Annotated in this window: 46 protein-coding genes, 1 tRNA gene and 1 riboswitch (1 of these 48 running past the window's edge); of the genes, 16 read left to right on the top strand and 31 right to left on the bottom strand. The window is 65.2% G+C overall.

The window, feature by feature from the left end; translation table 11 throughout:
* A protein-coding gene (locus A6723_RS21655) for an RNA polymerase sigma factor (protein WP_082450417.1) crosses the window boundary here: on the top strand, positions 1–805 show its 3' portion. It extends 449 nt beyond the left edge of the window; only the last 805 of its 1254 coding nucleotides appear in the window; its start codon lies beyond the left edge, outside the window; its stop codon occupies positions 803–805.
* On the opposite strand, the gene A6723_RS21650 is transcribed toward A6723_RS21655, so the two are convergent.
* The 5 genes from A6723_RS21650 to A6723_RS21630 all read right to left on the bottom strand — a co-directional run bounded on the left by A6723_RS21650 (position 806) and on the right by A6723_RS21630 (position 6957).
* Positions 806–1579 carry an SDR family NAD(P)-dependent oxidoreductase gene (locus A6723_RS21650; protein WP_054906530.1) on the bottom strand — a complete coding sequence of 258 codons (774 nt, stop codon included), beginning with the start codon at positions 1577–1579 and terminating at the stop codon, positions 806–808.
* 286 nt (positions 1580–1865) lie between these two features.
* A complete protein-coding gene (locus tag A6723_RS21645; RefSeq protein ID WP_024767552.1) occupies positions 1866–2669 on the bottom strand; it encodes a gamma-glutamyl-gamma-aminobutyrate hydrolase family protein in 804 nt (267 codons plus the stop codon).
* Positions 2670–3053: 384 nt separating this feature from the next.
* The gene (locus A6723_RS21640) at positions 3054–4721 is read right to left on the bottom strand and encodes a sensor domain-containing diguanylate cyclase (protein WP_054906529.1); all 1668 of its coding nucleotides are present in this window, start codon (positions 4719–4721) and stop codon (positions 3054–3056) included.
* A gap of 183 nt (positions 4722–4904) precedes the next feature.
* Positions 4905–5249: a hypothetical protein gene (locus tag A6723_RS21635; RefSeq protein WP_037008260.1), complete on the bottom strand. Its 345-nt coding sequence runs from the start codon at positions 5247–5249 to the stop codon at positions 4905–4907.
* A 379-nt stretch (positions 5250–5628) separates the two neighbouring features.
* Entirely contained in the window at positions 5629–6957 is a 1329-nt protein-coding gene (locus A6723_RS21630; protein ID WP_054906528.1) for an OprD family porin, read from the bottom strand.
* A gap of 450 nt (positions 6958–7407) precedes the next feature.
* Between A6723_RS21630 and A6723_RS21625 the strand changes: the two genes are divergently transcribed.
* The 5 genes from A6723_RS21625 (at position 7408) to A6723_RS21605 (ending at position 10791) form a co-directional block, all read left to right on the top strand.
* Entirely contained in the window at positions 7408–7785 is a 378-nt protein-coding gene (locus A6723_RS21625; protein ID WP_054906527.1) for a RidA family protein, read from the top strand.
* 389 nt (positions 7786–8174) lie between these two features.
* Entirely contained in the window at positions 8175–8690 is a 516-nt protein-coding gene (locus A6723_RS21620) for a hypothetical protein (protein ID WP_054906526.1), read from the top strand.
* Positions 8691–8751: 61 nt separating this feature from the next.
* The gene (locus tag A6723_RS21615; RefSeq protein ID WP_064979857.1) at positions 8752–9591 is read left to right on the top strand and encodes a DUF692 domain-containing protein; all 840 of its coding nucleotides are present in this window, start codon (positions 8752–8754) and stop codon (positions 9589–9591) included.
* Entirely contained in the window at positions 9584–10372 is a 789-nt protein-coding gene (locus A6723_RS21610; RefSeq protein WP_054910562.1) for a DUF2063 domain-containing protein, read from the top strand. The genes A6723_RS21615 and A6723_RS21610 overlap by 8 nt, the downstream gene beginning before the upstream one ends.
* On the top strand, positions 10369–10791 hold the full coding sequence (locus A6723_RS21605) for an organic hydroperoxide resistance protein (RefSeq protein ID WP_054910561.1): 423 nt from the start codon (positions 10369–10371) through the stop codon (positions 10789–10791). The genes A6723_RS21610 and A6723_RS21605 overlap by 4 nt, the downstream gene beginning before the upstream one ends.
* Before the next feature lie 143 nt (positions 10792–10934).
* Here A6723_RS21605 and A6723_RS21600 read toward each other — a convergent pair whose 3' ends face one another.
* Complete coding sequence (locus A6723_RS21600) at positions 10935–12359, bottom strand: PLP-dependent aminotransferase family protein (RefSeq protein WP_054910565.1); 1425 nt, start codon at positions 12357–12359, stop codon at positions 10935–10937.
* An 80-nt stretch (positions 12360–12439) separates the two neighbouring features.
* Between A6723_RS21600 and A6723_RS21595 the strand changes: the two genes are divergently transcribed.
* Entirely contained in the window at positions 12440–13378 is a 939-nt protein-coding gene (locus tag A6723_RS21595) for a DMT family transporter (protein ID WP_054910560.1), read from the top strand.
* A 91-nt stretch (positions 13379–13469) separates the two neighbouring features.
* Here A6723_RS21595 and A6723_RS21590 read toward each other — a convergent pair whose 3' ends face one another.
* The 4 genes from A6723_RS21590 to A6723_RS21575 form a co-directional block, all read right to left on the bottom strand.
* Positions 13470–13979: a DoxX family protein gene (locus A6723_RS21590; protein ID WP_054910559.1), complete on the bottom strand. Its 510-nt coding sequence runs from the start codon at positions 13977–13979 to the stop codon at positions 13470–13472.
* Between the two features lie 75 nt (positions 13980–14054).
* Positions 14055–14693 carry a ferric reductase-like transmembrane domain-containing protein gene (locus A6723_RS21585; RefSeq protein ID WP_054910558.1) on the bottom strand — a complete coding sequence of 213 codons (639 nt, stop codon included), beginning with the start codon at positions 14691–14693 and terminating at the stop codon, positions 14055–14057.
* A 136-nt stretch (positions 14694–14829) separates the two neighbouring features.
* The gene (locus A6723_RS21580) at positions 14830–16140 is read right to left on the bottom strand and encodes an ATP-binding protein (protein ID WP_082450851.1); all 1311 of its coding nucleotides are present in this window, start codon (positions 16138–16140) and stop codon (positions 14830–14832) included.
* Positions 16137–16877 (bottom strand): response regulator, encoded by a 741-nt coding sequence (locus tag A6723_RS21575; protein ID WP_024767564.1) that lies wholly within the window; start codon positions 16875–16877, stop codon positions 16137–16139. The genes A6723_RS21580 and A6723_RS21575 overlap by 4 nt, the downstream gene beginning before the upstream one ends.
* A 224-nt stretch (positions 16878–17101) precedes the next feature.
* Between A6723_RS21575 and A6723_RS21570 the strand changes: the two genes are divergently transcribed.
* A complete protein-coding gene (locus tag A6723_RS21570) occupies positions 17102–17374 on the top strand; it encodes a DUF2790 domain-containing protein (RefSeq protein ID WP_024767565.1) in 273 nt (90 codons plus the stop codon).
* 93 nt (positions 17375–17467) lie between these two features.
* Positions 17468–18688, top strand: coding sequence for a cytochrome c biogenesis protein DipZ (locus tag A6723_RS21565; RefSeq protein ID WP_054910557.1), 1221 nt, complete (start codon positions 17468–17470; stop codon positions 18686–18688).
* Positions 18689–18719: 31 nt separating this feature from the next.
* Here the strand turns inward: A6723_RS21565 and A6723_RS21560 are convergent, their stop codons facing one another.
* From A6723_RS21560 to A6723_RS21540, 5 genes are all read right to left on the bottom strand, one after another.
* On the bottom strand, positions 18720–19016 hold the full coding sequence (locus A6723_RS21560; protein ID WP_054910556.1) for an addiction module antidote protein: 297 nt from the start codon (positions 19014–19016) through the stop codon (positions 18720–18722).
* Entirely contained in the window at positions 19013–19309 is a 297-nt protein-coding gene (locus A6723_RS21555; protein ID WP_054910555.1) for a type II toxin-antitoxin system RelE/ParE family toxin, read from the bottom strand. Before A6723_RS21555 ends, A6723_RS21560 begins: the two co-directional genes overlap by 4 nt.
* Positions 19310–19425: 116 nt before the next feature.
* A complete protein-coding gene (locus A6723_RS21550) occupies positions 19426–21273 on the bottom strand; it encodes a diguanylate cyclase (RefSeq protein WP_054910554.1) in 1848 nt (615 codons plus the stop codon).
* 115 nt (positions 21274–21388) lie between these two features.
* Positions 21389–21462: transfer RNA gene (locus A6723_RS21545), tRNA-Gly, on the bottom strand.
* Positions 21463–21614: 152 nt separating this feature from the next.
* Positions 21615–22508, bottom strand: coding sequence for an alpha/beta fold hydrolase (locus A6723_RS21540; RefSeq protein WP_054911181.1), 894 nt, complete (start codon positions 22506–22508; stop codon positions 21615–21617).
* A gap of 501 nt (positions 22509–23009) precedes the next feature.
* Between A6723_RS21540 and A6723_RS21535 the strand changes: the two genes are divergently transcribed.
* Both A6723_RS21535 and A6723_RS21530 read left to right on the top strand, forming a co-directional pair.
* Positions 23010–23843 (top strand): ABC transporter substrate-binding protein, encoded by an 834-nt coding sequence (locus A6723_RS21535; protein ID WP_054911177.1) that lies wholly within the window; start codon positions 23010–23012, stop codon positions 23841–23843.
* A 3-nt stretch (positions 23844–23846) separates the two neighbouring features.
* Positions 23847–26726, top strand: coding sequence for an HD domain-containing phosphohydrolase (locus tag A6723_RS21530; protein ID WP_064979856.1), 2880 nt, complete (start codon positions 23847–23849; stop codon positions 26724–26726).
* Between the two features lie 68 nt (positions 26727–26794).
* On the opposite strand, the gene A6723_RS21525 is transcribed toward A6723_RS21530, so the two are convergent.
* The 13 genes from A6723_RS21525 to A6723_RS21465 all read right to left on the bottom strand — a co-directional run bounded on the left by A6723_RS21525 (position 26795) and on the right by A6723_RS21465 (position 42965).
* Entirely contained in the window at positions 26795–27541 is a 747-nt protein-coding gene (locus A6723_RS21525; RefSeq protein WP_054911262.1) for a murein L,D-transpeptidase catalytic domain family protein, read from the bottom strand.
* A 376-nt stretch (positions 27542–27917) separates the two neighbouring features.
* Positions 27918–28970, bottom strand: a complete 1053-nt coding sequence (locus tag A6723_RS21520; protein ID WP_054911261.1) for a L,D-transpeptidase — start codon at positions 28968–28970, stop codon at positions 27918–27920.
* Positions 28971–29177: 207 nt separating this feature from the next.
* Positions 29178–29873 (bottom strand): pseudouridine synthase, encoded by a 696-nt coding sequence (locus A6723_RS21515; RefSeq protein ID WP_054911260.1) that lies wholly within the window; start codon positions 29871–29873, stop codon positions 29178–29180.
* Positions 29873–30088 (bottom strand): cysteine-rich CWC family protein, encoded by a 216-nt coding sequence (locus tag A6723_RS21510; protein ID WP_037011248.1) that lies wholly within the window; start codon positions 30086–30088, stop codon positions 29873–29875. The genes A6723_RS21515 and A6723_RS21510 overlap by 1 nt, the downstream gene beginning before the upstream one ends.
* A gap of 98 nt (positions 30089–30186) precedes the next feature.
* Positions 30187–31023 carry a DUF4824 family protein gene (locus A6723_RS21505; protein ID WP_054911259.1) on the bottom strand — a complete coding sequence of 279 codons (837 nt, stop codon included), beginning with the start codon at positions 31021–31023 and terminating at the stop codon, positions 30187–30189.
* Positions 31020–32093: a DUF2157 domain-containing protein gene (locus tag A6723_RS21500; RefSeq protein WP_054911258.1), complete on the bottom strand. Its 1074-nt coding sequence runs from the start codon at positions 32091–32093 to the stop codon at positions 31020–31022. The genes A6723_RS21505 and A6723_RS21500 overlap by 4 nt, the downstream gene beginning before the upstream one ends.
* A 376-nt stretch (positions 32094–32469) precedes the next feature.
* A complete protein-coding gene (gene atzF, locus A6723_RS21495; RefSeq protein ID WP_054911257.1) occupies positions 32470–34278 on the bottom strand; it encodes an allophanate hydrolase in 1809 nt (602 codons plus the stop codon).
* Positions 34279–34519: 241 nt separating this feature from the next.
* Positions 34520–38311 (bottom strand): 5-oxoprolinase/urea amidolyase family protein, encoded by a 3792-nt coding sequence (locus A6723_RS21490; RefSeq protein ID WP_054911256.1) that lies wholly within the window; start codon positions 38309–38311, stop codon positions 34520–34522.
* Between the two features lie 251 nt (positions 38312–38562).
* Complete coding sequence (locus tag A6723_RS21485) at positions 38563–39198, bottom strand: urea amidolyase associated protein UAAP2 (RefSeq protein ID WP_064979855.1); 636 nt, start codon at positions 39196–39198, stop codon at positions 38563–38565.
* 11 nt (positions 39199–39209) lie between these two features.
* Entirely contained in the window at positions 39210–39929 is a 720-nt protein-coding gene (locus A6723_RS21480; protein ID WP_054911319.1) for an urea amidolyase associated protein UAAP1, read from the bottom strand.
* A gap of 10 nt (positions 39930–39939) precedes the next feature.
* A complete protein-coding gene (locus A6723_RS21475) occupies positions 39940–40884 on the bottom strand; it encodes an ABC transporter ATP-binding protein (RefSeq protein ID WP_256236233.1) in 945 nt (314 codons plus the stop codon).
* Positions 40881–41696: an ABC transporter permease gene (locus A6723_RS21470; protein WP_054911318.1), complete on the bottom strand. Its 816-nt coding sequence runs from the start codon at positions 41694–41696 to the stop codon at positions 40881–40883. Before A6723_RS21470 ends, A6723_RS21475 begins: the two co-directional genes overlap by 4 nt.
* A gap of 204 nt (positions 41697–41900) precedes the next feature.
* Entirely contained in the window at positions 41901–42965 is a 1065-nt protein-coding gene (locus A6723_RS21465; protein WP_054911317.1) for a putative urea ABC transporter substrate-binding protein, read from the bottom strand.
* Between the two features lie 57 nt (positions 42966–43022).
* A riboswitch (guanidine-I (ykkC/yxkD leader) is annotated at positions 43023–43121 on the bottom strand.
* Positions 43122–43386: 265 nt separating this feature from the next.
* Between A6723_RS21465 and A6723_RS21460 the strand changes: the two genes are divergently transcribed.
* Together A6723_RS21460 and A6723_RS32185 are read left to right on the top strand one after the other, a co-directional pair.
* On the top strand, positions 43387–43644 hold the full coding sequence (locus tag A6723_RS21460; RefSeq protein WP_024767733.1) for a DUF1145 domain-containing protein: 258 nt from the start codon (positions 43387–43389) through the stop codon (positions 43642–43644).
* A gap of 123 nt (positions 43645–43767) precedes the next feature.
* On the top strand, positions 43768–43935 hold the full coding sequence (locus A6723_RS32185) for a hypothetical protein (RefSeq protein ID WP_156356647.1): 168 nt from the start codon (positions 43768–43770) through the stop codon (positions 43933–43935).
* 68 nt (positions 43936–44003) lie between these two features.
* Here the strand turns inward: A6723_RS32185 and A6723_RS21455 are convergent, their stop codons facing one another.
* A complete protein-coding gene (locus tag A6723_RS21455; protein WP_054911175.1) occupies positions 44004–44912 on the bottom strand; it encodes a LysR family transcriptional regulator in 909 nt (302 codons plus the stop codon).
* Positions 44913–45010: 98 nt separating this feature from the next.
* On the opposite strand from A6723_RS21455, the gene A6723_RS21450 reads away from it, so the two are divergent.
* From A6723_RS21450 to lapD, 3 genes are all read left to right on the top strand, one after another.
* The gene (locus A6723_RS21450) at positions 45011–46984 is read left to right on the top strand and encodes an alkyl/aryl-sulfatase (protein ID WP_054911174.1); all 1974 of its coding nucleotides are present in this window, start codon (positions 45011–45013) and stop codon (positions 46982–46984) included.
* A 189-nt stretch (positions 46985–47173) separates the two neighbouring features.
* The gene (lapG, locus tag A6723_RS21445; RefSeq protein ID WP_037008283.1) at positions 47174–47854 is read left to right on the top strand and encodes a cysteine protease LapG; all 681 of its coding nucleotides are present in this window, start codon (positions 47174–47176) and stop codon (positions 47852–47854) included.
* 27 nt (positions 47855–47881) lie between these two features.
* A complete protein-coding gene (lapD, locus tag A6723_RS21440) occupies positions 47882–49825 on the top strand; it encodes a cyclic di-GMP receptor LapD (RefSeq protein ID WP_054911173.1) in 1944 nt (647 codons plus the stop codon).
* A 537-nt stretch (positions 49826–50362) separates the two neighbouring features.
* Here lapD and A6723_RS21435 read toward each other — a convergent pair.
* Positions 50363–50692, bottom strand: coding sequence for a hypothetical protein (locus A6723_RS21435; RefSeq protein ID WP_024767779.1), 330 nt, complete (start codon positions 50690–50692; stop codon positions 50363–50365).
* Positions 50693–50808: 116 nt separating this feature from the next.
* Positions 50809–57671: tandem-95 repeat protein (locus tag A6723_RS21430; protein ID WP_139093033.1), on the bottom strand; the 6863-nt coding region annotated here is incomplete at its 5' end.

Genomic DNA, 57671 nt, shown 5'->3' with positions numbered 1-57671 from the left:
CTACCTCGCCACGCCCTCGACCATCGCCCAGCGTATCGTGCGCGCCAAGGCGAAAATCCGCGATGCGCAGATTCCCTACCAGGTGCCTGAGGCGGCGGAGCTGCCGGAGCGCCTGGCCAGCGTGCTGCGGGTCATCTACCTGGTGTTCAACGAAGGCTATTCGGCCTCGGCCGGCGACTCGCTGACGCGCACCGACCTGTCCGCCGAAGCCATCCGCCTGGGCCGGCAACTGCTGGAGTTGCTGCCGGAGGCGGAAGTGATGGGGCTGCTGGCGCTGATGCTGCTGCACGAGTCCCGACGTGAGGCACGCACTGCCGAGGATGGCGAGCTGGTGCTGTTGGAGAACCAGGATCGCGCGCGCTGGGATCGCGCGCTGATCGAGGAGGGCCAGCAACTGATCAGTGCCGCGCTGCGGACCCGCCGCGTCGGCCCTTACACGCTGCAAGCGGCCATCTCCGCTGTGCATGCTGCGGCTCCCGACATGGCCTCCACCGACTGGACGGAAATCGTCGGCCTCTACGACCTCCTGCTGGCCATGCAGCCCTCGCCGGTGATCGAGCTCAACCGCGCCGTGGCCCTGGCCATGCGCGACGGGCCCGAAGCAGGGTTGGTCCAGGTGGATGCCATCCTGGGCGGTGGCGAGCTGCAGGACTATCACCTGGCCCACGCCGCCCGCGCTGACTTCCTGCGCCGACTGGATCGCCGCGCGCAAGCACGCGAAGCCTACGCGCGCGCCCTGGCACTGGCGAAGCTGGAGCCGGAGCGGCGCTTCCTCGAGCTGCGCCTTCGCGAGCTGGGGGAGTAGCTACAGGCTGCTCACCAGATGCCCGCCGTCCACGGCCAGCACTGCGCCGGTCATGAAAGCGCCGGCCTCGCTGGCCAGCAGCAGGAAGGGACCTTCCAGTTCCTTGAGTTGGCCCAGGCGGCGCATGGGCACCGTGTCGCGGATGTAGGCCTGGCCCTTGTCGCTGTCGAAGAAGGCGTCGTTCATCTCGGTCTTGAAGTAGCCCGGCGCGATGGCGTTGACCCGCACGTTGAAGCGCGCCAGTTCCAGCGCCAGGGATTTGCTCAGTTGCACCACGCCGGCCTTGGCCGCGCAGTAGTGGCTGTAGCCGCCGCCCACGCGCAGGCCGAGGATCGAGGCGATGTTGACGATGCTACCGCCGCGGCCTGCCTTGGCCAGGCGTTGCGCTGCGCACTGGGCGACGCGCCAGACGCCGTCGAGGTTGGTGGAGAGCATGGCGCGCCAGTCTTCTTCGCTGACTTCCAGAGCGCGTTGGCCGTTGCCGATGCCGGCATTGTTCAGCACCACGTCGACCACGCCGAACTGCGCCTCGGCGCTGTCGAACGCCGCCTCGACACTGGCGCGATCGGTCACGTCCAGTGCCACGGCGTGTGCCTCGCCGCCCTCGGCTTGAATGGCTTGTGCAAGCTGCGCCAACCGCTCGGTGCGCCGCGCTGCGAGCACCACGCGGGCGCCAGCCTGCGCAGCCACGCGCGCCAGATGGGCGCCGATACCGCTGGAGGCACCGGTGACCAGCACGGTCTTGCCGGTGAGGGAGAAAAGGTCGTTGCTCATGGCTGTTCCTTGGTCGGTCAAGCGTAATCGCTGACCGCCAAGGTTAGCCCGAGGCGCCCTCAAGGGCGTGCAGGGTGTGCCATTCGCGCGGCTGATGACGTTTTCCGCATGGGTATCGCCCAGGCTCCACCCATACTACGACCTCGCTCCCTCATGGCCGGTGGAACCGGCCGCAGGATGGTGTGGAGCGACGCGATACCCATCAATGAGCGGGTATGCTGCAGTCGGGATCGCCAAAGAAAAAGCCCGGCACAAGGCCGGGCTTTTTCATGACGCGGGAAGCGAATCAGGCAGCCAGCTGGCGCGCCTGCTTCTTCTTCACCTGCTGACGGCAAGCATCGCCGAAAGCCTGGAAGATCTTCACCGAGTCGGGGTTCTTCGCCGCCTGCCATTCCGGGTGCCACTGCACCGCGAAGAGGAAGGAGGAAAGGGTCGGCGCATGGATCGCCTCGACCAGGCCGTCTTCGGCGTGGGCGATGGCTTCGATGCCCTTGCCCAGGTTCTTCAGGCCCTGGCCATGCAGCGAGTTGACGCGGATCTCGTCACCCAGCAGTTGCTGCAACCAGCTGCCCGCTTTCGGGCGAACGCCGTGGGCCGGGCTGTACTGCACGTCGACCGGGTCTTCGGGATTCTCGCGATGGTCATTGAAGCCGGGTTCGGCGTAGACCTTCTGGTAGATATCGCCGCCCAGGGCCACGTTGATTTCCTGCATGCCGCGGCAGATGCCGAAGATCGGCAGGCCACGCGCGATGGCGGCCTTGATCAGCGGGATGTCGAAGTTGTCGCGGTCCTTGTCCTGGCCCTTGCCGGGAGTTTCGTTCTCCTGGCCATACAGGGTCGGATCGATGTTGCTGCCGGCACCGGTCAGGTACACGCCGTCAGCCATGTCCAGGTATTGCTCGAGGTCTTCGATGCCGCAGCAGGTCGGTACCAGTACCGGCACGCAATCGGACTGTTCAACCAGGGGCACGATGTATTTGTGGGTCATTACCTGATAGTCGTGGCCTTTGCGCTCTTGGCTGCCCATGGACATCAGGACGACGGGTTTTCGGAGAGTCTGTTTCTTGTTGCCAATGTTGCTGTTGGACATATGTCACCTTTGGACGGGCTGCAGCCCATCGTTTTTGTGCAGGCGCGCAGCGGAAAGGCGCGCTACCTGAGGCCTCGAGCACTGCCGGGAGCGCACAGAAGGCGAAGTTTCCCGGTCGAAACCTGCCTACCAGCCTGCCAGAGCCGTTAAATATGTCAAACGAATTCGACGGAGGGCGTCAAAAATAATGGCCGATATCTTGTCTGACAATTATTTTAAGCTGTTGTATTTGAAGGATATTTTCAAATAGCTGTGCGTGCTGAAAAGTCCATTATTTAAAACGCGCAGCGCTAATGGTGAAAAATTCTGAACATTTTTTCATGGCGCTGTGCGGGATCGTCCACAGGCGCGCCGGGCGGCGCGCTCTGCCTCGCGGGTTTGCCGTCAGTGGCATTCGACGCGGTTACGGCCGTTCTGCTTGGCCCGGTACAAGGCGCTGTCACTGCGGGAGAGGGCGACCTCGGCGGAACTGTCGCCGGATTCCAGGACGGCGACGCCGATGCTGATGGTCAGCGGTATGCGCTGGCCTGCATGCATCAGCGGCTGGTCGGCCAGTTGCTGCTGCAGGCGCTGGGCGAACACCTCGGCACTGCCGAGGTCGGCGTCGCCCAGCACCACGGCGAATTCTTCCCCGCCCATGCGGCCGGCGAAGTCGACGCGACGGATGGCCCGGGCCAGGATGCCGGCGCAGTGGCGCAGCGCTTCATCACCCACGGCATGGCCCCAACGGTCGTTGATCGCCTTGAAGTGGTCGATGTCGCACATCAGGATCGCCGCGCTGCGCTCCACGCTTCGCTGCACGCGGCCCAGTTCGGCCTCTATCAGGTGCATGAAGTGGCCACGGTTGGGCAACTGGGTGAGGTAGTCGGTCGTCGCCAGCAGTTGCAGCTCGGCTTCGATGCGCTTGCGTTCGGTGATGTCGGTGATGAAGCCGTGCCAGATCAGGCTGCCATCCTCTATCCGCTTGGGGTGTGCATTGCCTTGCCGCCAGAACACTCCGCGTTCGGGAATCACCACGCGGTACTCGTGGCGCCAGGGCTGCATCTGGAGGGCGGAGTTCTCCAGGGACGCCAGGCAGGCGTCCAGGTCTTCCGGGTGGATCACCTGGCGCAGGAAGCTCGAGTCACTGCGAACCTCTTCGGGCAATACACCATAGATGTCCAGCACGCCGGCGCTGACGTAGGGGAAGGTGCCGGTGCCGTCAGGCAAACGACGGAACTGGAAGACCATGCCGGGGATTTCGTTGGTCAGGTCGGTGAGCAATTGCACGCTTTCGCGCAGTTGTTCGGCGACCTCGCGCAGGGCGGTAATGTCGGTGGTGGTGCCGAGCATGCGCAGGGCATTGCCGGCGGCATCGCGCTCCACCACCTTGCCGCGGCTGCAGACCCAGAGGTAGTGGCCGTCCTTGTGCTGCAGCCGGTGTTCCACTTCATAGGATTCGGTACGGCCCTCGAAGTGGTCGCGCATGGCGCTTTGCACATAGTCGAGGTCGTCCGGGTGGATGCGGGTGTAGGCGTCCTCGATGCAACTGCCGATTTCGTCGTCGGCGTAGCCCAGCAGTGACTTCCAGGCGCTGGAGTAATGTATCTGGCCGGTGGTTACGTGGCGGTCCCAGATCCCGGTGCCGCTGCCGTCAACCGCCAGGGCCATGCGCCGCTCGCTTTCCCGTAGCGGCGCGCGGGCACGCTCGAGCAGGGCTTCGCCCAGTTCCAGCACGTCCGCCAGCAGGGCGTGCTGGTCCTGGCTGAGCGCTCTGTCGCCATTGCCCAGCAGCAGCAGTCGGGCCCGTGGAAAGCCTTCCTCGTCGCGCAGTATTTCGCTGGAGAGCAGGTGCAGCTCGCGGCCGTGCTGGTGCAGGGGAGTGGCGGCATCGAGGGAAAGCAGGGTGGTCAGGGAGAGGGCAACGGCACTCTCGATGCCGAGGTGGCCGAGCAACTGGCCGTGCATGTCGATGAGCAGGACGGCGCAATCGCCACCCGCGTGACGGGCGAGACGTAGCAGACCGTCGTATCGCCCGTGCTCCTTTACCCCAGGTTTACTGGAAGTTCGCATCCGATAGCAGCTTCTTCAACGGAGGATGGGCGTGGTTCTGGATTGAGTCGCGTGCCGGACATGCGGCAGGCGGACGCAGGTGGCTTTATGAAATCACGGCAGTTGAGCGGCCACAATGTCCGCTTGCGACAAGAGCGACGAACGCGCTCGCCCGCCGGGCCTGCGGCGGGCGAGGGGGCGATGTCAGTTGATCAACTGGTCGATCAGCACGGCGTTGGTGTAGATCAGGCTGCCATCACTGGCCCGGTGGCCCACCAGGTGGAATTGCCCACGGTGTTCCACTCCGCCCAGGTACACGCGGAACATGCAGTCCGCCAGCGGCCCATAGCCTTCGGGCATGTGCAGATCGAGGGTATCGAGGTCGGCATCGACCATCATTTCCCGCTGGCCGTTCTCCTGCAGGTAGACCTCGGCCTGTTCGAGGTGCAGGCGGTCCTGGTCGGTCAGGTAGAAGCGGATGTCTTCCAGCGGCGTGGGTTTCTGCTCGGCGGTGGTCTTGCACCAGCCTTCGAGGGTCATTGCGCTCATGGTGAGGTGCCTCCGGGGTTCGCGTGAGGATTACCACGCTGTCGGAGAGTTGGACCGCCGCGCCGTTCGATTCGATCACTTTTTGTTCAGGCGGTTTGCCGAGCGATATTAACGGGCATAAAAAAAGCCGCTCCAGAGGAGCGGCTCGAAGGACGTCGAAGGAGCAATCACAATATCAACGTCAGGAGTTGTCTTCCGCAGGGAAAGTGCGGAAGCGGGAAGATGGGGTCATTCTAGAAAGTTGTAGTCGCGGGATAAACCGTCATTCCGGGAACAGACTTTCTGTTCGGGCGTAATAATCTCACCCGAACACGGGGCGAACATTCAGACGAATCCGAAAGTTGCCCCGTGCAATTATCGTGGCAAATATCCGGGTCGATTACAGGATCGACAGCGGATATTCGACGATCAGGCGCATCTCGTTGTTGTCGGCTTCACCCTGGTCGGCGTTGGCGCGGTGGAACGCCTGGCGCAGGCGGAAGGACAGGTCCTTCGCCGGGCCGGCCTGGACAACATACTTGGCTTCGAAGTCGGTCTCGTGGTGGCTGCCGTCCTCACCGTACAGACCGGCGTAGGCGCCATCCGCGTCGGCGTGGCTGCCGTCGATGCCGGTACCGTTGATGTAGCGGGCCATGAAGCTCAGGCCCGGTACGCCGTAGGTGTCCATCGCCAGGTCGTAGCGAACCTGCCAGGAGCGCTCGCCCGGACCGTTGAAGTCGGAGTACTGCACGGAGTTGGCGAGGAATACCGAGTCACCGGTGGCGCCGTCGCCGTCGTCGCCGAAGCCGACGTAGTCGAACGGGGTGTCGCCATGCACCTTCTGGTAGGCCAGGGTGACAGTGTGTGCCTGCAGGAAGGAGTAAGCGGCTGCCAGCGACCAGGTGGTGTTGCTGATCTCGCCGGCCTTGGCCTGGCCTTCGTCGTTGGTGCGGTAGATGTTGAAGTCGAAGGCCAGCGACTGGTCATTTGCGACCGGCAGCACCCAGTTCACGTTGCCGTAGTACTGGCGCCAGATGTCCTTGAACTCGGAGCCGTACAGCGAAACGCTCAGGTTGTCGTTGATCGCGTACTTGCCGCCGAGGAAGTCGACGTCACTGGTTTCCACGCCGGCGTAGGCTGCCCACAGGCCGCCGTCGCGAGCGGTGGTGACCGGGCTGGTGCCGGAAGTGAAGTGGCCGGCTTCCAGGTCCAGGCCTTCGATCTCGCTGCTCAGCAGGTTGAAGCCCGAAGCGGTCTGCGGGATCAGGCGGGTGCCGCCAGCGGCGAACACCGGAGCGGTCGGCTGCATGTCACCGAATTTCAGCTCGGTCTTGGAGATGCGCACCTTCAGCGCGCCACCGGCCTTGCCGTAGTCATCGTCCGGCTTGCCGTCGTTGCCTACCGGCAGGTTGCCGGTACCCGCGCGGCCGCGGCCGGCGTCGAGCTTGATGCCCAGATAGCCGAAGGCGTCCACGCCGAAGCCGACGGTGCCCTGGGTGTAGCCGGAGGAGAAGTTCGCCAGGAAGCCCTGGGTCCAGTCGCGGTTGTCGCCTGCGCCGTTCTTGCCGTCGTGGTCGTAGTACTGGTTGCGCAGCAGGACGTCGAACTTGGCGTCCTCGACGAAGCCCTTGGCATCGGCCTGATCGGTGACGAAGGATTCGGCGCTGGCGAACTGGCTGGCGGCGGCGGAAACAGCGAGCACGATGGCGCTGCGTTTGAGGTGCTTCATGGATATTGCCCCTAGAGTCTTGGAGGACCGGTTCGATTAATAGCGTGAGAGCCGGACGTTTTTATAGGCAGGCACAATGAATCCGAACATGGATGGACCACGGCGGAAAATCGCAGGAAGTTGCGTTGGCATTGTTGCAGTTAACTGGCTTTTAATTCCCCCGCGAATTGCTCCAGACGCGGAAGAGCCGACGTCATAATGCCCAAAGAGTTCGCCGTTTAAATCACGGATTATGAGAAGGTCTATATCCTGAATTGTAATAATCAGGACTTTTGTCGAGTTGACACAATGGCTGCGGAAGTTTCGTCGGGACTGTTCATGTCACTGTTTCCGGGGGCTGCGGGCACGGTGACATGGCGCGTGGCGGGGCGATACGGCTAAGCTGCGCGACCCGGCCGCCACACCTGGTGCGGCGACGTGCCCCATTCATCGACAGCAGAGATTTGTCCCATGACGCCTACCTTCATCCCCGACGCGGACCCCGAATCCATCTCCTCCGACGTCGCCGGCTTCGGCGGCCTGCTGGTTTCCACGCAGATCCCCACCCTTGAGGACGGCAGCCTGGAACTGGGCGACATCAAGGCCCAGAGCGAAGCCACCCTGCGCAGCCTGCAACTGGCCCTGGAAAAGGCCGGCAGCGGCCTGGACCACGTCCTGCATCTGACCATCTACCTCACCAGCATGGCCGACCGCGCCGCGTTCAACGAGGTGTATTGCAGCTTCTTCGCCAAGCCCTATCCGGTGCGCGCCGCCGTCGGCATTTCCGAGCTGGCGGTCGAAGGCATGAAGGTGGAAGTCACCGCCATCGCCGCCAAGCGCGCGGGCTGATCTTCCTGCCTTTGTAGGATCGGGCCGCTCTGCGGCCCTTTCTTTTTCGGCCGCCTCTGTGATGTGGCCATGCTGGTTCGCGAGCTTGCTCGCTCCTGCAAAGAGCCTTGCAGGCTGACCGGCTGCCTGTAGGAGCGAGCTTGCTCGCGAACCTCCCCGCTCCAGATCCCCGCCGCTTGTATTGCTTTGTATCTGCCGCTCGCTGAGCGGACACACGCATACAAAAGCCTCCAGTCGCCGATACGCCCGCGATACATCGTTGCGGCGAAATAGCCCTACCCGAACGACACAACGCGACGGCAGGGAAAACCCTCCAGAGCATCGTTCCAGGGATTCGCCCTTGCGGCATGACCCGGCGCCCAGCGCGCCACAGCATCTGGAGAAGCACCATGACTCGACTCTCGAAATCCCAGCTTGGCCTGATCGCCGTTGCCCTGGCCGGCGGCCTGAACATGGCGTCTTCCGCCTTCGCCGTCGAAGCCCTGCCGCAGGGCTACCAGCTGGCTTCCGCCGCCAAGGCCGGGGAGGGCAAGTGTGGCGAGGGCAAGTGCGGCGCCGCCAAGCAAACCAAGGCCAGCCAGGCTGAAGGCAAATGCGGCGAAGGCAAATGCGGTGCCGACGGCGCCCAGGCCAAGGCTACCGGCGCCGAGGGCAAGTGCGGTGAAGGCAAATGTGGTGACGCCTCCTTCGCCCGTACCGATGCCGACCACGATGGCCGGGTCTCCCGCGCCGAATTGCTGGCCGTGGCGCCCAAGGCCAACGCCGAGTTCGATGCCATCGATGCCAACCACGACGGCTACCTCTCCGAAGCCGAGGTCTACCAGTTCCGCAAGAACCAGTTCGACTCCAACGGCAAGCCGTTCCCGTCCGACCTGTACAGCAAGCTGAGCCAGGCCAGGAACTGACATTCCCCGCAGACCTCCCCGCGCCGCTGGCCGGGGAGGGCACTTCGCCCAGGAGACCGCCATGACCACATCCCTCAATGGAGCCGGCCTCGGCCTGCGCCGCGCCCTGCTGCCCGACCTGCTGACAATGGACGACCGCGCCGTAGATTTCCTCGAAGTCGCCCCGGACAACTGGATCGGTGTCGGCGGCTCCTATGGCGAAGGCCTGGCGCGCCTGGCCGAACGCTTCCCGCTGTCCTGCCACGGCCTGTCACTGTCCCTCGGCGGCCCGGAGCCGCTGGACCACGTGTTCCTGCACCGTGTCCGCGAGTTCCTCGACCAGCACCACGTGCCCCTGTTCAGCGAGCACCTGAGTTACTGCTCCGACGAAGGCCATCTCTACGACCTGATTCCCATGCCCTTTACCGACGAAGCCGTGCGCCACATCGCCGGGCGCATCCGTGAAGTGCAGGACATCCTCGGCCGCCGCATCGCCGTGGAGAACATCTCCTACTACGCAGCACCTTATCAGGCGCTGAGCGAAATCGATTTCCTGCGCGCCGTGCTGAGCGAGGCTGACTGCGACCTGCTGCTGGACGTCAACAACCTCTACGTCAACGCCCACAACCACGGCTACGACGCCGCCAGCTTCCTGGCCCGCGTGCCGGCGGATCGTGTCGCCTGCCTACACGTCGCCGGGCATTACGACGAGGCGCCGGACCTGAAGGTCGACACCCACGGCGCAGCGGTGAAGGACGATGTCTGGACCTTGCTGGCCAGCGCCTACCAGCATCTGGGCACGGTCCCGACCTTGCTGGAACGAGACTTCAACCTGCCGCCGCTCGCCGAATTGCTCGGCGAGGTGGACTGCATCCGCCGCCTGCAAAGCACTGTTCGCCAGCCGGAGGTGCGCCATGGCTGAATCCCTGCGCGAACAGCAACTGCGCATGACCCGCTTCATCCGCGACCCGCAGGCCAATGAACCGCCGCCCGGCATCGAGGCGCATCGCCTGGCGGTCTACCGGCAATTGTTCTTCGGCAACCTGCAATCGCTGCTGGCCGGCAATTTCCCGGTGCTGCAGGCCAGCCTCGCGCACGAGCATTGGCAAGCGCTGACCGAGGATTTCTACGCCGGCTTCCGTTGCCAGACGCCGCTCTTCACGGAGGTTGCCGGCGAGTTCGTCGACTACCTCGAAAGCCGCGGCGAGCAGCCCGGCTGGGTGGCCGAGCTGGCCCACTACGAGTGGATCGAGACCGCGCTGCTGCTCAGCGACAAGGCCGAACCGGCCCATGATCCGGACGGCGACCTGCTCGATGGCGTACCGCAGCTCTCCAGCCTCGCGCTGCCGCTGGCCTACGTCTGGCCGGTCAGCCACATCGGGCCCGAGCACATCCCGCAGCAAGCCCCGCTCGAGCCGACACTGCTGCTGGCACACCGCGGCGCGGACCTGAAGGTGCACTTCTCGCGCCTGGCCCCGCTGGCCCATGCGCTGCTGGTGTCGCTGCAGCAATGGCAACTTACCGGTCGCGAACACCTGAAGGCGCTGGCGGAAATCGCCGGCATCGAACTGGCCGCGATCGAAGAGCAGGGCATCGCCCTGTTGCGCAGCCTGAAAGAGCAAGGCGTGGTGATCGGCACCCGCCCCAACTGCACCACACCGCGTCGTCCTCACTTGGCCCGCCCTGAAGGAGAAGCGTCATGACCGATGCCCTGGCAAGCGTGATCTACACCGCCCACACCCACACTACCGGAGGTCGCGACGGTCGCGGCCAGACTGTCGACGGTGACTTGGATCTGCCCCTGAGCCCGCCCGGTTCCGGCCGCCCCGGCACCAACCCCGAGCAACTGTTCGCCATTGGCTGGTCCGCCTGCTTCATCGGCGCCCTGCGCCGCGCCGGGCAGAAGCTGAACGTACGCCTGCCAGCCGATGTGGCGGTGGACGCCGAGGTCTCCCTGGGCAACACCGCCGACGGTGGTTTCGCCCTGGCTGCCCAGCTCACCGTGCACCTGCCGGGGCTGGAGGCCGAGGACAAGGCGAAGCTGGTCGATGAGGCTCACCAGATCTGCCCGTATTCCAAGGCGACTCGCGGCAATATCGAAGTGGGGTTCGTGATTCCCTGATCTGCTTGTTATCCACAGCCCAGCCCAGCCCGCGCGCCGTCATCGGTGCTCGGGCTTTTTTCTTTTCTGTAGGAGCGAGCTTGCTCGCGAACCGGTCTGGCTGCAGGCCAGCCGGGGAAACCCGTTTGCGAGCAACCTCTCGCCTATGAGCGTTCCGTGGACGCTGTATCACTGTCCAGAGCGACCGAGAGCGCCTGGAATCCCAAACACAACTGCGAGTCATCCATCGCTCCGTCGCAGATGCTGACCCTGACGAACTGCGGAACTGCGGCGTGACCGACAGCAAAGGATTCCGCGGTCGCGATGCGGTAGTGCTTGGCCGCCAAGTCGCTTTCCACGTCCGAGGCGCGCCATGGCTCGGGCACCTGGATCCAGAAATGCGGGCTCCTGGAATGGGTTCGGTAGTTCAATCCTTCCAGCAACTGCGTCACCAGTGCCTTGCGGCGAGCGATCTCGGCGGCTTGTTGCTGCAGGAGGTTCAGCGCGGTGCCGTCATCGATCCAGCGGGTGGCCAACTCCAGGGGTAGGGGAGTAGCCATCCAGCAGGAGCCTCGCAGCGCTGCTCCCAGCCGGCTTACCATCGCTACGGGGGCGTGCAGGTAGCCGACGCGAAGGCCGGCGGCGACCGCCTTGCTCATACCGCCAATCAGGATGCTTCGCTCGGGGGCGAAGTGACTCAAGGGCGCGGGCCGATCTTCCAGCAGGACCGCATGGGTTTCGTCCTCGATGATCAGCAGGTTGTGCTCCCGGCAAATGGTCACGATGGCCTGCCGACGTTCCGTGGGCAGGATGGAGGTCGTGGGATTCTGCAGAGTAGGGGTGCAATACAGGGCAGTAACTCGGTGCAGTCGGCAGAGTTCGTCCAGCGAGTGCGGTAGCAATCCGTCGTCGTCCATCGTTGCCGCCAGAAGACGAATACCCAGCAGTCGCGCTGCACTGATCAGGCCAGGGTAGGTGAGAGGTTCGGTCACCAGGGTGTCGCCGGGCCGCAGCAGCGCCATCAGCGTACAAAGCAGGGCGTGTTGGCTGCCGTTGGTGCACAGCACCTGCTCAGGGTGAGCGCGGAAACCATGGCTGGAAAGCCACTTCGCCCCGGCTGCACGGAAGCGCGGCAGGCCGACCTCCGGCGTGTAGATCATCAGCTCGCCCAGCGTGCTTGCATCCTGTGCAAGGTTCATCAGGCTCTGTGCCAGCAGGCTGGTCTCGGCGCCGGGAATGTGCAGGTTGCGGCTCATGTCGCAGAACGCCGGGGGTTCAGCGACATTGCGGTAACCCTCGTCGCGTTTGCGCTCCAGGCCATGCCGGCGAACGAAGGTCCCATCACCCACCCTTGGCACCACCAGGCCCATACGCTCGAGCTCGGCGTAGGCGCGGCTTACCGTGCCCACCGTGACATTGAGTTTGTAGGCCAGAATGCGTTGGGGAATGAGCTTGCTGCCGGCTGCGAGGGAGCCATCGAGAATGCACTGCTCCAGGGCTGACGCGAGGCGTTTGTATTTTACGCCGCGCCCCGATTCCAGTGCGTTGCGGAGTATTGACACGGTGTCAATATAAGTTTTGACAGTCATTTTCCAGGCCAATAGCTTCAGATTGAACGGGTTAATTTTAATGAAAGTACCCATTCATGGTGCAACCAGGAGCTTTGGTCATGACTATTTGCGCTACCCGCGAACTCTCCACCATTGCCAGGAGGCGGCTGGCAGGTGCCGTGACGGTCGTGCTGTTCTTGACCGTGTGCCTCAGTTGGGGCACTACCTGGCTGGGAATCAGTATCGCCGTTGAAACGGTGCCACCGCTGACGGCATCCGGTCTGCGCTTCCTGATCGCCTTTCCATTGTTCCTGGCATTCGCCAGGCTGCGCGGCGACGCGATTGTCTTTCCTCGACGCAGCAGCGGCTTCTTCATTTTCGTCACGTTGTGCTACTTCGGCGTGCCGTACTTCCTCCTCAACTACGGCGAGACCCTGGTTTCCTCAGGGCTGACAGCGCTGCTGTTCAGTTGCATGCCCGTATTCATCCTGATCTTCTCGGCGATATTCCTGCGAGAAAGGATCCAGACACTCCAGGTGATCGGCATCGCCATCGGCTTTGCCAGCCTGTACATGATTCTTCGTGAGCAGGGACTGGGCTTCGAACACCAGGGTTTCATTGGCGTCCTGGCCATCCTTGCGGCCGCGCTGATGCATGCCTTGTGCTATGTAGTGACCAAGCAGAAAGGCTCGGCGATCAGCGTTATTACCTACAACACTTTGCCCATCGGCCTTGCCGGGCTGGCGCTGTTCAGCTTTGGATTGCTGGTAGAGCGGCCGTCGTTTTCGCAGATATCCGCCAGGTCCTGGTGGGCGCTGACATACCTAGGGCTGTGCGCTTCGGTTGGCGGTTTCCTCGTCTACTTCTTCTTGTTGAAACGACTGAGCCCTGTGGTCCTGTCCTTTGTGTTCATCATTTTCCCTGTCTTTGCGGTGATCATCGGGGCTTGGTACGAGGGGCAAGCGATCTCCACCAGCCTGGCGCTCTATTCGCTGCTGTTATTGCTGGGTTTTGCCATCACCAAGTTGCCTCTGGCGTCGCTGTTTGCGCGCAAGTAATGGGGGCGTCTGCTGCGGAAGCGACAAGGGAAAGGCAAACCTGCCTTTCCCTTTCCCTTTCCCTTTCCCTTCCCCTTGTCCGAAGCAGGGGTCAGCTGTGCGAGCGATACAACCGGCGGACCATCCCATCCACACTCAGCGCTCCTGCACCTTTCAACAGCAGCGGTAGCAGTGCGACTAGATAGATCAGCGGCAGCTTGTAGTTGCCGAAGCCATGGTCGGTGATCGAATAGCCCTGGGCGAGCTCGGACAAGGTCGACCACTGCGCCGGCCAGTGCACCGCGGCGATGGCGACGATGGTGACGACGATCAGCGAGGCGGAAGCGAAGCGCGTGGCCAAGCCGAGCAGGAGCAGGATCGGTGCGATCAGTTCGGCCCACATTGACACCTGCCAGTCGAAGCCGGCGGAGAAGTGGTTGAAGGGGAAGGGGAAGCTGGCGTGGATCTGTTCGAACCAGTTGTCGCCATGCCATTTCTCCAGGCCTGATTCGAAGAACTCCCAGGCCAGGAACAGCCGCAGGGGAATGTCCCAGCCCCAGGCGGCGAGGCGGTCGAGTTGGTCGAGGACGGTCTTGATCGGGTTCAGGGTCAGCAGGGTCATGGTGCACCTCTTGGGCAAGGTCGTGGGCAAGGCTTGGGCGTGCGGCAATAGCCCGGTCGTCGATGAAGTCGAGGCTCAGGCGTTCGGCAGCGCGGGGCGTGCGCTACGGCGCAGGCGCACGGCCAGCTTGGCGACGAGCTTGAAGGCGATGGCGCTGAAGATCAGGCCGAAGCCCAGCGGGTACCAGGAGCCCATCGGCAGGCGCTTGTAGAAGGAGAGCAGGAAGACTCCGGCGATCACCCAGGTGCCGGTGCTGTGCAGCAGTTTCCAGGCACGGGCGCCGAGCAGTCTCACTGCGTAGGGGAAAGACGTGAGGGTCAGCAGGATGATTAAGACATAACCGACGGAGCCGGGGATGTTCGCGGTGGCGCTGCGGCCGTGCCAGAAGGTCTCGGGGAAGAACTTCACATAGAGGATGATCAGCACCGCGTGCACGGCGTGGGAGAAGGCGAAGGCCAGCCCGAGGAAGCGTCGCTCACGCAGCAGGCCGCGGGTGAAGCCGCTCGGTACCAATGCCATCAGGGACGAGGCGAGAAAGGTGGCGAGGAAGAGCGCGAAGGACGTGCGGGCGGTGACACGGATCGCGCTACGCAGGGCCTCGACCCATTGCGGTTGGCTCCACAGGGCCAATGCGGTGGCGAGCAGCACCAGGGCGGACAGCAGGGAGAACAGGCGCCAGCCATGCAGGCTGGCGTTTTCGGCGGGACGGTTCATGGCAGGCTCCTTTGGGGAACGCGGCGGGCGGGTTGCCGCCGCTGTTCGTGGAGCCATCTTGGCGAGGGGCTTTATACCGGATGTGTCCGGGGAAGGCCGTCTTGTATCTCTGTGTACATCTCGCTCAAGCGCAGCCTCAGCTGGCGGGGCGCAATTCCAGCTGCGCGCACAGCCCGCCCGTGGCGCGGTTGGACAGGCTCAGCGTGCCGCCCAGGGCCTGGCTCAGTTGCTGGGCAATCGCCAGCCCCAGGCCGGTGCCGCCGGTGCCGCGGTTGCGCGAGCTTTCCACCCGGTAGAAGGGTTTCACCACTTCGGTGAGTTCTTCCTCGGGGATGCCGGGGCCGTCGTCGAGCACACGGATACACACGACACCCTGGGCATCGCGTTCGACTTGTACCTGTGCAGCGCCGCCGAACTTCAGCGCGTTGTCCACCAGGTTGGTGAGCACCCGGCGCAGCGCGTGGGGGCGGGTTTCCAGCACGACGTTGCTGCTGCCTTGAAGCTCCACGGCCTGGCCGCTGTCCTGGTAGTCGAGGACGAGGCTGTCGAGGAATGAATCGAAGTTGACCTTGACCGCCGCCTCGCTGGCGCCGTCCATGCTGCGTGCGTAGGCCACGCCTTCGCGGACCAGGTGCTGCATCTCTTCCAGGTCGCTCCACAGGCGCTCGCGTTCGGGCGAGTCGTCCATCTGCTCGACGCGCAGTTTCATCCGCGTGATGGGCGTCTGCAGGTCATGGGAAATGGCCGCCAACAGTTGCATGCGCTCCTTGAGGTACGCGCCGATACGACCTTGCAGCGCGTTGAAGGCGCGGGCGGCGTAGGCGACTTCGCTGGGGCCGCGCTCGTCCAGCTCGGGCGCGGGGGCGTCCGGGTCGAGGTGGTCCACGGCCTGGGCCAGCCGCGTCAGCGGGCGAATCGCCAGGCGCACGGCAAGCCAGGTGCAGAACAGCAGCAACGCCAGCTGGACGATCAGTACCCAGGGCAGCCATTGCGCCACGGGCACGCCCTTGGGCGTCACGTCGATGGTCAGCGGCATGCCGTCGGCCAGTTTCAGGTGCACCTGGAAGTGCGGGATCGAGCCGGGGATGTTCTCGAAGCGCAGCCCGTAGCGTGGGCCAATGGCGTCGGCGATGGAGGTCGCCGCCATGGGCGCCTGCGCCATGTTCATCGGCTCGCCGGGCTGGCCGCCATCCAGGCGGTAGCGGTAGTTGGGCCGCTGCACCATGGGCAGCCAGCGCTCGCGCTCGTCCAGCGGCAGGCGATCGAGCAGGGCGACGGCGGTGCTGACGTCGGTTTCCAGGTTGCCCAGCATCATGCTGCGGGCGCTCTGGTAGCGCTCGTAGAACTGCGAGCAGAACGACAGGCTGTAGGCGAACACCAGCCCGGCGAGGAAGATCAGCGCCAGGCGTGCGGCCAGCGTGCGTGGCCAGTGCAGGACGGATTTCATGCGTTGGGCTCGAGCAGTTCGACGGCCAGGGCGAAGACGTAGCCTTCGCTGCGCACCGTCTTGATGTAGGCGGGTTCGCGGGCGTCATCCAGCAGGCGCTGGCGCAGGCGGCTGACCAGCAGGTCGATGGAGCGATCGAAGATGTCCGCCTCGCGGCCTTGCGTGAGGTTCAGCAATTGCTCGCGGCTGAGCACACGCTGCGGATGATCGACGAACACGCGCAGCAGGCGGTACTCGGCGCCGCTCAGGGCGACCAGGGTGCCGTCTTCATCGAGCAGGTGGCGCGCGGTGGTGTCCAGCTTCCAGCGGCCGAAGCCGATCAGCCGGCTCGCCTCGCTGACCTGCAGGTTCGGCGGCAGCATGCGCGTGCGGCGCAGCACGGCGTTGATTCGTGCCAGCAGTTCACGGGCGGAGAAGGGCTTGGTGAGGTAGTCGTCGGCGCCCATCTCCAGGCCGATGATGCGGTCGGTCTCGTCGTTGCGCGCGGTGAGCATCAGCACTGGTGTGGACTTGTGCTTGCCCACGCGCAGCTCGCGACACAGCTTCAGGCCGTCGTCGCCGGGCATCATGATGTCGAGCACGATCAGGTCGACCGAATTGGCGTCGAGGAAGGCGCGCATCTGCCGGCCATCCGCCGCCAGGCTCACACGCAGGCCGTTCTTCTTCAGGTAGTTGCCGACCAGCTCGCGGATCTCGCGGTCGTCGTCGACGATCAGTACGTGATCGACATGGTCCATGCCGGTGCCTCATTCACAGTGGGTTGAGGCGAGTTTATAGCGCAGCGCCACGCTTGCCTGCCGTGCTTTGTATTCCACTGTATCCAGGCCGGCCTCCGATACCCGGCGCAGCAAACCAAGGGCCTGCGCGACACAAGCCCGATACCTCCTGAACGTGAAATGGGCACCAACGGCGAGGCACACAGCCCTCGCCGGCCAAACCCGACACAGGACAGGAGAACCCCATGAAAGCCATCCAGCTCGCCAACGCTTGCCTCTTCGCTTCCCTCGCCGCCTTCGCCAGCTTTGGTGCCCAGGCCGCCGATACGCAGCCCGTTGAGCAGTATCACTACGGCCAGAAACTGGACGTGAAGAAGGTCGTTGCTATCCAGGAAGAGGCCGCGTCGCCCTTTGACTGCGGCATCGTCAACGCCCGCATGGATTACCTGGATTCCCACGGCCAGCCGCACAGCCTGGCCTACCGCAAGTTCGCCACCGACTGCAACGAAGGCGGCTGATTCCCCTGAGCCGCAGCCACGGATGGCCGCGGCGTTTTTTCCCGCTGTTCACTCCAGAAAAAGCCCACGGGCCGGCGGCCCATCGAGGTTTCCATGCTGCTCATCGCCTTTCTCGGCGGGGCGCTGACCCTGCTCAGCCCCTGCATCCTTCCCGTGCTTCCATTGTTGTTGCAGCGCGCCGGCGGCCCGGCGTGGTCGCCGTGGGTCACGCTGCTCGGCCTGGCCAGCGGCTTCGCTGTGCTGGCGAGCCTGGCGACCGTCTCCAGCAACTGGGTGATTGCCGCCAGCGAATGGGGCCGGTGGTTTGCGCTGGTGCTGCTGTCGGTCTCTGCACTGGCGCTGCTCTGGCCGCGCTTCAGCGATTGGCTGGCGCGCCCCTGGGCCTGGATCGGCGATCGTCTGCACGGTGAAGCCCGGCGCATGCCGCCGGCTTTCTCCGCGTGGGTGATGGGCTTTGCCGCCGGCCTGCTGTGGGCGCCCTGCGCCGGCCCGGTGCTGGGGCTGATTCTCTCCGGCGCCATGCTGCAAGGCCCGAGCGCGCAGACCAGCCTGCTGCTGTTTGCCTACGGCCTGGGCAGTGCCACCGTGCTCGGTATCGTGCTTTTCGCCGGGCGCCGGCTGATGCAGCAGCTGCGGCCGCGCATGGCCGTCATCGAAGGCCTGCGCCGCGCCACTGGTGTACTCGCCCTGCTGGCCGTGGTCGGCATCGCCAGCGGCACCAGCGCACAACTGGCTTCCGGCAGTTCGTCCACCCTGGTGAACAGTCTGGAGCGCAAGGTCATCGATGGCGTGCCCGCGCTGATCAGCCAACTGATGCCCGGCGACATGGCCCACGGCGCCGAACGCCTGCCCGACCTCGGCCCGGCTCCCGAACTGCAAGGCGCGGTGGAGTGGATCAACAGCCCCGAACTGAGCCTGCGCGACCTGCGCGGCAAGGTGGTGCTGATCGACTTCTGGACCTACGACTGCATCAACTGCCAGCACAGCCTGCCGTATGTGAACGCCTGGGCGAAGAAGTACGCCGACCAGGGCCTGGTGGTGATCGGCGTGCATACCCCGGAGTACCCCTTCGAACGCGTACCCGCCAACGTTCGCGAAGCGGTGAAACAGCACGACATCCACTACCCCGTGGCGCTGGATAACCAGTACCGCATCTGGAACGCCTTCGCCAACCAGTACTGGCCGGCGCATTACTTCATCGATGCCCAGGGACGCGTGCGCCATCTGTCGATCGGGGAGGGTGGGTATGAGGAACAGGAGCAGGTGATTCAGGCGTTGCTGAAGGAGAGGGATGGAGTGAAGGCGGGGGCATGAGCAAGTGACGGGGCGGGGACGGGACTGTCCCTCATTTCCCGCTGCTGGCGGGAATTGCCTGCAACTCGACACCCAGCGCGCGCATGACCTTCATGACCGTCTCGAAGCGCGGCTTGGCTCCGGGCGCAAAGACCTTGTACAGGCTCTCCCGGCCCAGTCCCGAGTCATTGGCGATCTTGGTCATGCCGCGCGCCTTGGCAATGTTGCCGATGGCGAGCAGCAGCTCATCGGTATCGCCGTCAGACAGGACCTGGGACAGGTATTCGGCAATGACCTCCTCATTGTCGAGGTGGTGGCTGGTGTCGAAGTCGCTCAGTTCAATGGTCATTCAATTGCTCCCGCCAGCTGCTGCGCCAGCTTGATATCGCGCTGCTGGGAAGTTTTGTCGCCGCCACACAGCAACAGGATCAGCACGTCGCCACGGCGCGTGAAGTAGACGCGATAGCCAGGGCCGACATCCAGTCGGATTTCCGAGACGCCGATGCCCACCGAGCGGATGTCGCCGAAATGACCGGACCGGATACGCTCCAGTCGACGCAGGATTGCGACTTTCCCGCGGGGGTCGCGGAGCTCAGAAAGCCAGTGATCAAACTGGGCAGTTTGCTTTAGCTGATAGGTCATGCTGCAGCTGTATCCAGTAGGATACAGGTGTGCCAGCGAGCCTGCACTTGAAATGTTCGGCGACCACCATGAAAGTGCTGAGCCGGGTGTAGGACGGCGGAGCGATCGACTGCCTGTCAGCCCTCTACCTGATTGCGCCCCTGCTTCTTCGCCTCATACAACGCCGCATCCGCCTGCTGCACCAGCATCTCGGCGGAGCATTCCGAACTCGGTACCGCAGCTACCACGCCAATGCTCACGCTCACCCGCCCCAACGGCGACAGCTCGTGGGGCAGGGCGAGTGCTTCCACCGCTTGCAGCAACTTGTTCGCCATGCCGCGCACGCCGGCGAGGTCGGTCATCGGTGCGAGGAAAACGAACTCCTCGCCGCCATAGCGCGCCACCAGGTCGGTGGAGCGGTTGACCGTGGTCGCCAGCGTCCGGGCAATGTCGCGCAGGCAGGCGTCGCCGGCAGGGTGGCCGTAGTGGTCGTTGTAGCGCTTGAACCAGTCCACATCGATGATCGCCAGGGCCAGAGCCTCACCGGAGCGACGTGCGTGGCCCCATTCCTGCTCCAGTAGCTGGTCGAAGCGGCGCCGGTTGGCAATGCCGGTGAGGGCATCGGTCAGGCTCATGGCCTCCAGCTGGTTGTTCAGCTCGCGCAGTTCATCGGTGCGCTCGGCGACGCGCAGTTCCAGCTCGTGCTCGGAGCTGCGCAGGTTATCCACAAGCTGTTGCTGGGTACGGATCAATTCCTCCTGCACCCTGGCCTTCTCCCGGCGCATGACGTTGAAGCGGTCGGCGAGGGCGAAGGCCAGCACGATCATTTCCATCGCCGACCCCAGTTGCAGGCCGTCCACGGTAAACAGGTTGGTCGGCACGATGCCCATGGCGCGCAGCGAGGTCATCGCTCCGCCCAGCATCAGCAGCGCGAAGGCCGCGAGGAAGAAGAACGCGCTGCGCTGGCGCTTGAAGGCGGCAACGCCGGCACCAATGAGCAGGATGACCGCCGTGGCGAAGTTCAGCAGGATGCCGGCGCGGGAGAAATATGGCAGCGCCAGCGCATAGGCGACGGGGCTGAGCAGATAGGCCAGGATCATCCAGCGCAGTACCCGGTCCAGGCGCGGCAGTATCCGCTCGAACTGCATCATCCGGCGGGCGAACAGCAACAGCGCGGCCAGGGCCATCGACACGCCGGAGTAGTAGACCACGTTGGAATTGAGCGGCTCGCCGAAGATCGACCAGTCCGGGGCAAGGCCGTTCTTGATCGCCAGCGCCCCGGCCGTGCAGCTCACGAAGACCACGTAGAGCAGATAGATCGGGTCGCGCAGGGCGAACAGCAGCATCAGGTTGAACAGAGTCATCGCCACCGCGATGCCGAAGTACCAGGCCTTGCCCGTGTAGTCGTCGCGTTCGTAGATGGAGAACGCCTTCACCGGCCACAACTGCAGCGGCACCAGCAGGCCGATACTCGACTCGACCCGCAGGTACAGCACCTGTTCGGAGTGCGCGGGTAGGTTCAGCGGAAAGACGAAGTTGCGGTTCGGGTAGACCTTGTTGCTCTGCGGGACGTCGCTGCCGGTGTTAATCGTCCTGACGCTGCCATCTGCCTGCGGGATGTTCATCTGCACATGGGAGATGCGCGGGTTCTCCACCACCAGCAGGCGCTGCAACGGGGCATCGCCGGGATTGCTCAGCTGCAACTTCAGCCAGAACGCCGAGCGGGTAAATCCCATCGCCAGCGCACTGCCGGGTGGCTGATCGGCCTTGAAACGGGCTTGCTGCGCAGAGGATTGCACGTCCGCCAGCGTCAGGCTGCGGCTCGGGTCTTCGAGGACGGAGACATAGGTGGTCAGCGTCAGGGGCTGGGTGGTGACGCTCGCGGCATCTACCACCTGGGCAGCCCAGGCGGGACGGACCAGTAGAAAGAAGATGGTGAGCAGGAGCCAGGACAGCGATTGCCGGTGCGGGGCGGAGGCGGGCATACGGCAGGATCCGGGCTGTAGGGATGCCGAGGATTCTACAAGAGCCGGTTTGGCGGCGCCAAAAGCACAAAAGCCCCCGGCAACTCACGCTGCCGGGGGCTTTTGCTGGGGATTCTGGAGCGGGCGAAGGGAATCGAACCCTCGTCATGAGCTTGGGAAGCTCAGGTAATGCCATTATACGACGCCCGCTTGGGGGTGCCTTTTTACCAGAAGGGCGAGGCTTAGTGAAGCCTTGGGCTATCGGGCGTGCCGAGTGGATGGCATTCGTGAACACGGTGGCGCAATGAAAAACCGGGGGCGGAAGGTCTGGGGCCGGCCCCCGGCTGTGTGCGCTGGCTGCATCAGCCCACCATGGCGGCGATTGGCACGCCCTGGCTGCTGGGCAGGTAGGGGTTGGCCAGGACCGGGTGGCGCTGCGGCTGGAGGAAGGTCAGGAGGGCGTCCTGGGTTTCCTGCCAGGCCTTCTTGTGTTCCACGTCGATGAAGTGGCCGGCGTTGCGGATGGTGCGGAATTCGCAGTCGCGGATCAGTTGCTGGAACAGCTTGGCCTCGGCCGGGGTGGTGTAGATGTCCAGCTCGCCGTTCATGAACAGCAGCGGGATGTCGATGGCGGCAAACTTCTCCATGTAGCTCTCGGCACTGAGCTTGAGTACCTGGCAGACGTGGAAGTGCATCTGCTGGTATTCGTGCTCGTCGAGACCGGCGACGTGGCGGAAGTTGTAGCGCTTGAACAGTTGCGGCAGGTAGCGACCGATGGTGTCGTTGACCAGGTTGCCGATGTTGGTGCGATCGCACGCGGAGAGGTAGTCCAGGCCGCGGTGCAGGTAGTCGAGCATCGAGGCGTTGAGCAGCGGCGAGAAGGAGTTGATCACCGCCTTCTGGATTCGCGCCGGGCGCTCGGCCAGGGCCAGCAGGGTGGCGACGCCGCCCCAGGAGAAGGACATGACGACGTCGGCCTGGTAGTGCTCGATCAGGCCGAGCAGCAGCTGCGCCTCGTACTCCTTGGTGATGAGCTCGCGGCAGTCGTTGTGGGCCCTCGACCGGCCCGCGTACGGCTGGTCGTAGCAGACGACGTTGAAGTGCGGTTGCAGGTATTTCACCGTTTGCGCGAAGGAGGCGGTGGTTGCCAGCGAGCCGTTGACCAGGATGATGGTCTGCCGCGCTTCCCTGTTGGCGTGAAACTCCGTGTGTACCCGGTGTTGCTGAATCTCGACGACGGCGGTTTCCGGCCTCATGTCGTATTCCTCCAGACGCAGGTCATGGTGCGCATCCACCATCGGATGCGAAGAAAGTACCCAGGCAGAGGAAAGCGTCTTGACGTGACAGCTTCATGTCACTCGACGAAAGTTAACAATCTCTTGATTTTCAAATGCTTACGACACCAAAAGACAGCGTTCCGAAGCCCTTGGGGGCGCGGAAGATTGGCTTCTGATCAGGCGGGGGAAGGTGCGGCTCGGGGGACAGCTGCCGCGGGAATCATTGTTGGCTGCGCTGCGTGACTCATTGGTCACGCTTGGGCCAGAGTTAAGCAGGGTGGTTCGGCGCCTGCAACTGCCAGTGGGCGGCTGAGTCACATCGTTCTGCCGAAATCCGACGAAATGACATTTCTCTGCGCGATTCTCCGGCGCTTTGGTGAAGCCGGATTACACTCATGTGATGGCTGTAACTCCCCCGCCGAAGACGAGCGATCTCGCCGTGCTCCCCCCTGAGGCCGATACCGCGTGCGGAGCGGTTCAATGGCACTTCATCCACGGTTGCGCAAACTGCTGGTCCTGGCCCCGGCCGCATGGCTGTGTGCGGAAGCCATGGCCGAGGATCGCTACGGCTGTGAGCAGCCGATTGCCATCGCCTATACCCGCAACGTGGTGTTCTTCCATGACGATGTCGGCATCGATCCCGACCTGATCGCCGAGCTGTCTCGGCGCACCGGCTGCCAGTTCGAGATCTCGATTCGCCCGCGCGATGAAATCTGGCAATTGCTGGAGAGCGGCGACCTGCAGATGGGCACCAGCGGCGTCGCCACGCCGCAGCGGCGCGCCTACACCTACCTGCTGCCGTATCTCTATATGCGCAACAAGTTGATTGTGCGCGACGATCTGGGGGACATGAACAGCCTGGACGCCTTCCACGATATGCCCGGTGCGCGCCTGGGAGTAATTGCCGGCTACCGCCATGGGCCTTACATCGACGGCATGCTGCGTATCCTCCGCTCGGAAGGTCGGGTAGTGGAATACAAGGACGACGCCAGCCGCTTCACCGCGTTGCTCAACGGTAATGTGGAAGGCGTGATAGGCCATGAGATGAACCTCGAAGGCGCGGTGAAGGACCGTCGCCAACGGGAGCGATTCCATGTGGTAGATGTGATCCCCGGGCCGGCGACTCCCCATAACCTGATGCTTTCGCGCAAGCGCTTCACGCCGGCGCAAAGCGCCGAATGGATGCGCCTGATGGAAACACTGTGGCTGGACGGAACTCTGGCCCGGATCATGCGTAACAATGCGCCGCCACCCGTGGCGGAAGAACTGCTCGACAGCGGCTATCGCTACAGCTCCACGGACAGAGGCTGGTAAAGGATGAAGGCATTCGAACGGGGTATTCCGCTGCAGCTGCTGGTGGCTGGCGCCATCATCGCCAGCATGCTGGTGCTGGCGGGGGCCCTGCTGATCCAGGGCTACCGAGGGGTAGAAGGCGCGCTGGTGACGGCGGCCGGGGAGTCGGCCAGCCAGTTGGGCGCGACCATCAACGAGCGTATCCGGCGCCTTATCGACCCGGCGGAAAGCGCGCTGCGGCTGCTCACCCACGACCCCATCTCGCAGACGGACAACCTGCCGGCGCGCCTCGATCGCCTGCCGATGCTGGTGGAGAACCTGCGTGCCAACCGCACCCTGAGCGCGGTGTACATCGGTTACCCGAATGGTGAGTTCCTGCTGATCCGCGCCTTGCGCGTACCCGAGGTGCGCCGTGCTCTCCAGGCGCCCGACGCGGCCAAGTACCTGGTACAGAGCCAGACGCTCAACGGCCAGGGCGGGCTGCTCGGCGAGTGGCGTTTCTACGACAGCGAACTGCGGCTGCTGCGTGTACAGGAGCGGCCGGATTACCAGTACGACCCTCGACAACGCCCCTGGTACACGGAGGCTCGTGCGACGAGCAAGACCGTACTCACCCAGCCCTACGTCTTCTTCACCACCCGCGAGATTGGCCTGACCCTGGCCCACCGCAGCGTCGACGGCGCGGCAGTGATCGGCATGGACGCTTCGGTGAACGACCTGGGCGGCGAGATGGGCGACCTGCGCCAGACAGCCCACACCGAGTTGGCGGTCGTGGACGGCAAGGGCACGGTGATCGCCTATCCGGACCTCTCCAAGCTGATGGTCCGTGAAGGCGACCAACTGCGACTGGCCACGCTGGACGAGCTGAAGGTGCCCAGCCTGAGCGAACTGAATGCCAATTCCGTGCCCTCCGGTACACCGCAGTCGTACAAGGTGAACGGCGAGGACTGGTATGGCATCTGGGTGCCGCTGTCGAACTTCACCAGCAACGAAGTGCGGGTGCTTATCGCGATTCCCGCTGTGGAGTTGCTGGCCGGCGCCCGCCAGTTGCTGTTCAACCAGGCGTTGTGGAGCGGCACCTTGCTGCTGGTTCTGCTGCTGATCGGCTGGTACATCGGCCGGCGTATTGCCCGGCCGCTGACCGCATTGGCCGATCAGGTCGGCGCCCTGGCGGCGTTCGATTTCGCCCGGCCGGTGGGGGTGGAGTCAAAGATCGCCGAGGTCCGCGACTTGAGCAGCGTCATGGGAAGCATGTCGCGCACCATCCACAACTTCCAGGCCATTACCCTGACCCTGAGCCGCGAGACGCGCCTGGAAAGCATGCTCGAGGGCGTGCTCTCGCGCCTGGTGGAGGCCACCGGCGTGATGGGCGGCGCTGTCTACCTGCTGGAGGACGAAGAGTGCCGCCTGCGGCTGGCCTGCACGGTCAACGGCGAGCAGTACCCGCAGTCCATGCTGATCGAGGGCTTTACCGAGGCGGAGCTGGCCCAGCGGGTGGACCTGGCATTGGCCAATCGCGGGCAGTTCCTGGAGGTTTCGCTGCGCAATCGTTCGGACGAGCTGCTGGGCATCCTGGTCCTGCAGCTGGCGGAGGAGGGCGCCCACAGCCTGCAGCCACGCAAACCATTCAAACGCTTCGTCGAGGAGCTTTCCGGCGCCGCCGCCGTGGCCATCGAGACCCGCCAATTGATCGAGGCCCAACAGCGCCTGCTGGATGCGATCATCAAGCTCCTCGCCGACGCCATCGACGCCAAGAGCCCCTATACCGGCGGCCACTGCGAGCGCGTACCGCAGTTGGCCGACCTGCTGCTGCAGAAGGTCATCGACTCGCACGATGGCGAGTACGCCGGCTTCACCATGAGCGATGCGGAACGCTATGAATTCCAGATCGCCGCCTGGCTGCACGACTGCGGCAAGGTCACCAGTCCCGAATACGTGGTGGACAAGGCGACCAAGCTGGAAACGCTGTACAACCGTCTGCACGAGGTGCGCACGCGTTTCGAGGTGGTCTGGCGCGACATCGAGCTGGACTACTGGCGCGGCATAGCCGCAGGCAACGACATTGGTCTGCTGGCCGCGCGCCGCGACGCGCTGCATGAGGCGTTGCGCGAGGACTACGCCTTCGTCGCCCAGGCCAACGTCGGCGGCGAGTTCATGAAGGACGAGGATATCGAGCGGCTCAGGCAGATCGGCGAGCGTCGTTGGTTGCGCTACTTCGATGACCGCCTGGGTATCTCCCACGATGAAGCCGAGCGGCTGCAGGGGCGGCCCGAACGGCCGCTGCCGGCGGAGGAGTTCCTCCTCGCCGACAAGCCCGAACACCGAGTGCCCTGGGGCGAGCGCAAGCCGCCGGTGGTGAAGGACGACCCGCGAAATATCTGGGGCTTCGACATGCGTCTGCCGCCTTACGCGAGCAATTACGGTGAGCTGTACAACCTGGGTATTCGCCGTGGCACGCTGACCGAGGAGGAGCGTTTCAAGATCAACGAACACATCGTCCAGACCCTGATGATGCTCACCACCCTGCCGCTGCCGCTGCCGCGTCATTTGCGCCGTGTGCCGACCATTGCCGCCAACCACCACGAGAAGATGGATGGCACCGGCTATCCACGCAAACTGTCCCGTGAGCAGATGAGCATTCCGGAGCGGGTGATGGCGATCGCCGATATCTTCGAGGCGCTGACTGCCGCCGACCGTCCCTACAAGGCGCCGAAGACCTTGTCCGAGTCACTGAAGATCCTCGCCTTCATGGCCCGCGACCAGCACATCGACGCCGACCTGTTCCGCCTGTTCATCAGCCAGGGGGTTTACCGGGAGTACGGCGAGCGCTTCCTCCAGCCCGAGCAGATGGATGCCGTGGACGTGCGCGCGATCCTGGAAATCCTGGAGGGGGTGAAGGCTTAGCCCCGCAGCCCCTGAAACGAAAACCGCCGGCATCAGCCGGCGTTTTTCGTTTCAGGGGCAGGCAGCGATCAACGCTTGGCGAGGTTGGTGGCGTAGCGATTGATCTGCGGGTTCTTCGCCACGGTGCAGCTCTGCCCGGCGAGGAATTGCGAGGTTTTCAGGTATTGCTGCTGCGGGTAGTAGGCGAACACGTAGCTGCCGTTCTTTACCGTATCGATGAGCTTCTGCGCCACCTGCGGGCGCACCGCCGGGCAGCCGAGGCTGCGGCCCAGGCGGCCGAGGCCGGGGACGACCTTCGGGTCGGCGTAGGCGGCGGCATGCATGACGATGGCGCGTTCTTCGCTGTTGTCGTTGAAGCCCGGCTCCAGGCCCAGCAGGCGCAGGGACCGACCGTGCTTGCCGCTGTAGGTCTGACCGGTCTGGTACAGGCCGATGGAGGACTGGAAGCTCTCCGGGCGATTGGAGAAGGAGGTGGCCATGTCGTCGCCACTCTTCTTGCCATGGGCGACCCACTCCTCGAAGAGCAGTTTGCGCTGCTTCAGGTCGAAGACCCAGAGGCGCTTGTCGCGGGATGGCTTGGAGTAATCGATCACCGTCAGCAGGCGGTTCTGGCCGCCCAACTGGGTGCTGGCGCACTGCAGCGCACTGAGCGCCAGGCGCAGGGTCTCGGTATTGGTCGCCGGCGCGAGGCGGTGCAGGTCCTCGGCCGTGGGCAGGGCAGCAGCGGACGCGGTCTGCCAGCTACCGATCGCGAAGAGCGCGGCACTGGCGAGCGAAATCCGGAAGAACCCCCGTAACTTCAAGAAAGTCAGCATGAATACAACATTCCCGTTGAATCGATATGGTTTTTTCTGGGAAACGCCGCATTGTGCGTGATTTTTGACCAGTGATGTGTTTGTTTTTTAATCAAGTATGGTTCCGCCCGTCGGTAATTACGAACTTTCCAGCGCAAGAAATCGCCGCGGGGCACCGGTCTGCGGGACGTTAAGACGAAAGGAACTCACCTCGGACAGGCGCCTTGACTCTTTGTGTTTCGAGATTCTTCGGCTGCTTGCACGGCCGACTTGAGGCCGTCTGTCCGCAGGTGAGGGCTGACAGTTTGGCGTGGGCGGTTGGCGATGGGGGCAGGGAAACGATGAAGAGGTTGTAGGAGAAATCCGGAGCGCTTCGACGTCGCTCCGGTTCATCCTGTTACTCCACGCTCTGGTTCTTGACCGGCTTCTGCTCGGCCTTGCGGTCGTTGGTGGTGATCACGGTGAAGTCCGGGTTGCTGCGCATGTCGCGGGTAGATGGCAGGTCAGTGATCACCAGCGTGCTGCCCACGTCCATGCTGGCCAGCAGGTTGCGCAGGAATTCGCGGTCGAGGCTGAACTTGCCCAGCTGCTCGGCAGGCGACAGGCCTCGCTGCGGGTCGCTGACCTGCACGCTGGTCCAGCGCAGGTTGGGGTTCTCGCTGTCGATTTCGGTTTGCGAGGGCTTTTCCATGAGGGAGAAGGCGGCGACGCCGGTCCGTTCTTCCGGGTGTTCGAAGGCTACCGGTGCGGTGCCGATCTGCAGGCCCCCACGGTAGACGTAGAGACGGCGGTCGGCGCGGCTGACCAGCACGGAGACCGGTCCCTTCTCCGCGCCGGGATCGCTCCAGAACGGCACCACCATGCCGCTGTCGTCGTGCGGGCCGGCGGCGCGGCCATCGCTGACGATGGGCGCGAGCAGGCCGGGGTGGTAGACCTCCACGGGCGAGCTCTTGGCGTCGGAGATGATCACGGTGGTGGAGGTGAAGCCGGTGACTTCGTAGAGCTTCTTGGCGAACGCCATGGGCAGGCGGATGCAGCCGTGGGAGGCCGGGTAGCCGGGCAGGTTGCCGGCGTGCAGGGCGATGCCGTCCCAGGTCAGGCGCTGCATGTAGGGCATCGGCGCGCTGTTATAGAGGTCGGAGTGGTACTCGACCTTCTTCTGCAGGATGGAGAACACGCCGGTGGGGGTTTCCTTGCCCTTCTTGCCGGTGCTGACGGTGGCTACGCCAATGGCGATACCGTTGCGGTACACGTAGGCGCGTTGCTCGGTGAGGCTGACCACCAGGGTGACCGGCCCGGCTGGCGAGATTTCCGGATACCAGAGGAACTGGCCGGGCTTGAGCGTCTTCAGCGCGGCCTGCAGGTCCGAAAGCGGCGAGGGCTTGCTCGGGTTGGCGAAGGCGACGCTGGCGCTCAGGGCGATCAGCAGGGCAACCGACAGTTTCTTCATCACCTTTCCTTACAGCGCGGGCATGGCAGGGAGCTTAGCCAAGCGGCGGTGAAGGCTGCAAACTGCCGGGCTGAATGGTTTGCGTAGGAGTTTTCGGAATGTTGCGCGGGGCGCGGTATGTAGGAGCGAGCTTACTCGCGAACCGCCCGGACGCCGTGCTCGCCGGCAGGATTGTTCGCGAGCAAGCCCGCTCCTGCAAAGGGCAGTTCAGCCGAGCGCGGCGATTTCCTGAGCAGTCAGCGCGCGGTACTCGCCGGGTTGCAAGGCTGGGTCCAGCGCCAGGCTGCCCATGCTCTCGCGGTGCAGGCGCGTCACCTTGTTCTGGAAATGGCCGAACATGCGCTTGACCTGGTGGTAGCGGCCTTCGTGCAGGGTCAGGCGCGCGGTGCGAGTGTCGAGGATTTCCAGCTGGGCGGGCAGGGTGGTGAGGTCTTCGAAGGCGAAGTACAGCCCCCGCTCGAAGGTCTCGATGTAGCACTCCTCGATCGGGTCCTCGGTCTCGACGTAATAGACCTTGGGCAGCTTGCGCCCCGGCAGCGTCATGCGCCGCGACCATTGCCCGTCGTTGGTGATGAGCAGCAGGCCGGTGGTGTTGTAGTCCAGGCGGCCGCCGATATGCAGTTCGTGCTTGTCCGGTTCGTCGAGCAGGTCGAGCACGGTGCGGTGCTCGGCATCGCGGGTGGCGCTGACGCAGCCGGCGGGCTTGTGCAGCATGAAGTAGCGCGCTGGCTTGCCGGCCTGCAGCAGGTCATCGTCCAGCTCCACGCGGGAGAACTCGCGCACTTCATGGCGGCCATCGCGTACCACCTGGCCATCGACACGCAGGCGGCCTTCGGCAAGCAATTGGCGGGCTTGCTGGCGGTTCAGGTGGGGCAGGTTGGCGATGAAACGGTCCAGACGCATCAGGCGGTCTCATCGTCCTTCAGCCCGGCAGCACAGCGCGGGCAAAGGCAGGCACGGTCGACCAGCTCGGGCGGGATGCGCTCCAGTGCGTTGCGGTCAATGCGCGTGCTGAAGCACCAGCACGGCTGGCCTTCCAGCGCCGGGTCGGCCTGGGTGCAGCGGTTGGACTGGCCGCAGAGCGGGCAGCGGCTGGGATCGGGAGTGACGTCGTTCATGGCCGGTCAGGGCAGGAAATGGCGGTGAGGCGGGCGCACAGGGTGCAGCGCCGACCCGCATCGCGCAAGCGGATTCGGATCGGCGCGGCGGGGGCCGCTCAGGGCATGTCGATGCCCTGGATCCAGGGCTCCAGGCGCTTGCCAAAGGCGACTTCGGCGACGAAGGGCTGGGCGCGGCCGTCCGCTGCCCGGTGAGGCTGCGCGGTGATCTGGTCCAGCCGCTCGCGCCACTGGTACGGCACGTTGAGGCTGTCGGTGCCGATGGAGCTGGCGGTGCCGCCGAGGGTCCAGATGTGCTGGTAGTAGTTGGAAACGGGGCGTACCTGGCCGTGGACGATCAGGTAGCGCTGGCGATCGGGGTAACGGGCTCGCAACGCCTGCAGGTCCAGGCCGACGTCCTTGAGCAGCAGGCGGGTGTCGGTCTTTTCCTCGCTATCCAGTTCGCAGCGGATGAAGTCGCGCTCGTCCGCCAGGCGGGCATTCTGCGGTGCGGCATCGGCGGCCTGGCGGGCTTCATCGAGACGCTTGCGGGTCAGCTGCACTTCGCGCTCGTGAAGCGGGCCGTTGAGCTCCAGCACCAGCAGGGCCGCGCGCGATTGCTGGCGGCCGAAGCGCCGGGCGCTGTCGTCGTCGACCTGCTCGGGCATGGCGAAGCCGAGTTCGGCCATCTTCTGGCTGTCGAGGGCGGGCTGCCAGCCCCGGTTGTGTTGCCGTGCCTCATCGTCGCGGCTGGGCGTACGCCAGTGCAGGCGCAGGCTCAGGCCGCTGTTTTCCTTGTACCAGTCGTTGTTGCGCAGCAGCTCGCGCTGGCTGAGCGACAGGACGCTGTCCGGCTCGCCGGAGCGGTTCCAGGCAACGCCGCCCAGGGCGACGGCGTTCACCAGCAGGATCAGGCCGACGCCGCTGGCCAGTGCGTGAGTACGTGTCCAGTTCATGGGCGGGCTCCCAGCAGGCCGTGGGCGCGGCGCAGGCGACGCAGGACCAGCAGGATCAGCACCGCGCACAGACCCAGCACGAGGAAGAACAGGTACTTGGGCATGACCTCCCACCACCAGTCAAAGAACTTGGTGTAGAGGAAGATCACGAAGAAGGTCAGCCCGGTATTGACCACTTCAGGCCACTCGCGTCGCGCGCCGAGCCAGATCACCAGCGCAGAGGCGACGAAGCCGAGCACCTGGTAGAGGCTTTCCACCGTTGCATAACGCAGTGGCAGGTAACTGCTGCCGCCCCAATTGGCCAGCACCAGCATGGGCAGGAACAGCCCGAGCAGGCCGAATACCCGGTAGATCGTGGCGAAACCGTCGAAACGATGCTGGGAGATGAACGACGGCACCAGGAAGATCAGCAACGCGGCGGGGAAGAAGTTTTCCGGACGTTCGCCGACGTCCAGCCAGTAGACGCCGCTCCAGGTGCCGACCCGTGCGGCGACGTAGCCCATCACGCAGATCAGCGCGGCGGCCAGCAGCAGGCGTGTGTTGCAGGTGTAGGCCAGCAGCAGGGCGTAGGCGGCCCAGGGCAGCAGGGCCTTGTCGGACGGGGTGATATTGAATATCTGCCCGACCATCACGACGTTCAGCACGAAGCAGGCGAAGGCCAGCATGGCGCCAAGCTTGGCGAAGTAGCCGGAGGCGTCGCGGCGTTGCAGCACGAGGGTCAGCAGCAGGCTGATCAGCGAGGCGGCGACGAGAATGACGACCTGCACGCTTTCGCCGAACAGCCCCCAGAACTGGTAGAAGAGGAAGAACAGGCTGGCGGCCAGGGCCAGCGCGCCGAGGAAGGAGGCGATGCGCATGCCCAGGGACAGGCGATGGTCCTGGCTGTCGCGGTCGATGTCGAAGCGTGCCCGGTAGTCGGCGAGCAGGCGCTGCTGGTGTTCGTGCAGGCGCTCGTGCTGAGTGTTGTCGAGAACGAGGGCGCCTTCGTCGCGCAGGCGGCGCAGCTCGCGGTCGAAGGCCAGGATATCGTTGACGCGGTGCTGCGCCTGCTGGTGGCTGAGGTCGGGCATGACCGGTCCTTGCGGCGGGTGATGCTGGGACTCTAGCTCGTGGCGCGGCGGGGTTCCATGGTCAGACGCCGGTGACGCAGAGCGCGTGGCGTTCGCGACCCGCTATCCGCCCACACGCCGAAGATGCAGCAGTATCTGTTGGGGCGAGTTTGCTCGCGAACCAGTCTCCGTTGCAGAGGTGGTTCGCGAGGCCAATCCCGTTCCCCACGGGATTCTTCATTCCCTCATCCATGTGGGGCGCAGGAAGCGTAGGGCGAATAACCTGGAACAGGTTATCCGCCGGAAATTGCGCGGCGTACAACGCTGGCGCGTTATACGCCCTACGGGTAACCGATGCCCCACCCGGCGGAGGAAGTTCCTTTCCGGAAGCGCGCACTCAGGTTCGGCTGGCCAACCACGCGCGCCATCCGCCGAAGCGGCTGATGTCCTCGGCGCCTTCCAGGCCCCAGGCGTCGCAGATGAAGCCGGTCTCCCAGCTGCCATCCTCCAGCTGCACCTTGCCCAACCCAAGCGGTGCCGGGATGCCGGTGAGGAAGGAGCCCAGTTCGGCACTGGGCAGCTCCCAGACTTCCACCTCGATGGCCACGCCGCGTTCGGCCACGCGCAGCATGCCGGGGCGCAGCGGCGGGCCGCCGGCCAGGGCATACAGCTTGTAAGCCGGGGCGCTTTGGGTGGCGCGCAACAGGCGGGCGCCGCGCTGGCGCAGTTGCCAGTTCAGGGCCAGGCCGTCGAGGTGCGCGCCGCACACCACCATGCGTGCGCGGTCGTTGCGCGCGGCATTGGCCGATGCGGCCGGGGCGATTGCGTTGCCGCCGGCGAGCGGCAGGTTGTGCCGGCGCTGCAGCGCATCGGCCACGCCGAGCAGGTACTGGTCGGTGAAGGCGCGGCCGAACAGGGTCACACCCCAGGGCAGGCCGTTGCCCATGATTGCACTGGGCACGGCGACGGCGGCGTAGTCCAGCAGGTTCATGAAGTTGGTGTAGTAGCCCAGGTCGGAATTGCGCTTCACCGGTTCGGCGTGCAGCTCGTCCAGCGTCACCGGGCGGCCGATAGTGGGGGTGAGCACGCAGTCGAGGTCGGCGAGGATCGCATCGCACTGTGCCTTGAGTTCCTGCAGGCGATATTGCGCGCGGAACGCTTGCACGGCGGTTGCGCCGGGAGCTTTCGCCAGTACGTCGCGGATCACTGGCAGCACCGCTTGCGGGTCACGCTCGATCAGCTCGCCTGCCACGCTGTAGCGCTCGGCGACCCAGGGGCCTTCGTAGAGCAGGCGCGCGGCTTCGAGGAAGGGCGCGAAGTCGATTTCCTGCGCCTCGCCGCCCATGGCCTTGAGCTGGTCCAGGGCGTCGGTGAACAGCACCGGGCCTTCGTGGCAGCCGAAGAATTCCAGTTGATCGGCGCGGGGAACACCGAAGCGGAAAGGCTTGGGGGCACCGAAGGCGCTGGCGTCGTTCCACGCCGGATTGGCGCGGCTATAGCCGTCCCGTGGATCGAGCTTTGCCGTGAGAGCGAGAAGCTCGCTGGCCTCGGCGGCACTGGCGGTGAAGTAGGTGATGCAGTCCAGGGTGCGGCAGGCCGGCACCAGGCCGTGGTTGGACAGCAGCCCCTTGCTCGGCTTGAGCCCGAGCAGGCCGTTGAGCGCCGCCGGCACGCGACCGGAGCCAGCGGTGTCGGTGCCCAGGGCGAAGCTCGCCACGCCCAGCGCCACGGCCAGCGAGGAACCGGCGCTGGAGCCGCCCGACGGGTACTCGGGCAGCACGCTGTTGCGGCATTCGCCATAGGGCGAGCGGGTGCCATTGAGGCCGGTGGCGAACTGGTCGAGGTTGGTCTTGCCCAGCGGGATGGCGCCCAGGTCGATCAGTTGCTGCACCAGCGTCGCGGACGTTTCCGGCATGTAGGCGAACGCCGGGCAGGCGGCGGTGGTGGGGATACCGGCGAGGTCGATGTTGTCCTTGATGGCGAAGGGGATGCCGTAGAGCGGCAGGCTGTCCGGCGATTTCTCATCCAGCGCGGCGAAGTAGGGCTCCAGTTCTTCCAGGCTCAGCAGGTGGATGAACAGGTGGTAGTCCGGGTTCAACGCGGCGGCCTTGTTGCGCAGTCCGGCGATCAGCTGGCGCGGCGTGGCGCGGCCTTCGCGGTAGGCGGTGCGCAGGGTGGTCAGGCGGAGGTCAAAGGTATTGGGCATGGTCGAGATTCCTTGGGCCGATCAGTTCTCTGGCTGGGCTGCCCTCTCCCGGAGGGAGAGGGGGAAGAGCAGTCCGGCGCGGTGTTGGGTTCGAACCATGGTTGGCCGGGTGGCGCGGACTGTGGTTCAGGTTGAATCCAGCGCTGAGGCCCACTCCGTACGGTCCCCTCTCCCGCTTGAGGAGCGGGGCGCGTAGCCAGGGTTAGGGTGAGGGGCTCTGCGTAACGGCGGTTATGTCGGTTCAGGCTTCTTCCATCACCACCACCCGCTGCCCGGCGCGCACGGGCGAACCGGGCTGCACGCGGACCTCGCGCACCACGCCGTCGCGCGGGGCGGTGAGGGGGATTTCCATCTTCATGGATTCGAGGATCACCAGGATGTCGCCGGCCTTCACGCTGGCGCCGGCTTCCACCTGCACCTGCCAGAGGTTGCCGGCGATGTGGCTTTCGACGGCGTGCTGGCCGGCGCCGAGTGGGGCGTCTTCGCCGGCGTCGACGGCGGCTTCCTCGCTCTCGAAGTGTGCCTGGCCGGAGGCGATCCAGCGCTGGCGCTCGGCGTCGAAGGCGGCGCGCTGGTGGCTGCGGAACGCGGCGATGCTGTCGGCTTCCTCGGCGAGGAAAGCTTGGTAATCCGCCAGGCGCAGCTCGCTTTCTTCGATGCGCAGCGGATAGCGGCCCAGCGGGAAGTCGCGGCGGATGCGCAGCAGTTCGTCCGCCGAGACCGGGTAGAAGCGGATCTGGTCGAAGAAGCGCAGCAGCCAGGGCTTGCCGTCGAATGCGGCGACTTCGCGGTAGCGGTTCCACATCTGCAAGGTGCGGCCGACGAACTGGTAGCCGCCGGGGCCCTCCATGCCGTACACGCACATATAGGCGCCGCCGATGCCCACGGAGTTTTCCGCGGTCCAGGTGCGCGCCGGGTTGTACTTGGTGGTCACCAGGCGGTGGCGCGGGTCCAGCGGCGTGGCCACGGGGGCGCCGAGGTAGACGTCACCGAGGCCCATCACCAGGTAACTGGCTTCGAAGACGGTGCGGTACACCGCCTCCAGGTCCGGCAGTTCATTGATGCGGCGGATGAACTCCAGGTTGCTCGGGCACCAGGGCGCGTCCTTGCGCACGGTGGTCATGTATTTCTCGATGGCCAGCTGGCAGGCCGGGTCGTCCCAGGACAGTGGCAGGTGGACGATGCGCGACGGCACCTTGAGGTCCTGCGCGGCGCACACGGCGTCCCAGAGTCCGGCGACGGTTTCCAGCAAGGTTTCCAGCGAGAGGGTTTCCGGCTGGTAGTGCACCTGCAGCGAGCGGATGCCGGGAGTGAGGTCGATTACGCCGTCGAGGTTCTTGGCTTCCAGTGCCTGCATCAGGGCATGGCCGCGGAAGCGCAGGACCAGGTCCAGCTCGGGCTGGCCGATTTCCAGCAGCAGGTGGGTGTCGCCGGAGAGGCGCGCGACCAGCCGGGTGTCGTCCTGGCCGAGGTCGAGGACGATGGGGGAGGTGAGCGCGATGCTGGGGCGGCCCTCAGCCCCCGCCTTCTCCCGGAGGGAGAGGGCGCCGTCTGTGCCATCGGAGAACACTGTGCCCGCCGGCAATGCCGAACGGCCCCCTCTCCCTCCGGGAGAGGGCTGGGGTGAGGGGAAACCGGCTGCGCTGATGCTGGGCTGTGCCTGTGCAGGAGCGAGCTTGCTCGCGAACCCGCCCAACTCCAGAACTTCCGGCATAAAGCGTTCGCGAGCAAGCTCGCTCCTACAGAACTGCGCCAATCTGCGGGCGGTGGCGATATCCACCGGCAGGAAGCGAACCTTATCCCCCGCCTTGAGCTGGCCGAGCTGCCAGAGGTCGGCCTCGATCACCGTCACCGGGCAGACGAAGCCGCCCAGGCTCGGGCCGTCCGGGCCGAGGATCACCGGCATGTCGCCGGTGAAGTCCACGGCGCCGATGGCGTAGGGGTTGTCGTGGATGTTCGACGGGTGCAGGCCGGCCTCGCCGCCGCTCTCGCGCACCCATTCCGGTTTCGGCCCGATCAGGCGTACGCCGGTGCGGCTGGAGTTGAAGTGCACTTCCCAGGCGGTGGCGAAGAAGGTCTCGATGTAGGCCGGGGTGAAGTATTCCGGCGCGCCGTGGGGACCGTAGATCACGCGGATGCTGCGCACGGCCGGGAGGTCGGTGCGCAGTTCCGCCGGCAGGCTTCCACCGTGGCGTGCGTCTGCCAGTGCGTCGAGGTGCAGCACGTCGCCGGCGCGCAGGGCGCGACCGCCGTGGCCGCCGAACTGGCCGAGGGTGAAGGTGCTCTTGCTGCCCAGGTAGTCCGGCACGTTCAAGCCGCCACGCAGGCACAGGTAGCTGCGCGCGCCGGCGCCACTCACGGTACCCAGGCTCAGGGTCGAGCCAGCGGCGATGAACAGCGCGGTGTCCATCGGCTGCTCGGTGCCATCCAGGCTGATCGGCAGGGCTGCGCCGGTGATGCATGCCACCGCGTCGGTGTTGAAGCGCAAGGTCGGGCCGCTCATGGTGATTTCCAGCGCGGCGGCGCCTTCGGGGTTGCCCAGCAGTACGTTACCCAGGCGCAGCGCGCGATCATCCATCGGCCCCGATGGCGGTACGCCCACGGCCCAGTAGCCGAGGCGGCCGGGGTAATCCTGCACGCTGGTCTGGGTGCCGGCGCTGAGCACTTCAAGTGTCTGGGCGCGGTAGCGCAGGCCTTCCAGGCAGCGCGTCCAGGGCGAGCCGCTGGCGAAGGGCGTGTCTTTGATGATCTGCCGCAGGTAGTCGCGGTTGCATTCCACGCCGTACAGCAGGCTATCGGCCAGCGCGCGATCGAGGCCGGCGCTGGCCAGTTCGCGGGTCGGCGCCCAGGCGATGAGCTTGGCGATCATCGGGTCGAAGTAGGGCGGGATCTCGCAGCCGGCCTCGACCCAGGTGTCGATGCGCAGTGCCTTGCCGTCTGCCGGCGGGAACTGCACGGCGGTGAGCAGGCCGGGGCAGGGTTGGAAGTCGCGGCCTGGGTCTTCCGCATAGAGGCGCGCCTGGATGGCGTGGCCGCTGGGCTTGAGCCCGGCGATGAGGTCGGCCAGCGGCGGCAGGTCGCCGGCGGCCAGTTCGATCATCCAGCGCACCAGGTCGACGCCCCAGACCTGTTCGGTGACGCCGTGCTCGACCTGCAGGCGGGTGTTCACTTCGAGGAAGTAGAAGCGCTGCGCGTCGCTGTCGTAGACGAACTCCACGGTGCCGGCGCTGCGGTAGCTGACGGCTTTCGCCAACTGGATCGCCGCTGCGCAGAGGGCATCGGCCATGCCAGAGGGCAGGTTGGGCGCCGGGGTTTCTTCCAGCACTTTCTGGTTGCGCCGCTGTACCGAGCAGTCGCGCACGCCGAGGGCGATCACTTCGCCCTGGCCGTCGCCGAATACCTGCACTTCCAGGTGGCGGGCGCGCTGGATGTACTTCTCGATGAACACGCCCGAGTCGCTGAAGTTGTTCTGCCCCAGGCGCTTCACCGCATCGAAGGCATCGCGCAGTTCGTCCGCCGAGCGGCACACGCGCATGCCGATGCCGCCACCACCGGCGGTGCTTTTCAGCATCACCGGGTAGCCGACTTCTTCACCGGCGAGCAACGCGGCTTCGAGGTCGGGCAGCAGGTCGGTGCCTTCGAGCATCGGCACGCCCTGTTCGCGGGCCAGTGCACGGGCGGTGTGCTTGAGGCCGAACACGCGCAGTTGCTCCGGCGTCGGGCCGACGAAGGCGATGCCGGCGGCTTCGCAGGCTTCGGCGAAGGCAGCGTTTTCCGAGAGGAAGCCGTAGCCGGGGTGGATCGCCTGGGCGCCGCTGGCGCGGGCCGCGGCGAGGATTTTCTCCACGACCAGATAGGTGCTGGAGGCCGGGCCTTCGCCGAGGCTGACGGCCTGGGCGGCCTGCTGGAGGTGCAGGCTGGCGGCATCGGCTTCGGAGTACACGGCGACGCCGCCCACGTTCAGTTCATTGAGCGTGCGCAGGATGCGGCAGGCAATGGCGCCGCGGTTGGCGATGAGCAGTTTGTCGAACATGAGGGCGTCCCCATGGGGTGGCGGGCCGTCCCGCCATGATTCGGTGTGCGCCACGGTCGTCCGTGGCGCTGAAGGCTCTCGTAGGATGGGTGGAGCGGAGCGATACCCATGCGGTATCGGTGATGGGTATCGCAGGCTCCACCCATCCTACGGGGCAGGTTCGTTTCCACTGGGGAGCTCGCGCAGAGTGGAACTGCACTGAGCGCTTCGGCTCTGGGCGAGCAGGAACAACCAGCGGCGCAGGCGCGCGGTCACTCCCATACCAGCAGCTCCGCCGGCGTCGGGTTCCAGCCGTTGCAGGGGTTGTTGAGCTGCGGGCAGTTGGAAATCAGGACGATGACGTCCATGTGCGCGAGCAGCTCGACGTACTTGCCGGCAGCGGAGATGCCGTCCTCGAAGGTCAGGCCGCCTTCGGCGGTGACCGGCACGTTCATGAAGAAGTTGATGTTGTGGCTGATGTCGGCCTTGCCCAGGCGGCCGTCGTGCAGGCTGGCGCGCAGGAAGTTGTCGCGGCAGCTGTGCATGTAGCGCTTGTCCAGGGCGTAGCGCACGGTGTTGCTCTCCTGGGCGCAGGCGCCGCCGAGGGTGTCGTGGCGGCCGCAGGTGTCGGCGACGATGCTCAGCATCGGGTTGCCGAGGTTGGACCAGAGCACGCTACCGGCGCTGAGGTAGACCTGCCCCTGCTTGCGCAGGGTGCGCTGTACGTCGTAGCGCTCGCGCGGGTTGGCGGCGCTGAAGAACAGCGTGTCCACTGCCTGGTTGCCTTCCAGGTCGAGGATGCGCAGGGTCTGCCCGGCCTTGAGTTCGGTGAGGCTGGGTTCGCCGGCCGGGATCAGGGTGCGCGAGACACAGGCCTCGGGGTGTTTGTCGCTGGGGACGATGGGCATGCTCGCGCTCCTTACAGGTACTGGCGTTCGGTGTTGTGGAAGCCGCGGCCGTTCTCCGGGCGGGACGTGCGGCAGAGCACGCTGATGCCGTCGGCGGCGACCTTCTGCCAGGTCAGGCCGATGGGCTTGGGTGCGTACTGCGGGTTCGGGTCCTGGGGGTGTTGCAGGGCGGTGAGCACCACCAGCGTGTCCATCGGTGCGTAGAGCTCGACGTAGTCGCCGGCCTTGGAGTTGCCCTGGGCGAAGCGGAAGCAGCCGTCGGCATCGACGTCCACGCGGCTGAACAGGTTCAGGCACATCAGCAGGTCCTGCAGGCGCATGTCCCACTTGCCCATCTCCACAAGCAGGTTGTCCACGCCGTTGCGGTAGAAGCCGTTGCGCAGTTCCTGGTAGCGCCCCTGGCCGTATTGCTCCTGCACTTCGGCGGCGTTCAGCACGCCGCCGAAGCTGTCGTGCCAGCCGCAGCTATCGGCGGTGATGGCGGCGAGCACGCGGCCCATGTCCGAGTACAGGCAGTGGCCGGCGGTGAGCTTGGCGGTGTGCTGGCATTTGAGGCTGTCGGGCAGGTTCAGCCGCTCGCTTTTCTCGGCGGCGTTGAACAGCAGCAGGCTGACGTTGCCGCCGCCTTCGATGTCAGTCAGGCGCAGCACCTGGCCGCGCTTGAGGACGAAAGAGGTATGGCTGCCGCCGGGGACAGTTTCTTCGTAGAGGGTGGTGCGCAATTGGTTCATGGCGGGCTCCTTAGTAGGCCGGCGTGATCAGCGGGGCGGCGGCCGTTTCCAGGCGCGCGGCAAGCAGTTCGGGCAGGGCGGCGCGGGCGGCCTTGCGGTCGGCGTTGAGCGGGATGTCGTAGGTGATGCGGGCGCCGTAGGCGGTGGGTGCCTGCGGGTCATGGCGAACCTTGTCGAAGACCAGCAGGCGAGTGCCCAGGCTGAAGCCCTCGGCGAGGTCGTGGGTGACCATGAACACGGTGAGCCGGGTTTCCTGCCACAGCTCCAGCAGCAGGGCGTGCATGTCCTTGCGGATGCCGGGGTCGAGCGCGCCGAAGGGTTCGTCGAGCAGCAGCACGCGCGGCTTCATCACCAGTGCCTGGGCGATGGCCAGGCGTTGCTGCATGCCGCCGGACAGGGCGCTCGGGTACTGCTTCAGCGCGTGGCCGAGGCCGACCCGTTCGAGCAGGGCGGCAGCCTGTTCGCGGGCCTCGCGCTTGGCGCTGCCCAGCAGCCGGCCGAGCAGCGGCGAACGCGGCAGTTCGAGGCCGAGGGCGACGTTGTCGAGCACGGAAAGATGCGGGAATACCGAGTAACGCTGGAACACCACGCCACGGCTCGGGTCGGGCTCGCCCGGTAGGGGCTGGCCTTCGAGCAGCAGCTCGCCACGGCTGGGGCGCTCCTGGCCGAGCAGCAGGCGCAGGAAGGTGGACTTGCCGCAGCCGGAGGCGCCGACCAGGGTGCAGAACTCGCCTTCCTTCACATCGAGATTCAGGCGTTCGAGCACCACGTTGCCGTCGTATTCCTGCCAGACGTTCTTCACGTTGATGAAAGGAGCGGCAGCTACTGCGCACTGCGATTGCTGCGTTGCGCGGTGCTCGCAATCCTCATGGACTGCATGTCCACTCTTGTTGCTGCGCTCCGGACGCCTTGCACTCGCAGCGCTCGCTACGCTGCTTGTCTGTTTATCGCTCATGCCTTGCCTCCTTCGTACCAGGGGAAGGCTTGCCGGGTGAGCAGGCGCAGGCCGTAGTCCATCAGCCAGGCCAGGGCGGTGATCCACACCACGTAGGGCAGGATCACGTCCATGGCCAGATAGCGGCGCACGAGGAAGATGCGGTAGCCGAGGCCGTCGGTGGCGGCGATGGCTTCCGCGGCGATGAGGAACAGCCAGGCCGAGCCGAGCATCAGGCGCAGGGATATCAGCAAGCGCGGCATCAGTTGCGGCAGCACCACGCGCAGGATCAGCGTCCAGGTGCTGGCGCCCAGGGTCTGCGCCTTGATCAGCAGTTCGCGGGGGATTTCCCTCGCGCGCTGTTCGATGTCACGGGCGATGCAGGGGGCGACGCCGATGACGATCAGTACCACCTTGGACAGCTCGCCGAGGCCGAAGACGATGAACAGCACCGGCAGGATCGCCAGCGGCGGGATCATCGACAGCACGGTGAGCAGCGGCGACAGCGGCGCGCCGAACAGCGGCACGCTGCCGGCGGCAATGCCCAGCACCAGGCCGAGCAGGGCGGCGATGCCCAGGCCCATGCCCAGGCGTTGCAGGCTGGCGCCGGTGTCCTGCCAGAACAGCACGTCGCCGGTGCGCTTGTCTTCGCTGAAAGCCAGGCGGCTCACCGCGTCGGCCATCTGCGCGGCGCTGGGCAGCAGCTTGTCGTTGGGGTTCTCCGCCAGCCGCGCGGTAGAGCCCGCGAAGTAGGCGAACAGCAGCAGGGCGAAGGGCAGCAGTACCAGGAACAGGCGGCCGCTGCGGTCGGGAGTTCGGTTGATCAGGCGCATGCTTCGTACCTGTTTATTGCGGGCCTTAAGGGCCGGTAACTTCGTCGCGTGATTTTGTACCGATGCTTCCCCCTCACCCCAGCCCTCTCCCTCAGGGAGAGGGGGCTGCCCGTGCCGGCTGAGGCCAGGGTTTCAACCTGCACCGGACGGTTCCCTCTCCCTCTGGGAGAGGGTTAGGGTGAGGGGCTCTTGCAAGCTCCGGCCTCAGAGCTTCCCTTCCGCCGCCATCTGCACGTATGTCGGATCGAAGCGCAGCTTGAGGTTCTTCGCGTCGCCGGTGGACAGCCCGCCTGCGAAGCTCATACCGACCGCGTCGGCGCTTTTCGCGCCTTCGCCGAGCAGGCCGTGGGCGAAGGAGAAGGCCGCGACCTTGTCCATGGTTGCCGGCAGTTTCGGGCTGGTGGCGAAGGCCAGCGCCTCCTTCGGCGTGGCGAACAATTTGGTGGTGGCGAGCTGGCTCTGGTAGCCCGCGAGGTCGGTGCCCGAGGCCTTCGCCATGTGTTCCAGCGCGGCGCGGGTGTCGGCGCTGTCGCCCTGCATCAGCGCGACGGTCTCGAACCAGGCGCCGGTCAGGGCCTTGCCCAGGGCGGGGTTGTCCTTCAGGACGGCGCTGTTGACCACCATCATGTCCATGATCTCGCCGGGGATCTGGCTGGAGTTGAACACTTCGGTAGTGCCCGGCTTGGCGCGGGCCTCGGCGAGCATCGGGTTCCAGGTGGTCACGGCCTGCACGTCGTCGGTGTTGAAGGCGGCGGCGATGTCGGCGTCGGAGGTGTTCACCGTCTTCACGTCCTTCTCGCTCAGGCGGGCGCTTTCCAGCGCGCGGGCGAGCAGATAGTGGGAAACGGAAAGCTCCACCAGGTTGACGTCCAGGCCCTTGAGGTCGGCCAGGGTCTTGCCTTCGCCCTTGAGGACGATGCCGTCGTTGCCGTTGGAGAAGTCGCTGACGATCAGCGCGGTGGAGTCGACACCGCCGGCGGCGGGAATGGTCAGGGCGTCCATGTTGGTCATGGTGCAGCCGTCGAACTGGCCGGCGGTGTACTGGTTGATCGACTCGATGTAGTCGTTGAGCTGGGTGACCTTGATCTCGATGCCGTACTTCTTCGCCCACTTGTCGACGATGCCGTGGCTGGCCGCGTATTCCCAGGGCATCCAGCCGGCGTAGATGGTCCAGCAGAGGTTGAAGCTGTTCTTCGCGGCGGCGGAGGCTGAGAGGCTGAAGGCGGCGAGGCCGGCAGCGAGCAGGGCGGTCAGAAGGGGCTTGCGCATGGAGCATCTCCAGTCGATTGTCGGGCAGGCAGGAGTCGGGCGGCACGTGTCGCTCTCGTCTCCCGGGCTTTTGTCCCGCCGTGTAACCTCGCTGGAGGTCGATGACTCTCGGACCAGTCACTCGCTTGGCGAGCCGGAACCCTAGTCATCCATTTCAGATTGTGGTGCCGCTGTCCGAGTGCTTCGGATCGTTCCTGCACAGCCGAGACAAAGCGAGCGGCGTGCCAAGTTGGCGAAAGTGCCGGGGCAGAAGGGCTACGGTGGAGTGGTGGATGTTTTTCGGTGCACGCGAGCGCGTTCGCCTGCCCTCAAATGAAGCGTGGCGCCGCTTCCTGGTGCGCGGGCCAGTCGAAAGGCAGGAGCGTGGTGGGCGTGGCCGGCGGCAGACTGCTGCGACCTTCACCTTGAGGAATCCATCGCCATGTCCGAGTTGCTGAGCTTTGCCAAGGGCGCGCTGACCATGTTCTGGCTCGCTGCCGTGCTCAACCTGATCTATCCGTTCGGCGAGTTGCATCGCCCGCTGCTGTGGCTCTCCGCGATCCTGCTGGTGGTGCATGTGGGCGAGGTGCTGTTGCTGGCGCGTCGGCGTTCGGTCACCGAGAAGGTGCAGGTGCTGCTGTTTGGCGTGCTGCATCTGCAAAGCCGCAAGGTTCGCCGTCTGGAAACTGTAAACGGCTGATTTACCCAAGCTTTACCTTTCGACGCGGCACCGTGTTCTGAGCGGAATGTCTGATCTTGCGAGACCGGAAGAATGTACGCCCCGCATTCCGGCGGGGCGGCCGGCTCGCTTGATGGAGGCGCCATGCGTCGTTTCTTCGCTGCTGTATTGATGATCCTTCCGTTGACCGGTTGCGTGGTCTACGAGCATGACCACGACCGTGGAGGCTGGCGCGATCGCCCGCACTACTATCGCCCTGCGCCGCCACCGCCGGCGTACTACGGTGGCCCCTACCAGGGCTGGCACCGGTGAGTTGCCGGTTCGATCGGAGCGTGGGGCCGATGGCTATTACCGCGCTCCACTCCCTCCTGCGGAAGCACTCATGACGCGGCATTGAATGCCGCGTCCTCCTCCAGCAACAGCTCGACGAACTGGCTGGCCGCCGGCGACAGGCTGCGGCCGGCGTGCCGTACCAGCGCGTAGGCTGAGCCGCGCCCGGCCACTTCGCCATTGGGCCAGGGCAGCACGGCGAGCCTGCCAGCCTGGACGTCGGCGGCGACCACGTCCCAGGTGGCGAGGCAGAGCACGTCGCTGCCCTTCACCAGTTCCTTGAGCATCAGCACGTCATCGCACTGCACGCTCAACGGTTGTGCGCGGCCCAGGATGCGCGAGAGTCCCTCGTGGGCGTCGCGGGGCAGGCGCGGCCCCGCCAGCGGATAGCTGAGCACGCTGTCGAGCGAGGGTTGGCCGGCCATCAGCGGATGCCCTGGCCGGCAGAACAGCACGCCGCGGTGCTCGCGCAGCGGCAGGATGTCGAGGCGACTGTCGCCCTCCAGTTCGCGGTAGTCGGCGACGAACAGCTCCAGCTCGTCATCCAGCAGGCGCTGCTGCAATTCGCTCCAGTTTTCGATGGACAGCAGGATCGACACCTTCGGGTGGGCGCTGCTGTAGCGCGCCAGTACCTGGGGCAGCAGTCGCGCGCCGGGGAAAGGGCCGGCGCCCAGGCGCAGCTCGCCGGTTTCCAGGTCCGCCAGTTGCAGCACCGCGTTCTTCAGCGCGCGATCGCCGGCCAGCAGACGGCGGGCATGCTCCAGTACCAGCCGGCCGTGGGCGGTGAGGGTGACGCCGCGCGGGTTGCGGTCCACCAGCTGGCAGTTCAGCTGGCCCTCCAGCGCCTGGATACTGCGCGACAGGGCGGGTTGACTAAGATTCACCGCATCGGCGGCACGGGCGAAGTGGCCGTGCTCGGCGAGGGCGACGAAGTGGCGTAGCTGGCGAAGATCGCTCATGCGCTTCCTGCATCGATTTTGAAATTGGAATGCATTGGAATTATTAGCGCGACGGCCGGCATAGTGCGAGCACAACAACAAATACCGGAGCCTTCCGAATGTCCCGTCTTTCCGCTGCCGTCCTGCTGGCCGGTCTCTGCCCCGGCCTGCTGATCGCCGCCGAGCAGCCCAAACCGCCGACCTCCTTCACTGAAGCCGCCCAGGAACAGGTGCGCCAGACGCTGCCGTTCAGCGACCGCGCCGACTTCGACCGGGTGGAGAAGGGCCTGATCAAACGCCCCGACAACCTGGTGATCAAGAACGATGACGGCAGCGTCGCCTGGCAACTGGGCGACTACAACTTCATCAAGGCCGCGAAAGACCTGGGCAGCGTCAACCCCAGCCTGATGCGACAGGCGCAGCTGAACCTGTCCTACGGGCTGTTCAAGGTCACCGACGGCATCTACCAGGTACGCGGCTACGACCTGGCCAACACCACTTTCATCGAAGGCAAGACCGGCTGGATCGTCATCGACACCCTGACCACGCCGGCGACCTCCAAGGCTGCTTACGCCCTGGTGAGCCAGGAGCTGGGGCAGAAGCCGATCCGCGCGATCATCTACAGCCATGCCCATGTCGACCACTTCGGCGGGGTGAAGGGCCTGGTCAGCCAGGAGCAGGTGGACAAGGGCGAGGTGCAGATCATCGCGCCCAAGGGCTTCATGGAGGCGGCGATCAAGGAAAACGTCATGGCCGGCAACGCCATGATCCGCCGTGCCACCTACCAGTACGGCACCGTTCTGCCCAAGGGCCCGCAGGGGCAGGTGGACATGGCCATCGGCAAGGGCGTGGCACACGGCCCGCTGAGCATCATCGCGCCGACCAGGCTGATCGAAGGCGAGCTGCAGGACCTGGAGATCGACGGTGTGCCCTTCACCTTCCAGAACACCCCGGGCACCGAATCGCCGGCGGAAATGAACGTCTGGCTGCCGCAGCAGAAGGCGCTGCTGATGGCCGAGAACGTCACCGCAACCCTGCACAACCTCTATACCCTGCGCGGCGCCGAGACGCGCGACCCGCTGGGCTGGAGCAAGTACATCAACGAGGCGCTGCACCGTTTCGGCGACAAGGCCGAGGTGATGTTCGCCGTGCACAACTGGCCGCGCTGGGGCCACGAGGACATCGTCCGCACGCTGGAGAAGCAGCGTGACATGTACGGCTACCTGAACGACCAGACGCTGTACCTGGCCAACAACGGGGTGACCATCAACCAGATCCACGAGCGCCTGAAGGTGCCGCCGGAGCTGGCCAACGAGTGGTTCAACCGTGGCTACCACGGCAGCGTCAGCCACAACGTGCGTGCGGTGGTGAACAAGTACCTGGGCTACTACGACAGCAACCCGGCGACCCTGAACCCGCTGGCGCCGGAGGATTCGGCGAAGAAGTACGTCGAGTTCATGGGCGGTCCCGATCACCTTTTGCAGATGGCCAAGGCCTCGTTCGACAAGGGTGAATACCGCTGGGTGGTGGAGGTGGTGAACAAGCTGGTCTTCGCCGACCCGACCAACCAGGCCGCGCGCAACCTGCAGGCGGACGCCCTGGAGCAGCTCGGCTACCAGGCGGAGAACGCCGGCTGGCGCAACAGCTACCTGGTCGCCGCGCAGGAGCTGCGCAACGGCGTACCGCGGAACCTGCCATCGCTGCGCGTCAGCAATCCCGATGCGCTGGCGGCCATGGATACCGGCCTGCTGTTCGACTACCTCGGCGTGCGGATGAATGCGCAGAAGGCCGAAGGCGAGGACTTCAGCATCAACCTGGTGCTGCCGGACAAGAACGAGCAGTACCTGCTGGAGCTGAAGAACTCGCACCTGAACAACATCAAGGGCGTGCAGAGCGAAAGCGCCGGGCAGACCGTGACCATCGACCGCGCTGACCTCAATCGCCTGATGCTCAAGGAGGTTTCGCCGGTGCGCCTGGTGTTCGAGGGCAAGCTCAAGAGCTCGGGCAACCCGCTGTTGCTGGCGAAGTTGTTCGGCATGCTCGATGACTTCGACTTCTGGTTCGACATCGTGACCCCGCCCGAAAAGAGCTGAACGCGCTCCCCTCTCCGGCGCGGCTGGCATCTCGCCAGGCCGCGCCACCCGGTGATGGCACACTGCAGTGATTGCATTGTGCCATTGTTTTTTTCGCGCCCAGTCTGCACCATGCGACCCCTGCGCCTGCAGCTGGTTGCTGGCGCTCGCAGTCGAGTAGTCGCGATCGTGTTCAGCCGTTGTTCGAGGATGTTGCGCCGTTGCTGGCCAGGGTCGTTGGCCCTAGTGCTGGCCGCATCGTTCGTCCTGGCGGGCGCACAGCAGGTCGAGTGGGACTTCAAGCTGATCAGCGAGCAGTCCGCGCGCCTATACGGCCCGCTGGGCGATGGCCAGGTGCGTATCGATGCCTGGCAGAAAATGCTCGCGGAGCAGTCCACTGCTGCAGAACGCGACCAGCTGCAGGCGGTCAATCGCTTCTTCAACGACCAGCTGCGCTTTACCGACGACCTCAGCCTCTGGCACGAGGTGGACTACTGGGCCACGCCGGTCGAGGCGCTGCTCAAGGGCGCCGGCGATTGCGAGGACTTCGCCATCGCCAAGTACATCAGCCTGCGACATCTGGGCGTGCCGGCGCAGAAGCTGCGCATTACCTACGTCAAGGCATTGCGTTTGAACCAGGCGCATATGGTGCTGACTTACTACCCGAGGCCCGATGCCGTGCCGCTGGTGCTGGACAACCTGATCGGCAGCATCCTGCCGGCCAGCCAGCGCAGCGACCTGCAGCCGGTGTACGCCTTCAATGGCGAGGGCCTCTGGCTCGCCGGCAGCGGCGCGGGTGGTGGCAAGCAGGTGGGCGACAGCAAGCGGCTGTCGCGCTGGCAGGACCTGTTGAAGAAGATGAAGGCCGAAGGATTCCCTTCGAACGAATAGCTCCTCTGGGGGGAGCCTGGAGACACGATGTCCCTGTTCAAACAGTTGTTGATCGCCATCTGCCTGTTCCTGGTGGTCGCTTTCAGCGGCAGCTTCATGGTCAGCCTGGAAAGCTCGCGCGAGCAGTACGGCAACCAGCTGCGCTCCCACGCCCAGGACGCGGCCACCGCGCTGGGTCTGTCGCTGACGCCGAACATCGACGACCCGGCGATGGTCGAGCTGATGGTCAGCTCGATCTTCGACAGTGGCTACTTCGAGAGCATCCGCGTGATCGACCTGGCCTCCGGCAAGGTCATGGTCGAGCGTACCGGGGTGCCCGACGCGGTAGCGGCCAAGGTGCCGCAGTGGTTCATTTCTCTGATCGACCTGCACTCGGCCGGCGGCGATGCCATCGTCAGCCGCGGCTGGACCCAGGCCGCCCGGGTCGAGGTGCTCAGCCACCCGATGTTCGCCATCGCCAAGCTCTGGCAGAGCGCCCTGGGCAGCCTGCTCTGGCTGGTACTGTGCGGCATCGCCAGCGCCGTGCTCGGCGCCATCCTGCTGCGCCGCCAGCTGAAGCCGCTGGACTACATGGTGGAGCAGTCCCACGCCATCGCCCGCCGCGAGTTCCTCAGCCTGCCGGAGCTGCCGCGTACCCCTGAACTGCGCCGTGTGGTGCAGGCGATGAACCAGATGGTGGAGAAGCTCAAGGCGCTGTTCCAGGAACAGGCCCAGCGCAGCGAACGCCTGCGCGACGAGGCCTACCAGGACAGCCTGACCGGGCTGGGCAACCGGCGCTTCTTCGACATGCAACTGCACAACCGACTGAGCGCCGAGGACCAGGTCAGCAGCGGCGTGCTGCTGGTGCTGCGGGTCAACGACCTCGCCGGACTCAACCAGCGCCTGGGCGGCCAGCGTGTCGACCAGTTGCTCAAGGCCGTGGCGGACCAACTGCGCCTGGCCGGGCAGGGCCTGGGTGCCGGCCTGACCCTGGCGCGCAGCCGCGGCGGCGAGTTCGTCATGCTGGCGCCAGGGCTGATGCCCGAGGACGCACCGGCCCTGGCGATGCGCCTGGAAGGCATGCTGGCCGCGCTGGTCTCCACCGGCGCCAGTGATGTGAGCCCGGTGGCGTGCCTGGGGCTGGTGCCTTTCGTTTCCGGCGAGTCGGCGCAGGCATTGTTGCAGCGCGCCGATGAGGCGCTGGTGCAGGCCGAACGACAGAACGACAGTTGCTGGGCCTTCCTCCAGGGCGGGGCGAAACCGGTCGCGGAGGAGCGCCACACCTGGCACCAGTTGCTGGACGAAGCGCTGGTGCACAAGCGCTTCCAGCTGCATTTCCAGGCAGTGGTGTCCTGCGCCGATCCGCAGGTCGTGCTGCACTACAAGGTGCTCTCGCGCCTGCCGGACGGGCAGAGCGGCAGCATCGCCGCCGGGCGCTTCCTGCCCTGGCTGGACCGCTTCGGCTGGACGGCGCGGCTGGACCTGCTGATGCTCGAAAGCGTGCTGGCCGACATGGCCAGGCACAATCGCCCGCTGGCGCTGAACCTGTCCGCCGCGTTGCTGCGTGACGAGTGGGCGACCACCCGGGTATTCGACCTGCTGAAGCAGCATCCGCAGTTCGCCGGGCGCTTGACCCTGGAGCTGGAGGAAGACCAGTTGCCGGCACAAGCGGTGCTGGAGGTGCTGACCCGTCGCCTTGGCGAGCTGGGTTATCGCCTGAGCCTGCAGCACTTCGGTGGGCGCTTCAGCATGATCGGCAACCTGGCTCGTCTGGGCCTGGCTTATCTCAAGGTGGACGGCAGCCACATCCGCCACATCGACCAGGAGAACGACAAGCGTCTGTTCATCGAGGCGATGCAGCGGGCCGCGCACAGCATCGACCTGCCGCTGATCGCCGAGCGCGTGGAGACGGCCGGGGAATTCCGGGTGTTGAAAGAGATGGGGATTCAGGGCGTGCAGGGGCAGTTGTTCGGTGGGCCGGCGCCGTGGTGATCGACGGCGCGACGTTTTCCAGCCGCTGATGAGCATCACGGACGGAGTCCGCCACGGGGCATTTCACCACAGCTCTGGCTCTCAATCTTGAAGACTTCCAGAGAAACACCCGCATGCTCCGGAGTGCCCCTTTCAGGAGGCCTCGTTGAATCGGAGTTTCAGGGGTTGAGCGGCATGGATGCCGCGAGAGCCGCGATGGGCCAGGGATGGCCCTTCGCGGCGGGCCCCTGAAACTTCGGTTCAACGAGGGTATTTTTCGCCCCAAGCGAAAAACCGGATGACTGGGGCGAGACCTTTGCCTCCTTTGGGTCTTTCCAAAGGAGGTCGCCCGAGGGGGCGAAACACGAAGTCCGCGCCTACGCTGAAGCGGCGCAGAAATCCCCAACCTGAAGCAAATGCATTGCGGGCAAAGTCGGGCCTTGCATGCAGAAAGCGAGGACTTGTGCAGCATCCGTGATGGATATCGCCATGCGGTTCGCGAGCAAGCTCGCTTCTACAGGGGATGCCGCGGGGCCGTCGCGCAAAGGAAAACGGGGCTCAGATCAGCCCCGTTTCCTCGTCGTCGTTGATCAGCCGCGTCAGCCCACCCAGGGCTTCCCGCGCCTGGGTCCGGTTGAGCAGTTTCGAGCGCGCCGCCGGCGGCAGGTCGGTGATGCGGATCACGCCCTTGGTGATCAGCACCGAGATCAGGTCTTCCAGTACCCGGATCATGTCCAGGTCGCTCTGCTTGAGCTGCAGCAGGCTGCTTTCGGCCGCCCAGGCCTGGATGTCCGGATGGTCCGCCGGCAGCGTGCCGGTGGCGCCTTCGAATTCGGCGTCCTCGACGCGCGCCACTTTTCCCTCGGCGTTGCGCTGGATGTACAGCATCGACCCGTCCCCATTTATCGTGATGTGAAGGAGCGACAGCGGAACCACCCCGAAGGGTGGCCCCGCTGTCGCCGTGTCAGAGCCTGACCGTTTGGCAGCCTTGCGGCAACCGCGGATCAGTGATGCTCAGTCTTGACCACCGGGTCGGAACCCGCCACCAGCTTGTTGACGATCTCGGTGGAGGTCGAGCCGTAGGCGGAGAGGTCGACGCCGCTCAGCTTGATGGTGACGTCCGCGGCACCGCCATTGTTGATCTGCCCGGTGGTGCTCACCTGCAGGGTCGAGGTCGTGGTGTCCACCTTCAGGTAGCTGAGGATGTCGTTGTGCGCGGTCTCCGGCAGCAGGTCGCTGATATCGATGCGGTCGCCTTCACCGGCCTTGAAGTCGGTGATGGTGTCGTTGCCGATATCGCCGGCTCGCCAGATGAAGGTGTCGGCACCCGCACCGCCGGTGAGGATGTCGTTGCCCTTGCCGCCGGTGAGCTGGTCGTCGCCGGTGCCGCCGATGAGGATGTCGTTGCCATTCTCGCCGAACAGGAAGTCGTTGCCGCCCTGTCCGTAGAGGATGTCGTTGCCATCGCCACCGTAGAGGTTGTCGCTGCCGCCACGGGTATCGCCATCGACATTGAACAGCGTGTGGTTGTTCTTGATGTAGTCGTACATCTCGTCGCTGGTCGCAGCGTGGCCGTTCTTCAGCTCGAGGAACGCCGACAGCGCACTGACACCGGAGCCCGCCGGCATGTCGGCCGGTTTCGCCGGGTTGCCGTTGACGCCCCAGGGCAGGTTGTCGGTGTTGATGGTGTCGCCGAAGATGATGTCGTCGCCGGCACCACCGTGGATGGTGTCGTTGCCTGACGGCGCCAGCTCGGTGCTGGTGGAACCACCATGCAGCGCGGCGGTGAGGTCACTGGCCTGCTTGACGATGTCCACTTCGCCGGTCGGCGCGTAGTTGGTCGTGGCCTGCTTGATGTTGTCGATGGTGGCTGAGGCGGCGCTGCTGTTGTTGGTGGTATCGGTCAGCACGAAGTTCAGGTGATAGGTGCCTTCGCCCACGGCGCCTGTCGTGTAGGTCGTGTTGCTCGAGGTGGACGTCAGCGTCTTGCTCTCCACGCTGGTCCAGACACCATTGACCAGTTTCTCCAGCGAGTAGGTGAAGGTGTCGCCGCGACTCATGCTCTCTGCGAAGTCGAAGCTGAAGGTCGACATGCTGTTCTTCGCAACGGTCAGGTCCGAGCTGGTAGCGGTGCTCGCCCCGTCGGCATGGGTGTCGGTCATGGACAGTTTGTTGGCGGAGATTCCGACCGTACCGGTCGAGCTCTTGGCCAGCGTCCAGCCGGTCAGGGTGGTGCCGTTGTTGAAGGTGAACAACGTCGCGTTGGAAGTGCTCAGGGCGATCGACGTGTCCAGGCCTGTGACATTGCTGTTGTCGAAGTGCTTGAGAATGTCCGAGTTGACGTTGGTGCCGATGCCGATGGCGCGCACCTCGCTCAGGTCGCTGAGGGCAACGAAGGCCTGGGCCGATTCCTTGACGATATTGTTGCTGGTGCTGGAGCCGTCACCGTAGGACTTCGACTCGGTCGGGTCGCCGTCGGTGAGGAACAGCGTGAGGTTGGTGTAGCCCTTGGTCTGGCCGTTGAACCAGCTGACCGCCTGCTCGAACGCCGCCTGGTAGTCGGTGCCGCCGGTGGCGGACAGGCCGTTGATGGCGGTGACCAGCTTGTCGATGTTGGCGCTGGTCAGGTCGGAGACGCTGACCTTCAGGCTGGCGGTGCTCTGGAAGCCGATCAGGGCGATATTGACGACGCCGTCGTGGCCCTTGAGCTCGTTGGCCAGGTTGATCAGCGCGTCCTTGACCAGCTTCATGCGCGAGTCGGCATAAGCCGCCCCGGACTGGCCGGCGAGGTTGTAGGCCATGCTGCCGGAGGTGTCGATCACCAGGGCGATGTTGTAGTTGGTGCCACCCTGGGTGAGGGTCTTGACGCCGCCTACGTCGCCGAGGATGACGTCATCGCCCGAGCCGCCGGTGAGGGTGTTGTCACCATTGGGCGTGGTGCTCGGGATCTGCACCTGGCCGACGTGGATGTCGAAGCCGTAAGTCGGCGAAGTGTCGACGCCGCCGTTGGCGGTACCGCCGCTGTCCTGCACGGCGAAGCTGAAGTGCGCATTGCTGCCCGAGGCGTCCGGTACGAAGGTCAGCTTGCCGCCGGCGACGTCGCTGGCGCTGATGGCCTGGCCGGCCTTCACCGCGGTGCCATTGAGCAGCAGGCTGCCGGAGTCAGGCAGGGCCTTGACGATGACGTTCTGCAGGCTGTGGTTCTGGCCGTTGGCGGAATCCGCGGTGTCGCTGAAGGCGAAGTCCTTGAGGCCGAAGGTGTAGGTCTTGCCGGCGTAGACGCTGGCCGAACCATCCGCCGACAGCGGCGCATCGTTCACCGCATTGACGGTGAAGGTCAGGGTGTTGGATGCGCTGGAGAAGCTGTCGTGGCTGTCCTGCACCGAGAACTTCAGCGTGGCGTAGGCGGCCCCGGCGGCGTTGGCGATCGGGGTGTAGACCAGGCTGGCGAGCAGGCTGACGGCGATCACCTGGCCGGCGGTGACCGACTGACCGTTGAGGGTCAGGCTGCCGGCGGTGGGCAGGTTGTCGATGCGGATGGCCTTGAGCGCATCACCGGCGTCCTTGTCGGCGAAACCGAAGTCGGCAGCCGTGAAGGTGCGGCTACCGTCCTCGTTGAGGCTGACGGTCTTGTCAGCGCCGGTGGGGGCGTCGTTCTCGCCGTTGATGGTGATGGTCACGGTGGCCGGAGCGCTGACCGCGCCCTGCACGTCCTTGGCGGTGTAGGTGAAGGTCACCTGGCGGGTTTCGCCGGCGTTGAGCGAGTCGAACGCGGTGCCCGGGTTGTACACGTAGCTGCCGTTGGCGTTGAAGGTCAGGGTGCCGGCGCTCGGGCCGCTGACCAGTGCGTAGCCGTTGGCGTCCACCGCGCTGTCGATATCGGTGGCGGCCGGAACCTGGCCGCTGATCGAGGTGTTCTCGCCGGTGGTCTTGCCGTCGTTCTTGGCTTCCGGCGCATCGTTCACCGCGTTGACGCCCACGGTGACGGTCGCGGTGCTGGTGCCGCCGTGGCCGTCGCTGATGGTGTAGGTAAAGCTGCCGGAGCCGTTGAAGTCCTTGGTCGGGGTGAAGACGACATTGCCGCCTTCGAGCTTCACGCTGCCGTTCACTGCACCTTGCACGCTGACGATGGAGAGGCTGTCACCGTCCACATCGCTGTCGTTGCCCAGCAGCGTCTGCGGGGCAATGGTCAGCGGGGTGTCCTCATTGGTCACCAGTTCGCTCACGGCGTGAGTCAGTGCAGTACCGCCGACGGTGCTGTAGGTGCCGCCCTGCGGGCGCATCTCGACCTGCAGCTGAGCCTGGCCACCTTGATCCCAGTAGATGATTTCGATGGTGTGGTTGCCGCTCTGGGCGATGTTGAACACCGCCGACTCGCGGCCGGTGGGGCTCTGGATGGCGTCGTACTTGAAGACTTCCACACCGTCGATCTTGATGCTGAAGCCGTCGTCGGCGTTGACGCGCAGCTGGTAATTGCCGGCGTTGAGGCTGATTGCGCCGCTCAGCTGGATGATCGCGTCGGAGGTGTTCGCCGGGTCGGTATTGAGCGAGCCCGCATCGTTGCCGAGGAACTTCTGCAGGTTGCCGTCGCCACCCAGGTCGCCGCCGCTGAGGTTGTAGTTCAGCGTGGTGGAGGTGAAGGTGGCGCTGGCGGCGTGACCGTTCATGAAGGCGGTCACCTGGCTCAGGTTGGTCAGGTTGGCGCCATCCGGGCCTTCGTTGTAGCCCCAGTAGTTGCCCTTCAGGCCGCTGAGGGTGAAGTTGTCGTTCACTGCCACCGGGTTGTCGTTCACCGGGGTGACGTTGAAGGTCACCTTGTTCGGCGTAGCGTCGAAGGCGCCGTTGCTGTCCTTCACCGAGAAGGTGAAGTTGGCGTAGTTGTTGCCGTTGGCGTTGGCCGCCGGGGTGAAGACCAGCTTGCCGAGGTCGGCGGCGTCGATCACCTGGCCGGCAGTCACGGCAGTGCCGTTGAGCTTCAGGCTGCCGTTGGTGGGCAGGCTGTCGATGCGCACGGCGCTGAGGGCGTCGTTGTGGTCGACGTCGCTGAAGCCGAAGTCGGTCGCGCTGAAGCTGCGGCTGCTGTCTTCGTCCAGGGTGATGGTCTTGTCGGCGCCGTTGGGCGCGTCGTTGGCGCCATTGACGGTGATGGTCACGGTGGCCGGTGCGCTGACCGCGCCCTCGGCGTCCTTCGCCGTGTAGGTGAAGGTCACCTGGCGGCTCTCGCCCGGAGCGAGCGAGTCGAAGTCGGTACCGGGGTTGAACACATAGCTGCCGTTGGCGTTGAAGGTCAGGCTGCCGTTGCCGCTGCCCACTCCTTGTACCAGCGCGTAGCCATTGGGGTTGACCGAGCTGTCGATATCGGTCGCCACCGGCACCTGGCTGCTGAGGGTGGTGTTCTCGCCGGTGGACTTGGTGTCGTTCTTGGCTTCGGGGGCATCGTTGACCGGGGTGACGTTGACGCTCACCACGGAGTTCACCGTGCCGCCTTTRCCGTCGCTGACCACCACGGTGAAGCTGTCGGAACCGTTGTAGTCCTTGCTCGGGGTGTAGGTGTAGTCACCGGTRGCCGCGTTGAGCGTGACGCTGCCGTGGGTCGGCGCGCTGCCGGCCTTGATGGTGTARGTCAGGGTATCGCCATCGACRTCGCTGGCGACGATCTTGCCGGTGAGGGCMGTGTCCTCGGCAGTGGTCTTGGACTGGTCGGCGGTGATCGGGGCGTCGTTGACCGGGGTGACGTTGACGYTCACCACGGAGTCGGCGAAGCCGCCTTTRCCGTCRCTGACGCGGACGGTGAAGCTGTCCGRACCGTTGTAGTCCTTGCTCGGGGTRTAGGTGTAGTCGCCGGTGGYGGTGTTGAGCACCAGCGTGCCATGGGCTGYGCCGCTCTGGACGGCATAGYTCAGGGTGTCGCCATCGACATCGSTGGCGACGATCTTGCCGGTCAGCGSGGTGTCTTCRGCGGTGGTCTTGGACTGGTCGGCRGTGGTCGGSGCGTCGTTGACCGGGGTGACGTTGACGTTCACCACGGAGTCGRCGAAGCCGCCTTTACCGTCGCTGACRCGGACGGTGAAGCTGTCCGGGCCGTTGTAGTCCTTGGCCGGCGTGTAGGTGTAGTCACCGGTGGCGGCATTCACCGTCACGCTGCCGTGGGCCGGTGTGGCACCGGCTTTCACGGCGTAGCTGAGGGTATCGCCATCGACGTCGCTGGCGACGATCTTGCCGGTCAGCGGGGTGTCTTCGGCAGTGCTCTGGTTCTGGTTGGCACTGGTCGGCGCATCGTTCACCGGGTACACGGTGACGTTGAGGTCGACGGTGCGGGTCGCCGCATCGTTGTTGCTGCTTTCGGTCGCGGTGGCGCTGACTTCCAGCTTGATAGTGCCGTTGAAGTCGGCCGGCGGAGTCAGGGTCAGGGTGTCGAGGTTCCAGCCCTTGAGGTCCACGCTGCTGTGGGTAGCGTCGGCGGTGAAGCTGTTCTTGCCGTCGCTCAGGGTGGCGCCGACCGGGATCTTGCCGATGCTGATCGACAGGGTCTCGGAGCCGTCGGTATCGACCAGCGAGGCCTTGATCTTCGACAGGTTGATCGCGCTGTCTTCGTTGCCTTCGTTGAGGCCGAACACCTTGTAGTGGCTCTGGCCGCTGCTGCCGGTCAGGTCGGTCAGGCGCTCGCCGCCCGCGGTCAGCTCACTGGTGTCGTGGTAGACCTGCGCGCTGCCGGTGCCCAGCACCTGCGCGGCGCTGCCATTGTCGGAGATGCTCAGGGTGTAGTTGCCCGGGCCGCTCTGGTTGTGCTGGTAGAGCGAGATGGGGTAGTAGCCGCTCTCGGTCGGGGTGAAGGTGCCGCTGAATTTGCCGCTGCTGCCGCCCCAGGTGGCCTCGGCGACGGTGCTGCCGCCGATCACCAGGCGCACGCTGTCATCGCCCACGCCGCTGAAGGTGTAGGTGTGGCCGGCCTCGAGGAAGATCAGGCCGCTGACCTTGGTGGCGGTGCCGGCGGTGACGTCGGTGTTGCGCACGCTGTCGGTGGAGCCGTGGGTGGTCGGGGTGCCGGCCGCGTCGATCTTCTGCTGCAGGGTGGCTGGCGCCGCGCCATTGCCGCCGGTACCCAGGTCCAGGCCGGTCCAGGTGTCCACGGTCAGGCCGGTGGCTTTCGGGTGGCTGCTGCTGCCGTCCAGGCTCAGGTTCGGCTTGTCCGCCACGGCCTCGATGCTCACCGCCACGGTGGAGGTGGAGGTGCCGCCTTTGCCATCGCTGATGGTGTAGGTGATGGTGTCGGAGCCGCTGAAGTTCTCCTTCGGCGTGTAGCTCAGGCTGCCGTCCTGGTTGATCACCACGGTGCCGTTGCCGGCGCTGGCGCCGGTGACGATCAGGGCGTCGTGTTCGGCATCGGTGTCGTTGCCCAGCACGTCGATGCGGATCGCGGTGTCTTCGTTGGTGTGCGCGGTGTCCGGCACGGCAACCGGGTTGTCGTTGGTGCCGGTGACGGTGATGGTGATGGTCTGCGGATCGCTCAGCGCGCCATTGTTGTCCTTCGCCTGGTAGGTGAAGGTGACGYTCTCGCTCTGGCCGRCGGCCAGGTGRTCGAASGCGGTRCCGGGGGTGAAGGTGTAGCTGCCATCGGTGTTGAAGGTCAGCGAGCCTTTGCCCTGGGCCACGTCGGTGGCCAGTTGATAACCCGCGATGGTGCCGTCGACGTCGGTGGCAACCGGGACCTGGCCGTGCAGAACGGTGTTCTCTTCGGTGGTCTGGGTGTCGGCGTAGGCGACCGGTTTGTCGTTGGTGCCGGTGACGGTGATGGTGATGGTCTGCGGGTCGCTCAGCGCGCCGTTGTTGTCCTTCGCCTGGTAGGTGAAGGTGACGTTCTCGCTCT

It is taken from the genome of Pseudomonas sp. AU11447 (assembly GCF_001672555.2).
Classification (GTDB): domain Bacteria; phylum Pseudomonadota; class Gammaproteobacteria; order Pseudomonadales; family Pseudomonadaceae; genus Pseudomonas; species Pseudomonas nitroreducens.
This window is presented reverse-complemented; position numbering and strand designations above follow the sequence as displayed.

Excerpts from the sequence above, each read along its gene's own strand:
- A6723_RS21540 (WP_054911181.1), bottom strand. The coding sequence starts at position 22,508 with ATGAGGCCGGAAACCGCCGTCGTCGAGATTCAGCAACACCGGGTACAC.
- atzF (WP_054911257.1), bottom strand. The coding sequence starts at position 34,278 with ATGCCCAATACCTTTGACCTCCGCCTGACCACCCTGCGCACCGCCTAC.
- A6723_RS21450 (WP_054911174.1), top strand. The coding sequence starts at position 45,011 with ATGTCCCGTCTTTCCGCTGCCGTCCTGCTGGCCGGTCTCTGCCCCGGC.
- A6723_RS21620 (WP_054906526.1), top strand. The coding sequence starts at position 8,175 with ATGACTCGACTCTCGAAATCCCAGCTTGGCCTGATCGCCGTTGCCCTG.
- A6723_RS21475 (WP_256236233.1), bottom strand. The coding sequence starts at position 40,884 with ATGAGCGATAAACAGACAAGCAGCGTAGCGAGCGCTGCGAGTGCAAGG.
- A6723_RS21635 (WP_037008260.1), bottom strand. The coding sequence starts at position 5,249 with ATGAGCGCAATGACCCTCGAAGGCTGGTGCAAGACCACCGCCGAGCAG.
- A6723_RS21535 (WP_054911177.1), top strand. The coding sequence starts at position 23,010 with ATGGCACTTCATCCACGGTTGCGCAAACTGCTGGTCCTGGCCCCGGCC.
- A6723_RS21615 (WP_064979857.1), top strand. The coding sequence starts at position 8,752 with ATGACCACATCCCTCAATGGAGCCGGCCTCGGCCTGCGCCGCGCCCTG.
- A6723_RS21595 (WP_054910560.1), top strand. The coding sequence starts at position 12,440 with ATGACTATTTGCGCTACCCGCGAACTCTCCACCATTGCCAGGAGGCGG.
- lapD (WP_054911173.1), top strand. The coding sequence starts at position 47,882 with ATGTCCCTGTTCAAACAGTTGTTGATCGCCATCTGCCTGTTCCTGGTG.
- A6723_RS21625 (WP_054906527.1), top strand. The coding sequence starts at position 7,408 with ATGACGCCTACCTTCATCCCCGACGCGGACCCCGAATCCATCTCCTCC.
- A6723_RS21455 (WP_054911175.1), bottom strand. The coding sequence starts at position 44,912 with ATGAGCGATCTTCGCCAGCTACGCCACTTCGTCGCCCTCGCCGAGCAC.
- A6723_RS21500 (WP_054911258.1), bottom strand. The coding sequence starts at position 32,093 with ATGCCCGACCTCAGCCACCAGCAGGCGCAGCACCGCGTCAACGATATC.
- A6723_RS21580 (WP_082450851.1), bottom strand. The coding sequence starts at position 16,140 with ATGAAATCCGTCCTGCACTGGCCACGCACGCTGGCCGCACGCCTGGCG.
- lapG (WP_037008283.1), top strand. The coding sequence starts at position 47,174 with ATGTTGCGCCGTTGCTGGCCAGGGTCGTTGGCCCTAGTGCTGGCCGCA.
- A6723_RS21485 (WP_064979855.1), bottom strand. The coding sequence starts at position 39,198 with ATGCCCATCGTCCCCAGCGACAAACACCCCGAGGCCTGTGTCTCGCGC.
- A6723_RS21550 (WP_054910554.1), bottom strand. The coding sequence starts at position 21,273 with ATGCCCGCCTCCGCCCCGCACCGGCAATCGCTGTCCTGGCTCCTGCTC.
- A6723_RS21515 (WP_054911260.1), bottom strand. The coding sequence starts at position 29,873 with ATGCGTCTGGACCGTTTCATCGCCAACCTGCCCCACCTGAACCGCCAG.
- A6723_RS21470 (WP_054911318.1), bottom strand. The coding sequence starts at position 41,696 with ATGCGCCTGATCAACCGAACTCCCGACCGCAGCGGCCGCCTGTTCCTG.
- A6723_RS21590 (WP_054910559.1), bottom strand. The coding sequence starts at position 13,979 with ATGACCCTGCTGACCCTGAACCCGATCAAGACCGTCCTCGACCAACTC.
- A6723_RS21510 (WP_037011248.1), bottom strand. The coding sequence starts at position 30,088 with ATGAACGACGTCACTCCCGATCCCAGCCGCTGCCCGCTCTGCGGCCAG.
- A6723_RS21650 (WP_054906530.1), bottom strand. The coding sequence starts at position 1,579 with ATGAGCAACGACCTTTTCTCCCTCACCGGCAAGACCGTGCTGGTCACC.
- A6723_RS32185 (WP_156356647.1), top strand. The coding sequence starts at position 43,768 with ATGCGTCGTTTCTTCGCTGCTGTATTGATGATCCTTCCGTTGACCGGT.
- A6723_RS21575 (WP_024767564.1), bottom strand. The coding sequence starts at position 16,877 with ATGGACCATGTCGATCACGTACTGATCGTCGACGACGACCGCGAGATC.
- A6723_RS21465 (WP_054911317.1), bottom strand. The coding sequence starts at position 42,965 with ATGCGCAAGCCCCTTCTGACCGCCCTGCTCGCTGCCGGCCTCGCCGCC.
- A6723_RS21460 (WP_024767733.1), top strand. The coding sequence starts at position 43,387 with ATGTCCGAGTTGCTGAGCTTTGCCAAGGGCGCGCTGACCATGTTCTGG.
- A6723_RS21505 (WP_054911259.1), bottom strand. The coding sequence starts at position 31,023 with ATGAACTGGACACGTACTCACGCACTGGCCAGCGGCGTCGGCCTGATC.
- A6723_RS21490 (WP_054911256.1), bottom strand. The coding sequence starts at position 38,311 with ATGTTCGACAAACTGCTCATCGCCAACCGCGGCGCCATTGCCTGCCGC.
- A6723_RS21480 (WP_054911319.1), bottom strand. The coding sequence starts at position 39,929 with ATGAACCAATTGCGCACCACCCTCTACGAAGAAACTGTCCCCGGCGGC.
- A6723_RS21525 (WP_054911262.1), bottom strand. The coding sequence starts at position 27,541 with ATGCTGACTTTCTTGAAGTTACGGGGGTTCTTCCGGATTTCGCTCGCC.
- A6723_RS21585 (WP_054910558.1), bottom strand. The coding sequence starts at position 14,693 with ATGAACCGTCCCGCCGAAAACGCCAGCCTGCATGGCTGGCGCCTGTTC.
- A6723_RS21520 (WP_054911261.1), bottom strand. The coding sequence starts at position 28,970 with ATGAAGAAACTGTCGGTTGCCCTGCTGATCGCCCTGAGCGCCAGCGTC.
- A6723_RS21435 (WP_024767779.1), bottom strand. The coding sequence starts at position 50,692 with ATGCTGTACATCCAGCGCAACGCCGAGGGAAAAGTGGCGCGCGTCGAG.
- A6723_RS21600 (WP_054910565.1), bottom strand. The coding sequence starts at position 12,359 with ATGACTGTCAAAACTTATATTGACACCGTGTCAATACTCCGCAACGCA.
- A6723_RS21565 (WP_054910557.1), top strand. The coding sequence starts at position 17,468 with ATGCTGCTCATCGCCTTTCTCGGCGGGGCGCTGACCCTGCTCAGCCCC.
- A6723_RS21570 (WP_024767565.1), top strand. The coding sequence starts at position 17,102 with ATGAAAGCCATCCAGCTCGCCAACGCTTGCCTCTTCGCTTCCCTCGCC.
- A6723_RS21630 (WP_054906528.1), bottom strand. The coding sequence starts at position 6,957 with ATGAAGCACCTCAAACGCAGCGCCATCGTGCTCGCTGTTTCCGCCGCC.
- A6723_RS21530 (WP_064979856.1), top strand. The coding sequence starts at position 23,847 with ATGAAGGCATTCGAACGGGGTATTCCGCTGCAGCTGCTGGTGGCTGGC.
- A6723_RS21560 (WP_054910556.1), bottom strand. The coding sequence starts at position 19,016 with ATGACCATTGAACTGAGCGACTTCGACACCAGCCACCACCTCGACAAT.
- A6723_RS21610 (WP_054910562.1), top strand. The coding sequence starts at position 9,584 with ATGGCTGAATCCCTGCGCGAACAGCAACTGCGCATGACCCGCTTCATC.
- A6723_RS21555 (WP_054910555.1), bottom strand. The coding sequence starts at position 19,309 with ATGACCTATCAGCTAAAGCAAACTGCCCAGTTTGATCACTGGCTTTCT.
- A6723_RS21640 (WP_054906529.1), bottom strand. The coding sequence starts at position 4,721 with ATGCGAACTTCCAGTAAACCTGGGGTAAAGGAGCACGGGCGATACGAC.
- A6723_RS21605 (WP_054910561.1), top strand. The coding sequence starts at position 10,369 with ATGACCGATGCCCTGGCAAGCGTGATCTACACCGCCCACACCCACACT.
- A6723_RS21645 (WP_024767552.1), bottom strand. The coding sequence starts at position 2,669 with ATGTCCAACAGCAACATTGGCAACAAGAAACAGACTCTCCGAAAACCC.